This is a genomic window from Actinoplanes siamensis (assembly GCF_016862395.1).
In the GTDB taxonomy this organism is placed as follows: domain Bacteria; phylum Actinomycetota; class Actinomycetes; order Mycobacteriales; family Micromonosporaceae; genus Actinoplanes; species Actinoplanes siamensis.
Map to the genome: position 1 here is coordinate 1 of NZ_BOMW01000060.1, position 57,450 is coordinate 57,450.

Here is a 57,450-nt window from a genome sequence, read left to right on the forward strand (position 1 = left end):
GTAGATGCCCTCGGCGGATCCGAGCGGCGACGGCGTCCGGTGACGCCAGCCTCCCATCGGCCTGGTGTCGCGGCCCGGACCGCCCGGAACGACCCTGACCTCGGAGCACAGCTCCGGCGCGGTCGAGGGCGACGGGATCGGATCAAATCGGGCGCGTGGCGGGCTCTCCCGGGCCGCCGGTGGCGGGCGGCGCCTGCCGAGACACCTTTGCCGACCGCCACCGGCCCGCGAACCGCGGCTACCCTTCCTTGCCGATCGTCCGGGAGCCTTCTGGATCGCGGGCCCGTCCCGGATCGACTCCGTCTTGCTACGCCGGTGTCAACTTCGCTTTCGCTGCGGCGAACGGCTCTATCGAACCGTGTAAGTAACGGCGCGACCGCTGGTGGCGGTGATGACCGCGCCGGAGGCGGCGGTCGCCTGGACCTTCAGCGTGATCGTTCCGTGCAGTCTGGCGCCGGCCGGGAAACTGCTGTTCCAGGCAACCTCGGCCATCGGCCCGAGAGACGTGGCCGGCCAGTAGGCGCCGCTCGGGCCGGCCGCCACGAAACTGACCGGCCCGGACAGCAGCACGTCACGGCTGCAACCGGCGACCGGGCCGCCGGTGACCTCCACACCCAGCCGCAGCCGGATGGTCTGACCCGGCGAAACCTTGGCTCCGCTCAACGGCCGCCCCCAGAACGCCCCGCCCACGCAGGACCCGGCGGCCGGCGCCGCCTCGGCCACGCCGGGCGTGGCCAGCAACCCGACACCCAGCAGCGCCGACCCCATCAAGATCCGACCGGAACGCATGGCTCCCCCTCATGATCGTTTACTCTTCGAAATTCCCGTCGCCGTCGACAGCCTCATGATGGCGGCCCGTTATTGCCGTGCCTTGACGATTGTGACCGGGTAACCGGATGTACATCGAAGCTCAACCCGGGAGCGTTCCCAATCAACAATTCGAGTTGCCCGGATGTCGCGCCGGTTACAATTTACGGACCTCCCGGTATCAATAGGAGCAAGCCGGCTCGACGGCACAGATCTTTTTCGTCAGGGCGCTCGTGGCCAGCCCAGTCGGATTCCGGCGACTCGCCGTCGGGCGGGCCGGTCACCAGGTCGATGGACGTCGCCACTGGGCAGCTCCCAGGTGTGGCCGTCGGACACCGCAAGGTCGGATGTCGTGTCTACGACGCACAGACGGTCATGCGCTGGCGGTCCTCGTTCCCGTGGGATCCGAGGTCCCTCGCGACGGCGGCTGCCGCACCGGCGCTGTGGTGGCCGGCCCTGGAGATCAGGCTGCCACGCACGGCTGCGGGGCCGTGAAGTCGGTCGTGCTCTGGTAGCTACCGCCGGGGAAGTCGGTCCAGACCGCGATGTACTGCAAGTGCGCTCCGGCGCTGTCGCCGGGGATGCGCTGGAGGGCGTGCTCGGTGGCGCCGCCCGCTACCGACGGCAGGCTGTTGATGCGGTGATCGGAGGGGGTCGACCCGGTGACGATCAGCAGCGCGCCGGTGTCCGACTGGTTGGTGATGGCCCAGTCGGCGATCCACTCGCCGGTGGCGGTGTCGCAGGTGCCGGAGACCGTGGTCCCGAACGTTCGAGGGGCAGCGGCCCCGGCGGCCGAGGCGGCCAGCGCGGGGGAGACGGCGAGGGCTGCCATCGCGCCGGTGGTAGCGGCGGCAATGATGCGGAACTTCATGGTCTGTCCCTTCATCGATGTCATGGAAGAGGCTCGTCCGAACCGAAAGGGCGAACGGCTTGTCCAATCTAGACCGATCAACCGGGCCATCGGGCGCAGAAAAGAGGAATGTCACATCGCGCGACCTGGTGCGTTCATATTCTTTCCATTTCGTCAATATAATTGATGCCGTGACGTTGGGGCATAAAGGGTCGACCTCCCACGCGGACTTGCGCTCGCCGGCCCCGGCGCGCTCGGGATGAGGGCGGGTTCGCGGCCGGTGTGGACGCCGCGCTGCCTGGCCGCGGTGATGCCCTCGCGTCGGCGCTTCAGGATGAGGGCGCGCTCGAACTCGGCGAAGGCGCCCGTCATCGAACAGCGGCAGGGCGGCCATCGGAGAGTCCTCGCCGGTGAAGACGAGGTTCTGGCATGCAGACCGGACATGAGCGGATCAGGTGCGTCGATAGCCGGATCCCGGGCGAGAATCTCCCGGTGCGGCCGCTCTAGACGCTCACCCGGCTCCATGCCCAGTTCGTCGATGAAGACATCGCGGGCTCGCCGATACGCCGAGAGAGCATCAGCCTGGCGACCAGAGCGGTACAAGGCGAGCATCAGGTAGGCACGTGCACGCTCGCGCAGCGGACGCGCCGCCACCAACGACTCCAACTCGCCGACCAGGTCACGGCGGTGACCGAGAGCGAGTTCAAGCCGGATGCGTTCCTCCACCGCGGCGTCCCGGCTCTCCTCGAGCTCGCGCCGCCAGCCGGCTACCCGGTCGCCCGGCACGCCCGGCAGCGGTGTGCCCCGCCACAACGCCTCGGCGCTGTGCAGGCGTTCCACTGCTGTGACTTCCCGGTGGCCGGGGGATTGCCGTCCCATAGGATGTCAATAATTTCGTCCGCTGAGAGGACATGACTGTTATTGGCGGCCAAGAGAGCGAACAGAGTGCGAGTTCGTATCCCGGGAACCTCTATCCGGCTGTCTTCATGGATCAGTTCCAGTGGTCCCAAAACGCGCAGCTGCACCGTGCCTCCCCCGTGCTGGGTCGTGTCTACGGCTATAAAATGACGTCTCGGATGCCATCAGTGCGGTCGGGTGGTAGCGGCGGTCCGCAGGCAGTGCTGTGTCCGGCGACCTGCCGCAATTGATGCGGATAGCTCCGTCGAAATGGGTGCCGTGGTGGAGAACCACGCGGCTGGTAACAGGTGAAGGCGGCAAGGCGCAGGATGAAGCCCGTAGCCCGTCGGAGCCAGCTGTTCAGAGTGGGAACGGATCCGTCAGGAGCGTGTCCCGGAGAATTCCAGTTCGGGCGCTGCCTGGACGTGATCTTCGGCGGGGCGTCGTTGTAGGAATACACGGCCGCGATGACCAGGACGCCGCCGCATATCTGGAGCGGGGAGAGGGCCTGCCTCAGCCATAGCCAGGCCAGTACCGCGCTGAAGACCGGTTCCAGGGAGATGTTGACCGCGCCGGCTTGCGGTCCCACCCGGGCGGTCCCCCAAGAGAAGAGCGCCCGAGCGTTTCTCAACACCCTCGATCTGGAGCTGCGCTCAGACGCCCTGCAGACCACCGAAGGCCTGCGCGCCTGGGTTGCAGCCTGGCTACCGAACGTCGCCGGCGCGGCGTTCACCGACGACGACCGTCGGCGAGCGGTGTCCCTGCGCGAAGCCCTGCGATCGGTGGCCGCCGCCAACTCACCGTCCACGGCTGGCGCGGCCGCCGTAGTGCGACTGAACGACGAAGCCGAGAACTTGCCGCTGATCCTTCGCTTCAGCACCAGCGGGGTCCGCCTCGGCGCCGCACCCGGTACCCGACATCCGCTAGGGGCGGCGATCCTCGGCATCGTCGCCGTGGCAACCATCAATGGCTCCTGGGAGCGCCTGAAGATCTGCCCGGCACCCGACTGCTTGTGGGCGTTCTACGACCACTCGAAGAACCGGATGGGCGTCTGGTGCCAGATGGGGGAGTGCGGCAACCGCCATAAGGTCCGCCGCCACCGAGAGCGCCGCCGCTCCCAGGCAACGGTGAAAGCCTCCAGCCCTTTGCGTCAGTAGGCCGGTCGGACCCTGCGCCCAACATCCCTCTGGGGTACGTCCGAACGCCTCACCCCGCCGTCATCGCCGCCTTGGCCCGAACAGCCCAGGTGTTCGTCGTAACCGGACAGCATTCCTCCGACAGGACGACTACGTCGTCGCGGTAGGCCTCTCTCTGGTAGCCGGCGCCATTTGCCGGGCGAGCAGGACCGGTACGTGGCCCTGGCCGAGATCGGCGAAGGCTTCGATGCGACACCTGCTGGCATCGCGGGCGACGGCTCTAAGGTTGGCCTCAGGTTGATCGGTGAGCATGAGCGGCAAAAGCATCGATGGTTGGGGGCCGGCGTGCGGATCATGATCGCGGATGACGAGGCGGCCATCCGTGACTCGCTGGAACGGGTGCTCCAGGTCGAAGGTTACGACACCAGCACCGTCGCCAATGGTCTCGCCGTGCTCGACGGGGTCGCCGGGGCCGGCGGTGACACGCTCGATCTGCTGATCCTCGACGTGATGATGCCCCGCCTCGGCGGGTTGGAGACCTGCCGGCGGTTGCGGGCCGCGGGCCGGGATCTGCCGGTGCTGATGCTGACCGCCCGTGATCAGGTCTCCGACCGGGTTGCGGGGCTGGACGCGGGCGCCGACGACTACCTGCCCAAGCCGTTCGCCACCGAGGAGTTGCTGGCCCGCGTGCGGGCCCTGCTGCGCCGGCGCACGCCGACCGACGAGGAGTCGCAGATCCTGTCGTTCGCCGACGTCCGGCTCGATCCCGACAGGTTCGAGGCGCGGCGGGGCGGGCGGTCGCTGCACCTGACCCGCACCGAGTTCTCCCTCCTGCAGGTCCTGGTGCGCAACGCGACCCGGGTCCTGACCCGCGACGCGCTGTTCGAGGCGATCTGGGGCTTCGACATGAGCGCCACCGCGAACAACCTCCAGGTGTACGTGAGTTACCTGCGCCGCAAGATGGAGGCCGAGGGTGAGCCGCGACTGATATACACGCTGCGCGGCCTGGGATACACGTTGCGGGAGACTCCGCCGTGAGCAGGCCCACCGGCCGGGAACCGCGCCGGCTGACCCGCTGGTGGCGCCGGCGGTCCCTGCGGACCAGGCTGACGGTGATCGCGGCAACGGCCATCGCGGTCAGCGTGTTCGTGGCCTTCCAGGTGGCCAGCGAGCTGCTGGACGGGGAACTGCGGGACAGCGCCGAAAATCAGCTGCGCGCCGACTCCCGCGTCCTGGCGACGGACGCTGAGCGCGCCGGTCTGGCGCATGTCCAGCTACCGTCGTATCCCGGATCCGGTCGGCTGGTGCGGGTCATCCTGCCCGACGGCTCGACCCGGACGCCGGCCGGCCAACCCGCGCTGCCTCCGGTCAGCGAGCACGCCGCGCGGGTGGCGCGGGGCGCGTCGGCCGACCTGATGGAGTCCAACGACAGCGACGAGGGCTACGTCGTCTACACGCTGCGGGCCGGCGACGGCGCGGTCCAGGTCGCCCACCTCGCCGACGACAGCCCGGTCAACCGGTTCGGGTTCGGCATGCTGCTGATCGGACTGTTCTGCGTGGTCGGCGGAGCCCTTGTCGGACGGACCGTGGCGCGGACCGGGCTGGCACCGATGGACCGGTTGACCGCCGCCGCGGTACGTGTCGCGCACACCCGGGATCTCGACGCCGGCATCCCTGACGAGGGCGGTGGGGAGATCCGGCGGCTGATCCAGTCGATCAACGACATGCTCGCCGCGCTACGGGACTCCCGGAGGGCTCAGCGGCTGCTCGCCGAGGACGCCGCCCACGAGCTCAAGACCCCCCTCACCAGCCTGCGCCTCAACGTCGAGCTGCTGATCCGGCTCGATCGGCGCGGCACCCTGGACAGCGCACTGCCGGCGGAGAGCCGGACCCGGCTGCTCAACGATCTCGGCGCCCAGGTGGCCGAGTTGAGCACCCTTGCCGCTGAGCTGACCGACCTGGCGCGCGGTGACGTCAGCGACGAGAACACCGAGCTGCTCGACCTCGCCGACGTGGTGGTGGCGGCCGTGACCCGGGCGCGTTCCCGCATGCCCCACATCGAGGTCGCGCTCGACGTGACCTCAATGTGGGTGAGCGGGCGTCCCGCGGCGCTCCAGCGGGCGGTGCTCAATCTCATCGACAATGCCGGCAAGTGGTCCCCGGCGGGCCAGCCGGTCCAGGTTCGGCTCCGTGCCGAGGGCGCCTCGGCGGTGCTCGAGGTCGACGATGCCGGGCCGGGCATCGACGCCGCCGACGTACCGCGGGTGTTCGACCGGTTCTACCGTGCCGACAGCGCCCGGGCGTTGCCGGGATCCGGTCTGGGGCTGTCGATCGTGCAGCGGGTCGTCGACGCCCACGGCGGCCGGGTCGCCGTCGCCCGCTCCGCGCGCGGTGGCGCGCTGCTTCGGGTCGATCTTCCGGCCGCGGCCCCGCCCGACCCGATCGCGCGGCTCACCGCCGGGGAGGACACCGCGGTGCGCCGACCGCGTCCGTGCCGAGATCCGGGACGGGCCTGAGCCTCGTCCCGGATCTCGTCCGTGCCGCCGCGCTCACCGTTGCAGCGCGAGCCCCTCGTCGTCCGCGAGCGACTGTTGCCGGTTCGGCGGCTCCGCCGCTGGACGGGACAGCCGGCTCGGCCACCAGATCCGCCGGCCGATCACCAGGGTGAGGGCGGGCACCAGGACCGACCGCACCAGCAGGGCGTCGAGCAGCACGCCGAAGGCCACCAGGAACCCGACCTCGATCAGCAGCACCAGCGGAAGTGTGGCGAGTACCGCGAACGTGGCCGCCAGGACCAGGCCCGCCGACGTGATGACGCCACCGGTGGCCGAGAGGGCTTTGAGCATGCCCTCTCGGGTGCCGAGGCGTACGGTCTCCTCGCGGGCCCGGCTCGCCAGGAAGATGTTGTAGTCGACGCCGAGCGCCACCAGGAACATGAAAGCCAGCAGCGGCACCGAATAGTCAACGCCCTTGAAACCGAGGATCGTGTCGAAGACGAACACGCTGCCGCCGAAGGCCGCGGCGAATGAGACGACAACGGTGGCCATCAGGACCAGCGGGGCCACGATCGCGCGCAGCAGCAGCCCGAGGACGATCAGGACGACGGCGAGCACCAGCGGGATCACCACCTTCTCGTCGCGGCTGGTGGTCACCTCGGTGTCGAGGTTCTCCGCACTCGGGCCGCCGACGATCGCCTCGGCCCCGCTCACCGCGTGCACGGCGGTGCGTACCCGCTTGATCGTGTCGTACTCCGCGACGGTGTCCGGCGCGTCCGTCGGAAACACGGAGATGTTGGCCCAGCCACCGCTGGTCTCCTCCGGGATAGCCATGGCCACACCGCTCGTGCCCTTGACGACGTCGAGCACCCGCTCCTGGTACGCCGGCCGCGTGAAGATCGTCATCGGCTGGCCGCCGAGCTCCGGGAAGTGCTGGCGGAGAACGGTGAAGCCGGTGACCGACTCCGGCGCGGACAGGAACTGTTCCTGCTCCCGCAGGGCACCGGTGTTGCCCGCCAATCCGATGGCGAGCACGCCGAGGACGCCGAGCGAGCCGAGCGTCGCCACCCACCGGCGGCGGCTGATGGCGGTGCCGAGCCGTCCCCACAGCCCCGGCTTCTCCGCCACGGCCGTGCTGAACCGCGGGACAGCCGGCCAGAAGATCCGCCTGCCCAGCACCACCAGCACCGCCGGGAACAGCGTCAGCATCGCCACCAGCGCGCACAGGATGCCAGCCGCACCGATCGGGCCCAACCCGCTGGTGCTGTTCAGGTCCGCGGCGAGCAGGCAGAGCAGGCCGGCGACCACGGTGGCCGCGGACGCGACGATGGCCGGCGCCGCGCCGCGCAGCGCGTGGACCATCGCGACCCGTACGTTCTCGTGGTGGTGCAGTGCCTCCCGGTACCGGGCGATGAGCAACAGCGCGTAGTCCGTGCCGACGCCGAATACCAGGATCGTCAGCAGCGCCGAGTTCTGGTCGTTGACCACGACGCCGAAGCCCTTGACGAGCAGGTAGACGGTCGCCATCGCGGTCAGTGCGGCCGCGCCCACGACCACCAGCGGGATGAACCACAACACAGGGCTGCGGTAGGTGAGGATCAGCAGGAGCGTGACGACGACCACGGTGGTGAGGAAGACCTGCAGGTCGATGCCGTCGAAGATGGCGTCCATGTCACCGTCGACCGCAGCGGGGCCGGTCACCTCGAGTTCCAGGCCGGCGGGGCGCTCCCTCGCGGCGTCACGCAACGGGCCGACGACGGCTTCCGGTGCGCCGTAGGTCGTACTCACCTGAAGAGTGAACATCATCGCCTTGCCGTCGGTGGAGGGTCTCGTCGCCGGGCCCTCGTCCTCGCCGCCGGCCGCCGTCACCCCCGGCGGGTACCGCTTGGTGAGGGTGTCGTGGTGGCGCTCGACCGTCGCGCGGTCGGCGTCGGTCATGCCGCCGGCGCGGTGGTACACGAAGACGAACGTGTTGTCCTCACCGCCGGGGAGGCTGTCCTCCAGTACCGCCACCTTGGTGGACTCCGAGCCGGCCGGCAGGGTGTCCACGGCGCTGTCGGTGGTGACCGAGCTCAACTTTCCGCTCAGCGGCACCATGACCGCCGCCAGCGCCAGCCACAAGCCGATCACCAACCACGGCACCCACCGGCCTGCCAACCGACCTGCCGGCGCTTCCCCGGACGGCGCTGCGTCGACTGCCATTCAGTTGCCTCCTACATAGGAGTCGCATCGCTTTCTGACGCATGATTCGTACCGAGCGATTCTGAGACGGCCATTAATGCGGCGCTCGGGCCGGTGGCCCGAACCGGGTGCCCGGCGCACGAACCAGCGCGGTGGCGTCGAGGTCCTGCCCGGTCCGCAAACGGCTCTCCGGAGAGCAGTACCGCGGTACCACCTCCCTCTCGAGATGACGGCCGCGGTATGACGAAACGGGACCGAAGCGGGCCTAGCGTTCGGGCCATGAAGAAACCTCATGGTCCGCAGTGGAAGTTCGGGGCGGCCGCCACGGCGCTGGTGACGGCGTTCACGGTCGCCGCCTGCGGGTCGGATCGCGACAGCGGTGCGGCGCCCGCCTCAGCCGGCTCGCACAGCGGGCACGCGGGCGGGTCGTCGGCTCCACCGCGCCCACCGCGCGCCGGCGAGCGGTTCGTCGACCTGAAGATGGCCGAGGCCTACACGCCCGCGCCGCCGGAGGGCGGCACCGACGAGTACCGGTGCCAGACGATCGATCCGGGTCTGACCAAGGCGGCGTTCCTGACCGGGACCCAATTCACGCCGGAGAACGTCGCCATCGCGCACCACGCCATCGTGTACGCGGTGCCGCCGAGCGGCGCCGCCGCGGTGCGTGAGCAGGACGCGAAGACCCCTGGCCTCGGCTGGCGGTGTTTCGGCGGGACCGGCGTGGACGGCGCCGAGGTGGAAGAGGGGGACGCGGCGTGGGTGGACACCTGGGCACCGGGCGCCACGGAGGCGCTGCTCACCCAGGACGCCGGCTACAAGCTGGAGCCGGGCAGCCTGCTCATCCTCCAGATCCACTACAACCTGCTGGCCACCGACGGCAAGCCGGCCGGGTCGGACCGGTCGGCGGTGCGGCTACGGCTGACCGACGGCACGCCGCAGACCCGGGAACTCGTCACGTGGCCGGTCGACGCGCCGACCGACCTGCCCTGCGCCGCCGACGAGTCAGGTCCGCTCTGTGACCGGGCGGCCTCGATCGCGGACGTGACGAAGCGGTTCGGGCGGGACGTCGGCGACATGGCGGACCGTCAGGTGAAGGAGTGCGGCCAGAGTGCGCCGAAGCCCGGTGACACCCAGACCTGCGACCACAAGGTGCCGGAGCCGATGACGCTGTTCGCTGGTTTCGGCCACATGCACATGCTCGGGCGGGCCATCAAGGTCGAACTCAACCCGGGCACGGCGAACGCCAAGGTCGTGCTGGACGTACCGCGGTTCAACTTCGACGACCAGCGGCTGATGACGCTGCCGTCGCCGGTGGAGATCGGTCCGGGGGACACGCTGCGGGTGACCTGTACGCACGACGCGGGGCTGCGCAAACTGCTGCCGCAGCTGAGGAAGCTGCCGCCGCGCTACGTGGTGTGGGGCGACGGCACCAGCGACGAGATGTGCACGGGCATCATGACGGTCTCCCGCCGCAAGTCCTGAGGAAGCATCGAACGTGTGAGCTCGCCGAGGTCGACAAAGCCGAAGAAGAGCTGAGCTCACCCACGTACGCACTGAATCGGCCGGGTGAGCCTCAGGTCGTAGGCGAAGATCACGGCCTGGATCCGGTCCCGTGCGCCGATCTTGGCGAGGACCCGCCCGACGTGGGTCTTCACCGTCGACTCCGACAGCGTGAACCGCTGCGCGATCTCGCCGTTGGTGAGGCCGTGGCCGATGGCGACGAGGATCTCGCGCTGACGGTGGGTCAGGAAGTCCAGCCGGGGATCCTCCCGTACGGGCTCGCAGAGGTCGTCGTCGAGCCGGTCGGTGAACGCGTCGAGCAGCCGCCGAGTCAGTGCCGGCGCGATCACCGGGTCCCCGGCGGCGACGGCCCGGATGCCGGCCAGCAGTTCCTCCGGGCGGATGTCCTTGAGCAGGAAACCGCTCGCCCCGGCCCGTAGCGCGGCGAACGCGTACCGGTCCATGTCGATCGTCGTCAGCACCAGGATCCGCGAACGCCCGCCGGCGGCGACGATGCGCCGGATGGCCTCGATCCCGTCGACGCCCGGTATGCGGATGTCCATCAGCACCACGTCGGGATGCAGCTCGGTGATCCGCCGAACGGCCTCGGCGCCGTTCTCCGCCTCGCCGATGATCTCGGTGTCGGGGGTGCTCTCCAGCAGCATGCGAAACCCGAGTCGCTGCAGCGGCTGGGCGTCCACCACGAGCACAGAGATCATGAATGGCTGCCTTTCCGGGTGGCGTGGACAGCCGAACCAGCCGTCCGGCACGGGCCGGCGCTGACCGTGCCGCCGTGGAGCGCGGTGTGTCCGGCCATGCCGGCGAGGCCGGGACCCGCGTCGCCCGGCGATGCCTACTTCATACCGAGCGACCCTGAGACGACTGTTAGAACATGGCGCTCCGGCCGGTTGGCCACGGAGGTGCGCGGGCTGGCGTGCTGGAGCGCGTTGTCAGGGCCTCATGCACGATGCGGTAGGCGCCAGCCGCACGCCGAGGTCCAGCCGGTCGTGGCTGCCGTGTAGCGGTAGGCGAGCCGTCCCCGGAGCTGGCGGCCTACTCGATACGAGGATCGGCCGGACAACGCGGAAGCACCGCGACGTGGAGTCCTGGGCCGAGCGAACGCCGGGCGCTCCACGGAGCCTCTCGTAGGAGCCGGCGCCACGGCTCCGCTGACTCAACCGCCGAGGAATGCCGCGAGTTCATCTGGTACGACGTTTCGTTCAGCACCGCTTGGAACGGTGTCGTCACGGTGATCGCATCGCCGTGGGAGTCGGCCTCCTGAAGCCGGACCAGCCCCACCGGCCATCGCGGACATCGTCGGACCGATCAGGGGTGGCGCCGGGACGCGGGGCTGGTAGGGCCCTGCTCGCGGCGCGCCACGGCACCAGGCCCGCTCGCGCCCAGCCGCCTGGTCAGCACCTCCTCGGTAAGCGCGGCCAGGACGTCCTTCACCGACTCGCGCTGCCGGGCGTCACACTCGACGATCGGCACGGTCGCGTCGACGCCGAGCGCGTCGCGCACCTCGGCCAAGCCGAAGCGCTGTCCGCCGTCGAACCGGTTCACCGCGACGATGAACGGGATCTCGTTCTCCTCGAAGTAGTCGATAGCCGGGAACGAGTCCTCCACCCGGCGGGTGTCGACCAGCACGACCGCGCCAAGTGCCCCGTCGACCAGGTCGTCCCAGAGGAACGCGAAACGGTCCTGCCCCGGGGTGCCGAACAGATAGAGCAGCAGGGTGTCGTCGAGCGTGATCCGGCCGAAGTCGAGCGCCACCGTCGTGGTGGTCTTGCCGGACACGGCCGACGTGTCGTCCACGCCGATCGACCGCTCGGTGAGCTCGGCCTCGGTCACGAGCGGTTCGATCTCGGAGATGGCGCCGACGAATGTCGTCTTGCCCACCCCGAAACCCCCGCTGATCACGATCTTGACGGCTATCGGCGGCGCCGCGGTGTCAGAGAGCGCGGACACGATCCCGGATCCTTTCGATCAGGCTTGTGGAGAGCTGGTCCGGCTGTTCCTCGATCCGCAGGTAGCCCTCGGTGAGCAGGTCGCCGACGATGACCCGGACCACGCCGAGCGGCGCCATGAGCGCCGCGGAGAGGTCGGCCAGGGACTTCGATCGCTGGCACAGCTCGACGATCCGGCGGGACTCGAAACGCAGCGGTGCGGACAGCGCCGCCGGCGCCGCCACCAGCTGGGTCTCGATGCGCAGCCCGTCGTGCACCGGCCGGGTCCGCCCACCGGTGAGCATGAACGGGCGCACCACCGGGTCCTCGTCGTACCGCGGTCGGTGGCCCGCATGCGGCCACTTGTCGTCGGTCATCGCGGCAGGTGCTGCCGGGACTCGGCGATCAGCGCCGGCGTGAGCAGGGTGCCGAACCGCTCGGCCAGTGTGGAGATTTCGTAGCCGACCAGGCCCAGGTCGCATTCGCTGCCGGCGACCACGCCGAGGACGCTGCCGCCGGAGATCTGCGACACCAGCAGGAACCCTCGCCGCATCTCGATCATGATGAGTTTCAGGCCGTCGAAGTCGTACCGGCGGGACGCGCTGCGGGCCAGGCTGGCCAGGCTCGACACGATCGCGGCCAGCTGGTCCGCCTCGGCCCGGTCCAGCCCGTCCGACGCCGCTATCAGCAGGCCGTCCGAGGAGACCGCCACGGCGTCGCGTACGCCGTCGGTCTGGTGGACGAAGTTGCCGAGCAGCCAGTTGAACTGATGGCGGTCGGCAGAAGCGTCAATGCTCATGGTTCCTCCCAGTCTCCTGTCGCCGGCCGGTCACGGCCGTCCCCCGTTGTCCGCCCCGGCCCGCAGCACACCCGCCCGGAACGCGGTGAGCCGCTGGCGTACCGCCTCCGGCGTGTCCGTGATGACCGCCGGCGCGGGGTGCACCTCCACATGCTCCGGTCGCGGGCCGCCGGCGCGTTGCCGGCGCGGGCTGCGCCGACGCAGGCCGTTGACGGTATGTTCGGGTTCGTCCGGCGATCCCTCGACCGGGTCACCGCCCGTCACCACCACGTATTCGATCGTGTCGGAGCGTAGCGGGACGCTCTCCGCCCGCGGCGCCGGGAGGATAGGGCGCGAGGCGGCTGGAGGGGGCGGCGCGACGGTGGCGGCGATCGGCGCCCGCTGGCTGATCACCGCGGCCGGCAGCGCCAGCCGGGCGGTCACCCCGGTCACCGGCGACGGGGTGAGCTCCACCTGGACGCCGATCTCGGCGGCGAGGCGGCCCACCACGAAGTGGCCGAGGAACCGGGCCGGCGCGGTGATGAAGTCGCCGTCGCCCCGCAGCCGCTGGTTGGCGCGCTCCATCTCGGCAGGGGTCATGCCGATGCCGGAGTCGATGACCGCGATGAGGTAGCCGCCGCCGACCACCCTGCCGTGGATCTCCACCTCCATGTCCGGCGGGGAGAAGGCGAGGCCGTTCTCGATGAGCTCGGCGAGCATGTGCGCGACACCGCCCACCACCGAGCCGTCGACGAACACGTCGTCGACCCGCCGCAGCGTTACCCGGCGGTACTCCTCCACCTCGCCGACCGCGGCCCGGATCACGTCGGAGATCGGCAACGGTTCCGCCCACTGCCGTGGACTCGCCGCACCGACCAGCACGAGCAGGCTCTCCGCGTTCCGACGCATGCGGGTGGCCAGGTGGTCCAGCTCGAACAGGTTGGCCAGGCCGGTGGGGCTGGTCTCCTCGCCCTCCAGCCGGGTGATGAACCCGAGCTGGCGGCGTACGAGGTTCTGGTTGCGCCGGCCCAGGTTCGCGAGCGACTCGGCGGTCGCGAGCCGCAGCCGGGCCTGCTCGGTGGCCAGCGCGTAGGCGGTGTTCTGCACCCGCTCCAGCGCGTCGGCGACCTGGCGCACCTCGTCGCTGGCGTCCGGGGTCACCCGGACCGGCGGCGGACGGGTGTCCTGACCGCCCGCGGTGGCCCGGTGCACGGCCTCGGGCAGCGACTCGGCGCCGATCCGGCCGGCCTCCTCGGCCAGGGCCGCGAGCGGGCGGGCCAGCCAGCGGGACGCCACGACGGCCAGGTAGACGGCGCCGGCGAGGCAGAACACCACCACGGCGACGAGCAAGCCGAGCCGGCGGGCGGCCCGGTCCTTGATCGAGGCGGCGATCTCCTGAGCGTAGACGCCCTCCGCCTTGCTGGCCCCGACCATGACGTCGAGAAAGGCGCCGGAAGCCGACCACCAGGCCTTCGGGTCGACGGTCAGGGCACGGCCGTCGGCCGCGGCCAGCGCGGCGTTCTCCATCGCGACGATCTGCTTGCCGGAGGGGGTGTTCAGCACCTGCTTCTGCCCCTCGAGGGCGGCCGGGTTGCCGTACTGGTTGAAGGCCACCACCGCGGAGTCGCGCGCCGACTTCGCCGCGACGAACTGGACGAACTCGCCGGGGCCGAACCGGCCGGCCGAGAAGACGCCGGCGAGAAGCATGCGTTCCTGCGCGGCGGACTCCGTGGACACGTTGAAGAAGCTGAGCGTGGCGTAGGTGCGGCGCAGGTCGTTGTCGTCGACGGCGTTGAGGCCGAAGTCGACATTGATGAGCCGGCTGATCAGGTCGGTGTAGAAGGCGGCCGTGGCGCCGCGGGCGCCGGCCCCGGTGTCGGTGGTGGCACGGATCGCGGCGAGGCCGTCGAGCCGGGCGGTCACCGCCGCGACCCGGTCCTCGACCTCGCCACCCCGGCCGGTCAGGTCCTCGACGGCGGCGCGCTGCCTGTCGACCGACTGGCGGGCCGGGGCGAGCTGGGCGCGGAACGTCGTGGCGCCGCCGAGCAGCCCGACCGCGAGACCGCGCTCGGTCTGCAGGGCGTCGACCAGATCGATCACCGCGAGGTCGAGCGTGACGGCGTGGTCGGTCCGCACCGCGGTGCGGTACTTGTGGATCTCCCCGACCGCGATGACACCGAGCAGGACCAGCGTGGCCGCCACCGGAAGGGCCAGGGTGCGGGCGATGCGGGCGCGGATCGTGCCGCCGGTGCGGTGGCGCGCCAGGGTTCGCGCGATGCGGCCCCGGACGGTGCTGTCGCCGGCGCGGCGGCTGGTCACGAGACGCGCGATGGCGCCGATGCGGCGGCGACGTGCCGGCGCGGCACCCTCGTCGTGGGCGGGCACGGATCAACTCCTCTGCAGGCCTTCTCCCGGATACTCCAGGCCTTTCCCCTGTGCTCGCGCACACAATCGGATCTGCGGTACCTCTCGCCAACCACGCGGACCGTCGAGAGGTCGCGAAAGGATCACTCTCCGCTGATCAATCAGGATCTGCGCCACGATGTTCCTGGTCAAGAGTTCGGTGAAACATTTCTGCGGCATACTGCCGTGCTGTTGCACACCTTCGGCCGGGACGACACGACGATGCCGGCCGAGCGGTGTCCCCGGCCTGCCCCGCGACGGGGCGTGGAGGTCGGTCGGGCCACCGGTGCGACCCCGGTCAGCGGTGACGGCGGTGAGCGCGGGGAGGCTGAGCCTGGCCGTGGACGACAGCGCGACACCGACCAACCCGCCCGTTGGTCACCCCGCCGGGCACCGGGCCGACCCCGTACACCGCGCTCGGTGACTCATCCGCCGGCGGCGAAGGCGCGACCAGCTTCCTTCCCGGAACCCCGAGCGCGGAAGAGTCAGGCGAAACCTTGGCGGAGGGCTGGCAGGACCGACTCGCCGAACGGGATGATGTCGGTGTGGTAGTCCGGGAATATCAGCATCAACCCGTCCAGTTCGGCGGTCGTCATGATGTGCTGGATGTGTTCGGTGATCGTCTCCGGACCACCGGTCACGTAGGCCGTCTGGAACGCTTCTTCCCCTGTGGCGCCCTCGGCCCAATCGCGGGCCGCGTCGAGTGGGATGCCCCACGACGCGCGCATGCCGGCCAGGGCGACCTTGTCGAGGCCCTCGGCATAGTGGGCCGCCTTGGCCGCTGCGGCCGCGTCGGTCTCGTCCAGGACGACCGTGAGCATCGAGTAGGTCTTGACCGCGCGCCCGAAGTCGGCGGCCCGGTCGTGGACCGAGCGGGAGTAGTCGCGCATCTGGCGGAGGTCGTCGGCGCTCAGGAAGGCGCCGTCGGCGTACCGGGCTTGGAACTCGCGCCCCCTTTCCGACCGGCCGGCGCTGATCAAGGTCGGCCGGTCCGCGGGATGTGGGCGTGACTCGCACTCTTGGAGGGTGAAGAAGTCTCCCTTCATCGTCACCTTGTCCTCGGTCCAGAGGCGCATGACCGCGATCAGCCACTCTTCCGTCATCCGGTAGCGCTCGTCGTGCGACAGGTCCGGATCCCACAACCCCATTTGGGCGAACTCGTCGGCGTAGGAGCCGTTGACGATGTTCATCCCGGCCCGGCCGCCCGAGACGTCCTGCAGGGTGGTGAACATCTTGGCTGCGAGCGCGGGGTGGAAGACGTTAGCGTGCACGGTGGCCCAGATGTCGACGGTGCTGGTCGCCTCGGCCAAGGCCGACATCATCGTCATCGACTCGAGCGTGCGGCCCCAGTGGTCGGTGCTGCCGCCGAAGCCCTTCCATTTCGCCATCGACATGATGAAGTCGAGCCCGATCGCCTCGGCGTCGAGCGCCACCCGGCGGTTGTAGGCGTAGGTCGCCTCGGGATGTGGCGCCGACCGGGAGATCATCCAGCCGCCGTTGCCGATCGGAAGGAAGACGCCGAACTCTTTGGCGGCGGCGCTCATGTCGCGGTCGAGATCAGTGCGGCGGGCGCGTCGAGGGCGATCGTGATTCGCACGTCGCTCCGTCCTTTCGGATACGAACGAAGACCCACGCGCACGTCGGTGGCGGTGCCGGCACTGCTGCCTCTCATCGACACTCCCGGAGCCGAGTGTTTCCGGCAAGTAAATCACCTTCGTTCTCGGCCATCGTCCGCATCCGCGACGGAATCGGCAACATCCGCGACGGAATCGGCAAACTGTTGCCCGGCGTCCCGGCCACGGTCCATTCTCAACGGTCGGGTAGCCGACTCGAGGAGCGCGTCAGGTGGTCAGTGAACTCGCGGACAGCTACGACCCGCTCGGCGCGCACGCCGAAGATCCTTACCAGTTCTACGCCGAGGCGCGCCGCCGCGAGCCGGTGTTCTACTCGCCGCGGGTCGACGCCTGGGTGGTGACCCGGTTCGGTGATGTCGAGGCGGTGCTCAAGGACTGGACGGGTTTTTCCTCGGCCAACAGCCTGCGGCCCGTCCGGCAGCTGTACCCGGCGACGCTGACCGTGCTGGCCGAGGGGTTCCCGCAGCTGCCGGATCATGTCACGTCCGACGGTGAGGCGCACCGCCGGCTGCGGTCGCCGTACACGAAGCATCTGACCGCACCCGGCCGGGTCAAAGGCCTGGAGCCGGGTGTCCGGGCGCGGGCCGAGGCCCTCGTGGACGGGTTCGCCGAGGCCGGGAGTGCCGACCTCATCGTGCGATTCGCGAAGCCGCTGCCGCTGCAGACGGCGGCCGCGATGTTCGGGTTCGCCCCGGACGACGTGCCGACCGTGCGGGACGGCAGCGAGTCGGCGTTCCGGCTGGGCAGCGTCGACCTGACCGAGGCCGACGAGGTGGCCGCCGCCCACGCCTTCGTCGCGTTCGAGCGGCTCGTCGCACGGTACGCGCACCGGCGGCGCACGGCCCCGAACGGCGACCTGATCAGTGACGTCACGGCCGCGCTGGCCGACGGCGACGGGCCGCTGACGGCGGATCAGGAGGCGGAACTGGTCACTACCATCAGCAACAGCTTCGGCGCGGCGCACATCACCACCGCGGACCTGATCGGCAGCGCCCTGAAACTGCTGGTCGGGCATTGGGAGCAGTGGGAGTTGCTCACCCGCCGGCCGGAGCTGATCGCCGGGGCGGTCGAGGAGGTCCTACGGTTCGAGACGCCGATCCCCACCATGTTCCGCCGGGCCACCCGCGCCGCCACGATCGGTGGCGTGGAGATTCCGCAGGGGTCGGACGTCCTGGTGGTGTTCGCGTCCGCGAACCGGGACGAGGAGCGCTACCCGGACGCCGAGCGCTTCGACGTGACCCGCAGGCCGGTCCGGCACTTCGCGTTCGGGGCCGGGGTGCATACCTGCGTGGGCGCGGCGTCGGCGCGGGCCCAGGCGCGCGTGGCGTTGCAGGTGCTCACCGAGCGGCTGCCGGGGCTGAGCCCGGCGCCGGGCAGGGCGGTGCCGATCCGCCGCTCGATCAGCGTGCGCGGGCCGCTCCGGCTCGACCTGAACTGGACGACCCGCGAAAATCCATAGTGGACTTACCGAATCGACGTCTATGAGTTTAACTGAGGCCGTGAGGAAAGCACTGGCAGTGATCACCGTCGGCGCCGCGGTCGCCGCGCTTGCCGCATGTGTCAGCAACGACGAGACCGCCACCCCGGCATCCACCGCGGCCCCCGGCGGCAGCACCGGCACCCTGCTGCCCGGTGAACCGGACGTCAACGGTGACGGCAAAGTGATCATCGGGGTGCTCAGCCCCGGCGACATCAACGACAACGGCTACTACCAGAGTTTCGTGGTCAAGGCCGAGGCATTCGCCCAGGCCCAGGGCTGGACGGTCATCAAACGCGGAAGCGTGCCGGTCTCCGAGGCACTCACCGCCGCCCGGGCCCTCTGCCAGCAGAAGGCCGACATGGTCGCGATCGGCGCCAGCGAGCTGAAGGACGCCATCCCGGCGTCCGAGGAGGGCGTCTGCGCGAAGACCGCCTGGTATGTGCCATCCTCCGCCAACGTCCCGCAGACCCCCAGGATCATGCTGTCCAGCGACGACCCGAACCAGTCGATGCTGGTCGCCGGATATGCCGCCGGCCTGCTCATGCAGGCACGGAACACCACCAAGGCGGGCTTCGTCACCGGCCCGGAGGCCGACTTCACGAAGATCGCCTCGACAGCGTTCCTGGCCGGCATCCGCGAGCTCGTCCCGGGCGCCACGCTGGTCACCACGTATACCGGCGACTTCGACGACTCCGGCAAGGCCCGCGAGGCGACGCAGGCGCAGCTCAGCCAGGGGGTCGGGGCGATCTACCCGTACCTAGGGGGCGCGACCGACGCCGCGACCGCGCTGGCCAACTCCGCCAAGGCGGTCACACTGACGCCCGGAACCGACCGGTGCGCCTCCACCAGCCCCGCCTTCGACGTCTCGGTGCTGTTCGATCCCGGCGACTATTTCGCCGCGGCGCTGCAACTGTACGCCGCGGGCAAGCTGGAGATGGGCATCACCAAGACATGGCAGCTGGGGGTGGACCCGTATCCGACCGTGAAGCTCTGCAAGGGCACCCCTGAGCAGAACGCCAAACTGTCGGCCTTCATCGCCGACATCGGCGGCGGCAAGATCGACCCGGTGGCCGAGGTGCGTAAGCTTGGCTCCTGAGCCCGCTGTGCGCCTGCGTGGGATCACCAAAAGGTACGGCGCCGTGGTGGCCTGCGACGGCGTAGACCTGACCCTCGAGCGCGGCGAGATCCACGGCCTGCTCGGCGAGAACGGCGCCGGCAAATCGACCCTGATGCGCATCCTGCTCGGGCTCGAGACGCAGGACTCCGGCGCCATCGATCGTGACGGTCGTGCCGTCACGATCGCAGGACCGAGGGAGGCGGCGGCTCTCGGCATCAGCATGGTGCATCAGCACTTCAGCCTCGTCGACCCGTTGACGGTGTGGGAGAACGTCGCGCTCGGCCGATCCGGGCCGGTCCGGCGCGCGGCCGAGCGGGCCGGGGTGCGTGCCGCGGCGCAGCGCTACGGGCTCGCGATCGACCCGGACGCCCGCGTCGGCACGCTGTCGGCAGGCGAGCGGCAACGCGTGGAGCTGCTCAAATGTTTGCGACGCGATCCGACCGTATTGATCATGGATGAACCCACCTCCGTGCTGACGCGGTCCGAGTCAGCCGAGTTGTTCACCGTGCTGCGCCGGGTCGTCGCGGCCGAACATCGCGCCGTCGTCCTGATCAGCCACAAACTCGCCGAGATCACCACAGCGACCGATCGGGTGACCGTCATGCGCGCCGGGAGGGTCGTCCTGCGCCGGGCGACGACCGCCACGACCGAGGCCGAACTGGCCCGGGAGATGGTGGGCCGCGAGGTAACGCTCGGCGCGGCGGTCGGTGTGCTTCCGCACGCCACCGCCCCGGCGTCCCCGGCGGCGTCGGCGCAGACAGCACTGCGGCTTCGCGGGCTGACCGCGCGGCCCGGCCTGGACGACCTGTGCCTGACCGTCCACGCGGGGGAGATCGTCGGGCTCTACGGCGCCGAGGGCAACGGCCAGAAGTCACTGGGCGACGTCCTCAGCGGGCTGACCGTCCCGGACGCCGGCACGGTGGAGGTGGCCGGTGCCTCTGTCGACCTGCGCCGGCCCGGGGCGCTGTCCGCCGCGGGCCTCGGCATCGTGCCCGAGGACCGGCACCACGCCGGCGTCGTGCTCGACCTGAGCGTCGCGGAGAACCTCGTCATGACCCGGCTCGGCGACGTCAGCGGCCGCGTGTTCATCGACCGGCGGCGCCTGCGTCGGCGGGCACGAGCGCTCGCCGACGAGTACGGCATCACCGCCGCCTCGCTGGACTCGCCGCTGCGCGACCTCTCCGGCGGCAACCAACAGCGTGTGGTGTTGGCGCGCGAGCTTTCCGGCCGGCCTCGGGTGCTGGTCGCCGCCCAACCCTCCCGTGGCCTCGACGTCGGCGCCGTCGAGGACCTGTACGCACGCCTGCGCCGCTGCGCAAGCGACGGCATCGCCGTGTTACTGATCTCCACGGAGCTGGAGGAAATCCTGGCGCTCACCACCCGGATAGCGACGATATTCCGTGGCCGGATCGTGGGTGAGCTGCCCACGGCGCAGGCCGACGGGGAGCGGCTCGCTCTGCTGACCGGCGGCGTGGCGTGACCCGTGCCGGCCCCTGGGTATCCGCCGCGATCGTCACCGCGGCATTGGTCCTGCCCGGCCTGCTCATCGCTGTCACCGGCGGATCTCCCTCCGCAGCGTTGCGGGCGCTGATCCAGGGCAGCCTCGGCGATGCGACGGCCGTCAGCCAGACCCTGCTGTACGCCGCGCCGCTCCTGCTCGTCGCCGTCGGCGCCTGTTGCAGCGCGCGGTCCGGCGTGTTCAACATCGGTCAGGAGGGCCAGGTGCTCATCGGGGCCCTCGCGGGCGCCGCCGCCGGACTGCGCCTGGCCGTGCCGGGACCCGCCCTGCTACTCGTCGTCCTGCTCGCCGCGGCGCTGGCGGCGGGGGCATGGGCGTGGCTCAGCGCACTCATGAACCGGCTGCGCGGGGTGGACATCGCGGTGAGCACGCTGCTGATGACGTTCCTCGCGCAGCAGGTGGTCGCGTTCGCGGTCACGACGCCGTGGCTGTTGCAGGAGTCGCGGCTGGGCGAGGCGGCCGCGCTACCGCAGTCGAACAAGCTGCCCTCAGGTGCGCTGCTCGGCTCCCTCGGCGATCATCCAGGGCTGCAGCTGAACCTCGGGCTTGCGGTGGGCGTTGTCGTCGCGATGCTGGTGGCGGTGGCGCTGGACCGGACCCGGTGGGGATTCCGGCTGACGGTGGCGGGGCTCAACCCGGCGGCGGCGCGGCACGCCGGGATACCTGTCGCGGCCGTCGGCGGCATCGCCCTGGCCGTCTCCGGGGCCCTCGCCGGCATGGCCGGCGCCGTGTTGCTGGCCAGCCCACTGAGCACCAACCGGCTGCAGCCCGACATCTCGATCGACATCGGCTGGGACGGCCTGCTCGTCGCGCTCGTCGCCCGCAACCGGCCGCTGCTCACGATCCCGGTCGCAGGGCTGTTCGCGGTGCTGCGCGCCGGTGGCAACTTCCTGGCCGCGACCGGTGTGCCACCGTACCTGGTCGACGTGGTGAAGGCGCTGCTCACGCTGGCGTTCGTCGCGCCCGCCGTCATGCGCCGCCGGTCGGTGGTCGCATGAACACCGTGGCCGGAGACCTGGAGACCATCCTGTCCAGCGGGATCCGGCTGGCCGCGCCGCTCGCGTTCGCGGCCTGTGGGGAGTACGTCGCCGAACGCGCTGGCACGCTGAACGTCTCCGTCGAGGCGATGATGCTCGGCGCGGCCTTCTGCTCGATCGCCGTCGCCGGTCTCACCGGCAGTGCCACAGCCGGCCTGCTCGTCGGCGTGTTGCTCGGCGCGCTCGTGGGCTCGGCGCACGGTGCCCTCTCGCACCGGTGGCACGTCAACAGCTTCGTCGTGGGTCTGCTGCTCAACGCGCTCGTGCTCGGGCTGACCAGCTATCTGGCCACCGTCGGCAATCCGAGCCGGCATCAGGTCGAACTGGTCAGCGTGCCGGGGCTGCGCGACCTGCCGGTGCTGGGCGCTCCACTGTTCGTCGAACGCTGGCCGGTCTACCTGCTCCTTGCGCTGGTGCCGCTGGCGTGGTGGCTGGTGGAACGCAGCCGCTGGGGGCTGGAACTGCGCGCCGCGGGCGAGAACCCGGAGGCGGCGCACATGACCGGAATCCGGGTCAACCTCCGGCGGCGGCAGGCGTTGCTGTGGTGTGGCGCCCTCGCGGGACTCGGCGGTGCCTACCTCGCGGTGGGTGAGGTGGGTTCCTTCAACCAGAACATGACCGCGGGCCGCGGCTACCTCGTCATCGCCGCGGTCATCTTCGGCGGGTGGCGCCTCGGGCGTACGCTCGCCGGCTGTGCCGTGTTCGGCCTCGCCGACGCGCTGCGCCTGGCCCTGCCCGCGCTCGGGCACACCGTCAACTCACAGCTGCTCATCTCGGCGCCGTATCTGCTCGCCCTTCTCGCGATGCTGCTGTTCACCACCCGTCAGCGGCGGCCGGGAGCCCTGGCCCAGCCCTTTCGGCGTACTCCCTGACGGATACCTGTACGAGCGTCCTGGAGCACCCTGCCCGACCGCGGTACACCCCTGAAGATCCTTGGTCGCTGACTTCTGCACAGGTGGGTCAGGTTTTCGGCTCGGCGGAGCGTGGGCATGCCCGCTGAGTATCGCAAGCGGGTTGCCTGACCAGCCACTTCAGGCGTGGCAGATCGGCCGCGGTACGAACGCCCAGGGGCTGGCCGGACGCGCCCGGAGCGGTCTACGCGGTCGTGGCGATCCCGCCGTCGACGGGGATGACGGCGCCCGTCAGGTATGCGCCGGCCCGGCTGGCGAGGAACACGGCGACACCCGCCATGTCATCGTCGCGGCCGATCCGGCGCAGCGGGGCCGACGCTGCGATCGCCTCGCCGAACTCTTCCAGGGTGGCCGCCATCATCGTCGACGGGAACGGTCCCGGCGCCACGGCGTTTACAGCGACGTGCTGGGGCCCCAGTTCCCTGGCGAGGTGTCTGGTGAGTTGATGCACTGCCGCCTTGCTGCTGGAGTACGAGTAGTTGGGCCGATGGGGGACGTGTAGGGCGGCGATACTGCCGATGTTGATGATCCTGGCGGGATCGTCGGCGGTGCCCGCCCTGCGCAGGGCGGGCAGCAGCGCCTGGATCAGCCAGAACGGCGACTTCAGGTTCAGGTCGACGACCGTGTCCCATGCCTCGTCCGGAAACGTCTCCAGCGGCGCGTCCCAGAGGGCGCCCGCGTTGTTGACGAGGATGTCGAGACGCTCCGAATCGGCGGTGACGAGATCGGACAGTCGCCGGCACTCGTCATGGCGCGACAGGTCGGCGGGGATGGCCCGCACGTCACCGAAGGTGGACAGCTGTTCCTGCGCTTGAGCGCACGCTTCTGCGTTGCGTGAGCTGATGACCACGCGCACGCCCGCCTGCAGAAGGCCACGCGCGATCATCATCCCGATGCCTCTGGTGCCACCGGTGACGAGCGCGCGCTTTCCACTCAGATCGAAGAGTTCTGCATGCGTCGCGAATTGCTTGACTCGCACTTCTCGCCTTCTTCCCGGTGCCGGATGTGGTGCTGCCATCACAACCCACGGTGTGCGCGGGTAGGAGTTACCGCTCTTCGGGGTAATGGCGGTACCTCCCAGCGCACCGCCGCACGGCCTACGGTGATGAGGTGACCGACAGCCAGCGGCATGAGCGGGCCGACGAGGTGCGGGAGTTCCTCAGCACCCGTCGCGCCCGCATCACGCCCCAGCAGGCGGGGCTACCCGTCTTCGGTGGCAATCGACGAGTCATCGGGTTGCGGCGGGAGGAGGTGGCACTGCTGGCCGGGATGAGCATCGACTACTACATCCGCCTCGAGCGCGGGAACTTGGGCGGCGCCTCGGACTCGGTGCTGGATTCCTTGTCCCACGCGCTCCAACTCGACGACGCCGAACGCGCCCACCTCTACGACCTGGCTCGCGCGGTCACCGCGTCCGAGCGTCGGCCTCCCCCCGCAACCGGGCGGATCCGGCCGGTGGTGCTGCGGATGCTCGACGCGATGGCTGGCTTGCCGGCCTACATCTGCAATGGGCGGTTGGACATCCTCGCTGCCAATTCCCTGGGCCAGGCTCTGTATGCCCCGGTCTGCGATTCCCCGTTGTTTGCGCAGCGTGGTCCGGTCAACACCGCGCGCTTCCTGTTCCTCGATCCCGGCTCCGTCGACTTCTGGCCCGAGCGGGAGAAGGCCGCCAACGACTTGGTCGCCTTCCTGCGCACCGAGACCGGCCGCTCCCCCCGGGACAAGGGCCTGACCGACCTGATCGGCGAGCTCTCCGCGCAGAGCGACGAGTTCGCGCGGCGTTGGGCCAGGCACGACGTGAGGTTCCACCACTCCGGGGTGAAGCGACTCCGCCACCCGCTCGTCGGGGACCTGACCCTGTCCTACGAAGCCCTCGGCCTGCCCGCTGATCCCGGGCTCCGGATCACCGTGTACTCGCCCGAGCCCGGCTCACCCGGACGCCAGGCACTCGATCTTCTGGCCAGTTGGGTCGGCTCGACTGCACTCGAGCACTGACAATCTCACCACCTGGAGATCCTTGGTCGCTGACTCTGCACGGTTCGGTGACAGGCCGGTTGACACCGACCTGGTAGGTCCGCTCCGCGTCGCAGGTCGGCGGCGCGGAGCGGACCGGCGGCAGCGCTCCTGTTCCGCCCGTCGGCGTTCGCCGCGTGACCGGCCGAACGTCGCACGGCGCGAACGCCTCATCTGCGGGCCAGTCGTGCCCGATATAGCGGATGGACAATGACTTCCGGCAGAAGGACATATCTGATGTTTGGTCGGCTGGGGCGGCTGCGGGTAGGCGCTCGCTTGGTGGTGTGCCTGGGCACGGTGACGGCATTGTTCCTCGGTGCCGGGGTCGTGGGCCTGGTCGCTCTGCGGGCCCAGGACCGGGCGGTGGCGCATATGAACGACATGCTCCTGCTGAGCCGCGCCGTGCAAGAGATCAAGTATTTCAACTCCGACGTCAGTGGGTGGCAGGTGGCGTACGCCTGGGAGGCTGCGCTCGGTGACCCGGAGAAGGCGGTCAAGCCCGACGCCGCCAGCCGTGCCGGTTACCTGGAGGTCGTCGGGCGGCTGCGTACCCACCTCGCCGGCCTCGACACGACGGCCATGAACGCCCAGGAGCTGAAGACCTTCCAGGCCATCCGCACCGACTGGGACGCGTTCCTCGCGATGGACGACAAGATCGCGGCGATGTTCGCCGAGGGCACCCCGACGTCGGTCGCCAAGGCGAACGAGACCATCGGCGGCGCGTCGTGGGACATCTACTTCCGGATCATGAAGGAAACGCAGGAACTCGTGGACAGCGCGAAGCAGCGCGGCGATGCCGCCGCCGCGGACGCGACGGCCGCGTCCAAGACCGCCCAGATCCAGCTGAGCACGGCGATGGGTGTCGCGTTGCTGCTGGCGGTCCCGCTGGTGTGGGCGACCCGGCGCAGCATCGTCGCGCCGCTGACCGCGGCGGTGGCGACGCTCAAGGCCGTTGCGGGCCGGGACCTGACCCGGCGGGTCGACACCACGACCATGGGCGGCGAACTGCGCGACCTGGGTGACGCGGTCAACGAGGCCGCTGACACGATGGGCACGGCGGTCGCCCAGATCAAGGCCGACGCCGCCCAGCTGGCGCAGGCATCGCAAGAGCTGCGCACCGGCACGGGCCAGATCGTCGCGGGCTCGGACGAGGCCGCGACCGGAGTCGGGAACGCCGCGGCCGCGGCGGAGGAGGTCAGCACCAACAGCCAGACGGTCGCCGCCGCCACCGCCGAGATGGAGATGTCGATCCAGGAGATCAGCCAGAGCGCCACCCAGGCCGCGACGGTGTCCGGCGAGGCGCTGAACGCTGCGGAGGTCGCAGGTCAGCGCGTACGCCAGCTCACCAACTCCTCGACGGAGATCGGCGCGGTGGTGAAGGTGATCAACGCGATCGCCCAGCAGACGAACCTGCTCGCGCTCAACGCCACCATCGAGGCCGCCCGCGCCGGAGAGGCCGGCAAAGGCTTCGCCGTGGTCGCCGGCGAGGTCAAGGACCTCGCCCAGGAGACCGCCCGGGCCACGGAGGACATCAGCAACCGGGTCCGCGCCATCCAGGAGGACAGCACCGGCGCCGCCGAGGTGATCGGCACGTTCGAAGGCGTGATCGAAAAGATCAACCAGTACGTGACGACGATCGCGAGCGCTGTCGACGAGCAGAGCGCCACGACGGCCGAGATGAGCCGCAACGTGGTCCAGACCGCCAGCGGCTCGGCCAAGATCGCCGAACACGTCACCGCGGTCGCCGCCACGGTCCGGCACGCGCACCAGGCCGTGGCCGCGAGCACCGGCACCATCGACGAACTTGCCCGCATGGCGGATCACATGAACGACCTCGCCGCCACCTTCAAGGCCTGACCGGCCGCCCAGCATGGAGAGTTCGCGGATCCTGATCCTCGTGGCTGCCGGACCGTGTTGGCCGGCTGGGGAGCAACCTCGCCGGTCGGCTAACGCGAGGACGGTGAGGCACTGGTGCTGGTCCCCGGCTGGCAGTGCGCCCTGAGATCACCAGACCGGCGGCGGCTCGGCGCCGGCCGGCAACGGTTCCAAGAAGCTGCTTCGGGCGAGGTCCGGGATGTCGGTCCGGCCGGTGCCGAAATAGTCCTGGTGGTACGGGTCGATCACCGACGGGTTCCAGGGCGGGTCACCGGCGTACATCAGGTCGTTGTGGTTGTTGCCGACGTGTCCGGCCCGGGTGTGATGGGATGCGCCCGGCGGGACGAAACCCATGGTGTGCAGGATCTCGTGCAGCATCTTGAACTCGTTGATCTCGATTGTCACTCCGTCCGGGCTGAACCGATCCTCCGCGCACACCACGTCGTCGTAGGCGCCCTGCAGGTACAGCGCCGCCACCCGGCCGCGAAGTTCCGGTGGCCAGGCGCCGCCGCCGCACGAAAAAGTGCTGCTGCCGTCGTACCAGACCGCGTACAGGGTGCGCGGCTCGTGAAAGCCTTGCCGGCGCAACAGGCGCTCGATCCGGTCCCGGACGTACGAACCGTGGTCGGCGATCCGGGCGTCGGTCTCGGGCAGCCGGACCGTGCGCACCGGTTCGTCGGCGAAGCGCAACCGGGCACCGGTCTGCGCGGCGAACCACTCCTGCATCGCCGACAGCGACCCGCTGATCGTGCCGTCGTCGCCGAGGCGGCGGTCGGTGCCGTCGCGGGGCAGCGCGTAGACGCACCGGATGACAAACGGCTCCACCGAGTCCAGGTCGTCGCCCGGCGACATGGGTACGCCGTCGGTGCAGTGGTCGAGCGGTCGCCGGTTCATTGGTTCAGCATTCCCGACCGTACCGTATTCCGCAGGGTGTCCGGTGGGCGCGACGCCGTCCGGCGAAGGAGCCCGGCATCTCGCAGATGCCGTGTCCCGGCTGCCGCCGGGCTCCGGCATGGCCGCGCGCCGCGGCGCCCGGACGGCACATGACCCGGACGGCAGCTCCCCCGCGGTGGGTGAGCCGCGCTCATCCGTCCCGGGTCCATCGTCCTGGGGATACGGCCGTGCCATCCGAAGGCGCGACCGCGGTCGCAGGTTCGGAGGGCACCGGTATGGCCAGCACATCCACCGCCCCGCCCGACGAGGACATCCGGCGGGAGGTGCTCACCGAGCTGAAGTTCGACGCGGAGGTCGGGCAGAGCGAAATCGGCGTCGTCGTCGACGACCGGGTGGTGACGCTCAGCGGGTGGGTGGACAGCCTCCCCAGGAGGTGGGCCGTCGAACGCGCCGCCCTGCGCGTACGCGGCGTCAAGGCCGTGGCCAATGAGATCGAGGTACGCGTGCCAGCCGGCGACAGGCAAACCGATGCCGGCATCGCCGCGTCTGCCGTGCAGGTGCTCGCCTGGGACGGCCGCATCCCGACGAACGCGGTGCAGGTGTCGGTCTCCGACGGCTGGGTCACCCTGCGTGGCGAGGTCGACTGGCAGTATCAGCGGCTCGCGGCGTATCGGGTGATCCGAAACCTGACCGGCGTCCGGGGAATCACGAACCTCATCACGGTACGGCCGGACAACCTCCCGGAGCTCGACTACGTGCAGGACCGGATCGTGTCCGCGTTCCTCCGCAGCGCGGAGTTGGACACGCGCAAGATCACCGTCACAACCGACGGCGGGAAGGTCACCCTGACCGGATCCGTGCGCTCCTGGGCCGAGGCCGCGGCGGCCGAGAGGGCCGTGTGGTCGACGCCGGGCGTGACCGAGGTCGACAACCACATCGTCGTGGGGCGCTGAACCTCCGCCGACGGTACGGCCGAATTCGGCAGGTCGACGCCCTGATCGCGGAGAACGCCGCGCCCGATGCGCCACGCGCTGACGGATCCGCCGGGGCGATGGCCGCCGGAGACGAGCCGGCCCGCGCCGCCGCCCTCGCTGAGCTGATCACCGCTCGCGAAATCACCCGACGCAGGGTGAGTCGTGCTCACCCCGGTGCTGACAACGATGACCACGACGGAAACGCAGCACCGCGTTTCGTCCGGTACGGACCCCGCTCCGTAGCCGTCGCCGACCCGAAAGGACCTGGTTAGCGTGACCATCACCGTTCCCGGCCGTTACCGCCGCTCCTCCACCGTGCCCGCCCGCCGCGAAGACCCGATCGCCGAGTTCGAGCAGCTCCAGGAGCAGATGGGCCAGATCATCAACAGCTTCCTCCGGGGAGACCAGAGCCTCGGTGGCGCCGCCCAAGCGCCGTTCTGGGTGCCGGCGGCCGACCTCGAGGAAACGGACGACGCTTACGTCCTGGAACTCGAAGTGCCGGGAGTCCGCAAAGACGACATCAACATCGAGGTGCGGGACAACGAGCTCCGCGTTACCGGTGAGATCAAGCAGAAGGAGCGCAAGGGGATACTGCGCCGCCAGATGCGGCCGGTCGGGCAGTTCCAGTACGTGGTGGCCCTTCCCGGGGACATCGACCCGGAGCAGGTGCAAGCGTCGCTGCACGACGGCGTACTGACCGTGCGCCTGGGCAAGGCAGCCACCAGCCAACCACGACAGATCGAGGTCCGGGAGAGCTGAGGGCGTGCACGACGTTGTCAGGGCCCCGAAACGGTGGGTGGCGGACGGTGACAGACCTCGTCCCACCGCACGGCCACGACCTCGGGACCGCTGATCAACGAGCAAGGAGGAAGGATGTACGGACCCGTGATCCGTCGAATCGTCCTGCCGAGCGGGGAGAAGATCCCCGTACTGGGGCAGGGCACCTGGCATCTGGCGGAGGTCCGTGAGCAGCGCGAAGCCGAGATCGCCGCGCTCCGGCTCGGTCTCGAGCTCGGCATGACCCTGATCGACACCGCCGAGATGTACGCCGAGGGCGAGACCGAGCGGCTTGTCGGCGACGCGATCGGCGGGCGTCGTGACCAGGTTTTCCTGATCAGCAAGGTGCTGCCGTCGCACGCGTCCCACCAGGGCACCATCGACGCCTGCACGGCGAGCCTGCGCCGGCTCAAAACCGATCGCCTCGACATGTACCTGCTGCATTGGCGGGGTTCCGTGCCGCTCCGGCAGACGATCGAGGCCTTTGTGGAGCTGAAGGAGCGTGGTTGGATCCGTCATTGGGGGGTCAGCAACTTCGACGTGATGGATCTGATCGAGCTGTGGCGGATCCCGAGCGGACCCGACGCGCAAACGGATCAGGTGCTCTACAACCTCGCGCACCGCAGTCCCGAGTACAACCTCCTGCCGTGGTGTCGTGAGCAGGATCTGCCAGTGATGTCGTACTCGCCGATGGACCAGGGTGATCTGCTGTCGCATCCGGCGGTGCGTGGTGTGGCGGAGCGCAACGACATCACCCCGGCCCAGGTCGCGCTGGCCTGGGTGCTCCGGCAGCCGCTGGTCTGCGCGATCCCCAAGTCGGGATCGGCCGCCCGTGTACAGCAGAACGCCGCTGCCGCTGCGATCAGGCTCAGTCCCGAGGACCTGACCGAACTGGACCTTGCGTTCCCGCCGCCGATCAAGGCCCGCCCCCTCGAAACTCTCTAAGGACCGCCATGAATTACCAGACCTTCCTCAGCGCGGTGCAGGATTCGCTGGGCGCCGACCAGGGAACGGCCGAGCGCGCGACCCGCGCAGTCACGAGCGTCCTCGGTGAGCGGATCGGGGCCGACGAGGCCCGTGTTCATGCCGCGCATCTCCCGCCGGAGGTCGCGGCGTGGTTGCACACCGCCGGCGGCGCTCGGTCCTTCGACGCGGAGGAATTCGTCCGGCGGGTCGCCGAGCGGGAGGGAACCGACTTCGACACGGCCGAACGCCACACCATCGCCGTGCTGGGCGCTATTTCGCAGGCACTTCCGGAACAGGAGTACGACCATCTGCTCGCGCGTCTCTCGAAGGATTACGCGCCGTTGCTCCCCAAGGCGGAGGTAGCGCCCACCATGTCGGCGCGTGCTTTCGTCAGCCGGGTCGCGCAGCATGCCGGCATCGACGACGCGTCGGCGCTGCGGGTGGCGGAAGCGGTCCTGGAGACGCTTGCCGAACGGATCACCGCCGGTGAGGTGCGCGACCTCACCGCCCGCCTTCCGGTGCGGCTCCACGGATCGCTCAAGCGGGGCGCTGCCCAGGCCGACTCGACCACCCGCAAGATGACGCCCGACGAGTTCCTGCGCCGGGTGGAGCAGCGCGCCGGGGTCGGCCCTGATCAGGCCCGGGAGTACATCCGGGCGGTGCTCGCCGCCGTACGGGAGGCGACGCGGGAGGAGTTCTTCGACGTGACCGCGCAGCTGCCCGCCGGGTATTGGGATCTTTTCGCGGTGGGACCGGCGCATCGGTGACTCCGCCAATCGACGGCGCCGGTCAGCCCGGTTCCCTGTTCCGCCGCGGTGGTGAACCGTCAGGCGGTCGTGCGCCGCTTCATCCCCGCGAGGTAGAGACCCGCATCGGCCGGGCGCTGCTCGCCGCGCACGCCCGGCACAGCATGGTAATCGAGTGCCCGAACGGACGGAAGGTGGAACAGTGACTGTCACCATCGGCCTGGTCGGGGCCGGCCGGCGCGCGGCGCACGTGCACGCGCCGACGTTGGCCGGGTCGCCCGACGTGAGCTTCACCGGCGTCTGGGCGCCGACGCCGGGACCCGTACGCGAACTCGCCGACCGGCACCACGTCCGGTCGTTCGATCGCTTCGCCGACCTTCTCGATCACTGCGACGCGGTTGCCTTCGCCGTCCCGCCACCGGTACAGGCGGAGCTGGCCACCGTCGCCGCGCAGCGCGGCAAGTCCGTGTTCCTGGAACGGCCGATGGCCGGCGACATCGCCGGCGCCGAGCAGCTGGCCGAGGCGGTGCAGCGGGGCAAGGTGGTCTCGCAGATCGGGCTGGTCTGGCGGTACTCCACGGATGTCCGCCGCTTCCTCAGCACCGAGGTCGGGCGGGTCAAGCCGGACGGCGGCGCGGGCCGGCTCATCTCCGGCAGCCATCGCCCCGGCGGATCCGTCAGCGCGTGGCGCGTCGAGCGCGGCGTTCTCCGCGATCAGGGCGTCGACCTGCTCGACCTGCTCGAAGCCATCCTCGGCCCGATCGTGGGGGTGCGGGCGCACGGCGACCGCGGGGGATGGGTGGGGCTCATGCTCGACCACCAGGTGGGCCGGTTCAGCGAGGCGTCGATGTCGGCGACGGCCGCGCCTGAGACCTTCCGCGCCGACATCGAGATCTTCGGTCCCGGCGGAGGGGCCGCCCTGGATTGCACACGGGCGTCGGGGCCCCATACGTACCGGACGATGTACCAGGAGTTCGCCGACGCCATTCGTAACGGCGGCGCACCGGTGCTCGACGTCCGGCACGGCCTGCACCTGCAGCGCCTGATCGAATCGGCCGACACCGAGGTCCTCCTCGGGACCTGACCGACCCGCCCGCCGTCCGGTCATCAGGTGGCGGCCGGCAGCGAGCGGATGGACGGCCGGACCCGGTGCCGCTTCGGTGGGCCCGCCGGCGCCATCGTTGCACGCCGGCGGGCGAGAACGGGTCGCCCGGGGTGCAGCCCCGAGAGACTCAGTCCACGGCTATGAATCTGAGCCTCTCGGGTCGGGTCACCACTGGGTGGCGACGTAGGTGGTCTCCAGATACTCCTGGATGCCCTCGTAACCGCCCTCGCGGCCGAGCCCCGACTGCTTGACCCCGCCGAACGGGGCGGCGGGGTCGGAGACCAGGCCGCGGTTGAGGCCGACCATCCCGACCTCCAGCCGTTCGCAGATCCGCAGCCCGCGGGCGAGGTCACCGGTGTAGACGTAGCCGGAGAGCCCCATGTTCGTGTCATTGGCCAACCGGAGCGCCTCGTCTTCGTCGGCGACCGGGATGATCGGCGCGACCGGCCCGAAGATCTCGTCCCGTCCCGCCGGGGCGTCCGGCGGGACGTCGGTGAGCACCGTGGCGGGGTAGAAGAAGCCCGCTCCGCTGTGGCGGGTACCGCCGAGGAGGACCTTCGCCCCCGCCGCGACGGACTCGTCGACCCGCCGGGCGACGCCTTCGACCTGCTTGGCGTTGACCATCGGGCCGAGCTGGGTTTCCTCGTCTGTGCCGGGTCCCATGCGCAGCGCGCCCATCGCGGCGGCCAGCCGGTCGGCGAACGCTGCGGCGACCCCCTGCTGGACGAAGAACCGGTTGGCCGCGGTGCAGGCCTGTCCACCGTTGCGCATCTTGGCCAGCATCGCCCCCTCCACCGCGGCGTCGAGGTCGGCGTCGTCCAGAAGGATGAACGGGGCGTTCCCGCCGAGTTCCATCGAGGCGTTGACGATCCGGTCGGCCGTCTGCTTGAGCAGGACGCGCCCGACCCCGGTCGAGCCGGTGAACGACAGCTTCCGTACCCGGCTGTCCGCGAGCGCCCACTCCACCAGCTCCCCGGGCCGGTCGGTGGTCAGCACGTTGACCACGCCGTCCGGGACGCCGGCCTCGGCCAGCAGCTGACCCAGCATCAGCGCGGTCAACGGGGTGTCCTCGGCCGGCTTGAGCAGCACCGTGCAGCCGGCGGCCAGAGCCGGGGCGATCTTGCGGGTGGCCATCGCGGCCGGGAAGTTCCACGGAGTGAGCAGCAGCGCCACGCCGACCGGCCTCTTGAACGTGAGGATCCGGTTGGCACCTGACGGGGCGGTCCGCAGTTCGCCTCCGATGCGTACGGCCTCCTCGGAGAACCAGCGGAAGAACTCGGCCGCGTAGGTGACCTCGCCCCGGGCGTCGCCGCGCGACTTGCCCATCTCCAGCGACATCAGGTACGCGAGGTTCTCGCGCCGGGCGATCATCAGCTCGAACGCGCGGCGCAGCACCTCCGCCCGCTCCCGCGGTGCGGTGGCTGCCCAGCCGGGCAGCGCGGCGGAGGCGGCCTCGACCGCCCGTGCCACGTCGTCCTGTCCGGCGCGGGGCACGCGCGCGATCTCGGCACCGGTCGACGGGTCGAGCACGGCGAAATCGCCCTGGACGCCCGCGGTCCAGCGACCGCCGATGAGCATGTCCGTGGGGGCCCTGGTGGGCAACGTGGCGCTCATGCGTGCGCCGCCAGGGCGGCCTCGATGATGTCGAGTCCCTCGTTGAGCAGGTCCTCGCCGATCACCAGCGGCGGCAGGAAGCGCAGCACGTTGCCGAACGTGCCGGCGGTGAGCGTGACCAGGCCCTCGCGGTGGCAGGCGGCCGAGATCCGGGCGGTCAACGCGGGGTTGGGCTGCGTGGAGCCACCGCCCTGCACCAGCTCGACCGCCAGCATCGCGCCGCGTCCGCGGACGTCGCCGATGACGTCGTAGCTGACGGCCAGATCCCGCAGCCGGGGCAGCATGACGGCCTCGATGCGCTTGGCGGCCCCATTGAGATCCTCGGCGCGCATCGTTTCGATCGCGGCGAGCGCGGCCGCGCAGGCCACCGGGTTGCCGCCGTAGGTGCCGCCCAGCCCGCCGCCGTGCACGGCGTCCATCAGCTCGGCGCGGCCGGTGACCGCCGCGAGCGGCAGGCCGCCGGCCATGCCCTTCGCGGTGGTGACCAGGTCGGGAACGATGCCCTCATGCTCCGAGGCGAACCAGTCGCCGGTACGGCAGAAGCCGCTCTGGATCTCGTCGGCGATGAACACGATGCCGTGCTGGCGGCACCAGTCGGCCACCTTGGGCAGGAAGCCCGGCGCGGGGACGATGAAACCGCCCTCGCCCTGGATCGGCTCGACGATGACGGCGGCCACGTTGGTCTCGCCCACCTGGGCGTGCACCTGCTCGACGAACGCCGCGAACGCCTCCTCGGCGCACCGCTCGGGCCCGGTCGGCCACCGGTACGGGTAGGCCATCGGCGCCCGGTAGACCTCGCCGGCGAACGGCCCGAAGCCATGCTTGTACGGCATGGACTTCGCGGTGAGCGCCATGGTGAGGTTGGTGCGGCCGTGGTAGGCGTGGTCGAAGGCGATCACGGCGGTCCGGCCGGTGGCGTGCCGCGCCACCTTGATCGCGTTCTCCACCGCCTCGGCGCCCGAGTTGAACAGCGCCGAGCGCTTGGCGTGGGTGCCGGGCGTCAGCTCGTTGAGCGCCTCGCAGACCGCCAGGTACTCCTCGTACGGCGTGACCATGAAGCAGGTGTGCGTGAAGTCGCCGACCTGGTCGCGCACTGCCTCCACCACGCGGGGCGCGGAGTTCCCGACGGAGGTCACCGCGATGCCGGAACCGAAGTCGATCAGCTGGTTGCCGTCGACGTCGACGAGGATGCCGCCACCTGCCCCTTCGATGTAGACCGGCAGGGTCGTGCCGACGCCGGACGCCACCGCGGCGCGCTTGCGGGCCTGCAGCTCCTGCGAACGCGGGCCGGGGATCTCCGTGCGCAGCAGGCGGTGCTGGGGAACGGTGCTCACTTCAGTCTCCATGGGATCGTCGTGCCGTGCTGGGAGAGAAAGTCAGAAGTCGATGCTGTGCATGACGTGCTTGATCCTGGTGTAGTCCTCCAGGCCGTACATCGAGAGATCCTTGCCGTAGCCGGAGTGCTTGAACCCGCCGTGCGGCATCTCGGCCACGATCGACATGTGGCAGTTGACCCAGACACACCCGAAGTCCAGCCGCCGCGCGACCCGCATCGCCCGCCCGTGGTCACGGGTCCAGACGCTGGAGGCCAGCCCGAACTCCACGTCGTTGGCCCAGCGCACGGCCTCGTCCTCGTCACCGAACCGCTGCACGGTGATCACCGGGCCGAAGACCTCGGTCTGGCTGAGCTCGTCGTCCTGCCGGAGCCCGCCCACCACCGTGGGCTGCCAGAAGTAGCCCCTGTCGCCGAGTCGGGAACCGCCGGCGAGCACGCTGGCGTGGTCGGGCAGCCGCGACAGCAGCCCATTGACGTGGGCGAGCTGATTGGCGTTGTTCAACGGGCCGTACAGGACATCGGTGTCGGTCGGCGGTCCGGTCCGCGTGTTCCGTGCCTGCTCGGCGAGGGCCGCCGCGAACTCGTCGGCTATCTTCGCGCTGACCAGCACCCGGGTCGCTGCCGTGCAGTCCTGCCCGGCGTTGAAGTACCCCGCGCCCGCGATCCCCTCGGCGGCGGCCTGGACGTCCACGTCGTCGAACACGATCACCGGCGCTTTGCCGCCGAGTTCGAGGTGCACCCGCTTCAGGTCCCTGGCCGCGGTGGACGCCACCTCGTACCCGGCCCGCGTGGAACCGGTGATCGACACCATCGCCGGCGTTTTGTGCGACACGACCGCACGGCCGGTGTCGCGGTCGCCGCACACGACGTTCAGTACGCCCGGCGGGAAGAACTCCGCTGCTATCTCGGCCATCAGCGCGCTGGTGACCGGGGTGGTGTCGCTCGGCTTGAGCACCACGGTGTTGCCCGCGGCGACGGCCGGCGCGAACTTCCACACCGCCATCATCAGCGGGTAGTTCCACGGTGCGACCTGTCCGACCACCCCGACCGGCTCGCGGCGGACGTAGGAGGTGTGCCGCGCCAGGTACTCGCCGGCGCTCTTGCCTTCGAGCAGGCGCGCGGCCCCGGCGAAGAAGCGGATCTGGTCGACCGAGGGGCCGAGTTCCTCGGCGGCGGTCAGCTCGAGCGGCTTGCCGGTGTTCTCGCTCTCCGCGGCCACCAGCTCCGCGCCGCGCGCCTCCAGGGCGTCGGCGAAGCGCAACAGCGCCCGCTGTCGCTCGGCCGGGGTGGTGTCGCGCCAGGTCTCGAACGCCCGGGCGGCGGACGCGTAGGCGCGTTCGACGTCCTCGGGCGCGGAGATCGGGGCGCTGCCGAAGACGTCGCCCGTGGACGGGTCGATCAGGTCCGCGGTACGGCCGTCGGCGGCACCGACCAGCTCACCGTCGATGACGTTCAACACTCGTCGGGTCATGGTGCTCCTCAATGGTTCTATGCGGTGAGGTCGAGGATGGTGCGCAGCCCGACCGCGTTGCGGAGGTCGCCGAGCGCGGCGTCGACGTCGTCGAGTGTCCGAGTGACGCCGATCAGGGCGTCCAGCGGGAGGCTGCCGGATCTGTACAACCGCGCGATGCGGGGGAAGTCGACGGCGGGCACGCTGCTTCCGTAGTTGCAGCCCAGCACCGCTTTGCCGGCATCGGCCAGGTCGAACGGGTCGATGCCGGCGCGTACCCCCTCGGCCGGCATTCCCACCAGGACCGCCTGGCCCCCGCGGCCGACCAGCGTGGGCAGCAGGGCGACGGTCTCGGCTCGGCCGATCGCCTCGAAGGCGTGGTCGGCTCCGCCGCCGGTGATCGATGCGACGTGGGCCGCCAGGTCCGGGTCATCGCCGCGCAGCAGATGGGTGGCGCCGAGGCTGCGCGCGTGCTCGAGCCGCTCCTGGGAGAGGTCGACCGCGACTATCGGGTCGGCCCCCACGAGCGCCAGCCCGAGCAGGATCGCCTGGCCGACGCCGCCGCAGCCGATGACCACGGTGCTGTCGCCGGGGCGCACCCGCGCGGTGTTGAGGACCGCGCCCACCCCGGTCGTCACCGCGCATCCGATGAGCGCGGCCACCCCGGCAGGTACGTCAGCGGGGATCGCCACGGCCGCCGATTCCGGAACGACGGTCGCGTCAGCGAAGGTACCGAGCCCGAGGAACGCGTGCACCGGCGCGCCCTGGGCGTCCGACAGCGAGGTCCGGCCGTCGGGTAGCAGGTGGCTCGTCGACTCCGTCCCGGTGCACAGCCAGGCCCGGCCCTGCCGGCACTGCCGGCAGCGCCCACATTGGGCGTACCAGGAGAGCGCGACGTGGTCGCCGGGGCGCAGTGTGCTGACGTCGGGACCGACGGCCTCGACGATCCCGGCGCCTTCGTGGCCCAGCACCATCGGCAGCGGGGCGGTCCACTCACCGGCGGCGACGTGCAGGTCCGAATGGCACACGCCGCTGGCGGTCAGCCGGACCCGGACGAGGTCCCCGCTGAGCTCGATGAGCTCCAGCGGGGCCTCGACCGTCCGGGCGCCGGCTTCCGTGAGCACCCGTGCTGTGGTCACGGGGTCTCCGCTGCCTGCATGGCGCCCAGTTCCCGGTCGCTGGCCGCCTCGGCGGTCTGCTCGTTCGCCAGGTCCAGGGAGCGGCTGAGCAGGAGGTAGACCACCCCGGTGACGAGCAGTCCGACGAGCCACGCGATGTCGACGCCGCCCATCCGCTCGGCCAGCGGCCCGGTGTAGCTCCAGCTACCGAGCTGCGGCAGCACCATGAAGGGGATCTCGACCAGAAGGCCGATCGCGTAGGCGGTCAGGCCGCGCCAGCCCCACGAGCCGTAGATGCCGCGCGGGTTGAACAGGTCGGTGATGGCGTAGTGCCCGCGACGGACGACGAAGAAGTCCATGAGGTTGGCGGCGGTCCACGGCACCAGCAGGTAGAGCATCAACGTCAGCGCGGTGAACACGGTGCTGACCGAGTCGGTCGTGATCGACTTGGCGATCGCGAACCAGACGACCGAGAGGACCACGATGGTGATCACGCGGGCGGCACGCGTCGGCTTGATCGGCCGGACCGAGTCGACGGCGGTGAGCACCGTGAGCATGCCGCCGTACGCGTTCATGCCCATCGTGGCGGCCAGCGCGAGCGCGGAGAGCAGTGCCACCGCCTGACCCAGGTGCGGGATCACGTTGTTGCCCGCGGTCTGAAGCCCGGCCAGGCCGTCCTCGGCGCCGAGCCGGATCGCCAGCCACGCGCCGAGCGAGATCAGCCAGATCGCCGCCCCGGAGGCCCCGAAGAAGACGGAGGCGATGACCGCACGGGGTTTCGTCGAGGCCGGCAGGTAGCGGGAGTAGTCCGATACGTAGGGCGCGTACGTGATGTTGTAGGCCGCCGACGCGGACAGCTGCGCCATGAAGGCCACCCAGGTGAACCCGTAGTGGGTGTCGCTGGGCGCACCGCCACCGTGGCCGGTCACGATCCCGATGGTCACGATCACCATCAGCGGCAGCGACACGTAGAGCAGGGCGCGGAACGCCTTGTGCACCCAGTCGTGACCGAAGATCGCCAGCACGGCGGCCGCGACGGTGACGATGACGGCGACGAGATCGGCGTTCCAGCCGAACGCGCTGTGCAGGCCGTCGCCGAGCAGGACCTGGTCGGTGACGTTGAACGCCAGGTAGGTGAAGAGCGTGGCGAGCAACGGGATGAGTACGCCGCGGTAGCCGAACTGGGCCCGCGACTGGATCATCTGCGGCAGCCCGAGCGTCGGCCCCTGGGAGGCGTGGAACGCCATGAAGATCGTGCCGATGACGATGCCGAGCGCGCCGGCAAGGATGGTCCAGCCCAGGGAGAGCCCCATGCTGGGACCGATGAAGCCGATCGGGATCGAGAAGTACTGGAAGTTGCCGAGGAACCACAGCGGCGCCTGGTGCCACAGGCGCCCGTGGCGCTCCTCGTCGGGTACCCAGTCGATCGAGCGGACCTCGATGAGTGGCGGCGCGGCGGCGGGCGTCGGCGACAGCTCTGATGCCATCCGGACAACTCCTCAGGAGATGGGTGCCACAGCACGGGGTGCGAAGGTGCCCAATGTTGAACTGAGTTTGCCTATGAGTCAACCATCTTTGCCTGATAGTCAACTCAGTCGTTGTCGGGGACATCCGTTCAGTGCAGTGGTTCGGGGCGAGGATGTCCGGTTGGGCACCGGCGTCCCGGTTCGGTGCCGGTGGCCCGTCAGGCCGAGGTGTCCCACGACGCGGGAGCGATGACCCACATGACCTCCGCGCTCCGGGTGGCGTCGGGATTGAGCCAGCTGTGCGGCTCGCGCCCGGAGAAGGTGATGGTGTCCCCGGCGCCGAGCCGCTGGGTGTTGCTGCTGAACACGACGTCGATGGTGCCCTTGAGGACGTGGAGGACCTCGACTTCGCAGTTGAGCGTGTACAACTCGGCGCCACCGGTGCCCTCCGGTTCGATCACGGACCGGATGACCTGCAGCCGCGCCTGGCCGCGTGGGGTCAACAGCCGCTCGTCGGCGCCGGCGCCGGTCAGCTGGATACGCGGGGCGTCGGACCGACGCACCACATCGGTCTGCGGGGTCTCGAACAGCGTGCCGATCGGAAGAGACAGAACCTCGCAAATGGTTACCAGGGTGGTTACGCTCGGCGAGGTCTCGTCACGTTCGATCCGGCTGATGAAGCCCTTGGTCACCTCTGCGCTGACGGCGACCTGGTCGATGGTCAGCCCCTGTCGCTGGCGGGCGGCGCGCAGCCGCGCCCCGATGCGCAGCCTGCCGTTACTGGGAGAGACCGGGACGGATTTCACCGCGGCACCTTTCCTTGTCGTGCTTTCCCTGCCCCGGCACGGCCGGGGCGCGGCGGGTCCCACCGGGACGCCGGAAGACCATTGGAACAGAAACGCCAGCCGATGACATGTTTACTGCCTTGCAACTTCAGTTGTGCACGTGGCAACATCATCTGGACCGGCGGCGCAACGGTGACGCCGGCGATTGGCGCCGCAGGTGGCCGACCCTCGGAGGGTAGTCATGCAGGTTACGAGGTCCGAGGATGCTGGGCGCGACGTGCCGCTCCGGCGGCCGTCCGTGGGTGTGATCGCGTGAGCGCCGCGGTGCGGTCCGCCGACCACGACGAAGTGCTGGCCGCGGCCCGGACGCTGGTCGCCGCGTTCGGCGCGCATGACGTCGCACGGTATTTCGCCAGCTTCGACGAGAACGCCAGCTTCGTGTTCCACAACAACGACGAGGTGATCACCTCCCGCTCGCGTTACGAGCAGATCTGGCGCGGGTGGGAACGGGACGGATTCAAGATCCTGGGGTGCCGCTCGCTCGATCAGCGGGTGCAGGTGGTGGGCCCCGACGTCGCCATCTTCACCCACCGCGTACGCACGCGCGTGGCGGGAGAAGCGGCGGAACTACGGGAGCGGGAGACGATCGTGTTCCGCCGTGACAGCGGCGGAACGTGGCTCGGGATCCACGAACACCTGTCCGTCGACCCTCGCACCGCAGACGCGTGACGGGATGACACCGGTACAGGTCGCCTGTTGTCAGGTCCGACTAGCGGTCGGAGACGTCGACGGCAACCGGGACTTGCTCCGACGCGCCGTCGAGGCCGCCGCCGCGGCGGGCGCCCGCATCATCGTGCTCCCGGAGCTCGCCAACAGCGGCTACGTCTTCACCGACGCCGCCGAGGCGCGGTCACTGGCCGAGCGGATCGACGGGCCGACGGTCAGCGGGTGGAACGAACTCGCTCGGCGGCTCGACGTGCTTCTCGTCGGAGGGTTCTGCGAGCTGGACGCGGACGGCCGGGTGCGCAACTCGGCCGTGGTCGTGGACGCCACCGGGGTCCGGGCGGTCTACCGCAAGGCGCACCTGTGGGACCGCGAGAAATTCGTGTTCACCCCGGGCGACGCCGCGCCGGCTGTGGTCGACACCGCATACGGGCGCATCGCGGTGATGATCTGCTATGACCTGGAGTTCGCGGAGTGGATCCGGCTGGCGTCGCTGCGGGGGGCACAGTTGCTGTGCGCCCCGGTCAACTGGCCGCAGTTGCCACGACCCGAGGGCGAGCGGCCGAGCGAGATCGTCCGGGTGCAGGCGGCCGCGGCGACGAACCGCGTTTTCATCGCGGTCGCCGATCGGGCCGGCGACGAGCGGGGTGTCGGATGGGTGGGCGGGACAGTGATCGTCGACCCGGACGGCTGGCCGCTGCGCGATCTCGTCCTCGGCCGCGAGGCGACCGTCACGGCGACGCTCGACCTGGACGTGGCCAGGGACAAGCACATCAGCGAACACAATGACGTACACGCCGACCGGCGTCCGGAGCTGTACACCGCCCTGACGCGCACGCACATCGAGGACTTCCATGACTGAGAACCCGCCCCGCGTCCTCTCCGGCGGCCACGTCGGCCCGGTCGACGCCAGCGTCCTGCCGCGCTTCGCCGGCCCCGCGACGTTCGCCCGCCTGCCTCGTATCGACGAAGTGTCCGATCTGGATGTCGCCGTCGTCGGCGTACCGTTCGACGCCGGAGTCAGCTACCGGCCCGGCGCGCGCTTCGGCACGTCCCATGTGCGTGAGTCCTCGCGCCTGCTGCGCCCCTACAACCCCGCGCTCGACGTCGAACCGTTCGGCCGCCAACAGGTCGCCGACGCCGGCGACATCGCGGCCAACCCGTTCTCGATCGAGGAGGCCATCACCGAGATCGAGAGGGGCGCACGGCACCTGCTCGAACGCTCGAACCGGCTGCTCACCATCGGCGGGGACCACACCATCGCGCTGCCCCTGCTGCGGGCCGTGGCGGCCAAGCACGGACCGGTGGCGGTGGTGCACTTCGACGCCCACCTCGACACCTGGGACACCTACTTCGGCGCGGCGTACACGCACGGCACCCCGTTCCGTCGGGCGTCCGAGGAGGGGATTCTCGACAGGTCCGGCTGCATGCATGTCGGTATCCGTGGCCCGCTCTACTCGTCGGCGGACCTGACCGACGACGTCGAGCTCGGGTTCCAGATCGTGCACGCGCGGGAGATGGAGGACATCGGTACGCGCGGTGTCGTGGAGCGCATCCGGGAGCGGGTCGGTGACCGTCCGGTCTACGTCTCGGTCGACATCGATGTCCTCGATCCGGCCTTCGCGCCCGGCACCGGCACGCCCGAGTCGGGCGGCCTGCTCAGCCGTGAACTGCTCGCCATCCTCCGCTCGTTCGCCACGCTGAACCTGGTCGGCGCCGACATCGTCGAGGTCGCGCCCGCGTACGACCACGCGGAAATCACCGGCATCGCCGCGTCCCACGCCGTGTACGAGCTCCTCTCCGCCATGGCCTTCCGCGAGGCCGACACCCGTGTCGGAACGGTTGACGCGTCGACCCGCGCTCCGCAGTTCCGTCAGAGCGCGCCGGCGGGTAGGTCCGACGCAGCGGCGACCGGTGGCCCGGCCGGGGCTTCGACGACAAGTTCCTCGTAACCACGCGGGCATCCACTCCGGGCTGCTGCCACTAGATGATCGAGTCCTAAATCCGGGCTGGTGGGAGGGGACTGCTGACATCGACACCCTTCCGACCGCACTGTACGTGCGTGAACGGCACCGGATCCGCTGGGCGCGCGGCCGGCGGCCGGGTCGGCAGGCAGCAGGGCGGCCCGGCCGGGGCTGAGGTACGTCACTCGGCCGGTCCACGGGTCGCGCGGGCCGGGGTGCCGGGCTTGCGCGCCTGCCACAGGTCGGCGTGTGACCGGGCGGGTGCGCCGCATCCAGCGGGACCGGCAGCTCAAGAGTGAGCTGTGTCACCTGTAGCGATGGAACGCGCGCCGCACATGTGTGGCCCGGACGCGATCACGCCGCCGGGATCACCAGGAGCAACCGATGAAGACAGCCACTCTCGCCCGAACGGCCGTGCGAGGTGACTCCGGCCTCGCGCCGAAACGCAAGCCTCGTTTGTACGCGCTGGACGCATTGCGGCTGGTGTGCGCGCTGGCGGTGGCCGGTTATCACTTCGGGGACTCCTGGCGGTTGGACGGGGTGCATCCACCCGCGTACTTCCTGCCGGACGCAGCGCCGGTGTTGATTTACGGTTTCCTGGGCGTCGAGGTGTTTTTCCTGATCAGCGGGTTCGTCATCCTGATGAGCGGTTGGGGACGCACCGTCCGCGAGTTCGGGGCCTCCCGCGCCGCCCGGCTCTACCCGGCGTTCTGGGCGTGCGTACTGCTCACCGCCGTGGTGAGCACGCTACTGCCGATCGGCGGCGGACTGCCGTTCGCGCCCCTGCCGGGCGGCCCCGACGTGCTGGTCAACCTGACGATGCTGGCCGAGCCGTTGAACAGGCCGCTGGTCGACACCGTGTACTGGACGCTCTGGTGTGAGTTCCGGTTCTACCTGATCGTCGCCTGCATACTCGCCGCCGGGCTCACCGGTAAGCGGGTGCGGCTGCTCGGCGCCGGGTGGCTGACCGTCGCCGTGCTCATGCCGGCCTTCCCGGGGGCGCCGCTCAACCAGGTCGTGATGCCCGACTTCGCGCCGTATTTTGTCGCGGGAATGACCATGTTCCTGCTGCGCCGTGACCGCTCCGACCGGTGGTCCTGGGCGCTGCTGACCGCCTGCTGGCTGGTCAGCCTGCACCACGTGCACCTACGGGCGGTGGACCTGCGTCCCGGCTTCGAGGTCGCGGTCTGGCCGGCGCCGGTGCTGCTTACCATGGCGTACGGTGTCCTGCTCGCCGTCGCCCTCGGCGCCACCGACCGGATCACCTGGGGATGGCTGAGCACGGCGGGCGCGCTCACGTACCCGTTCTACCTGCTGCATCAACGGATCGGTTACAGCCTTATCCGTACCTTTCACACCTCAACCGGCCTGCCCGTGCCGGTACTGATCGGGGGAGCCGTCCTCGTCCTGCTCACCGCGGCATGGCTCATCCACCGCCTCGTCGAGCGTCCGCTCGCACCCTTCGTCCGCACTCTCGTGGGGGGCCGACAACGACCGATCACAGCAGATCGAGCGACGCGAGCGTGAGGGGAACCGTGAACCGGACAACGGCGGACGCCGAAGCCGCCTTCCGTGAGCTCTTCGAGGCCGTGTACGACGACCTGCTGGTGTTCGTCGAGCGCCGGACGGATCTCGTCGTGGCTGACGACGTGGTCGCCGAGACGTTCCTGGTCGCCTGGCGGCGCCTGGACGACGTGCCGGACCCCCTCGACGAGGCCCGTGCCTGGCTGTTCACCGTCGCCCACAACCTGCTGCGCAACCGTCAGCGCAGCGAACAACGGCAGCGGAAGCTCGCCCTGCGTATCCTGCGCGAACCAGGAGGGGACACCGGCGGCGAAGCCGACGCCGCGGCAGCCCATGTCGACCTGGTCCGGGCCTGGCGGCATCTGTCCCCCGCCGATCAGGAAGCGCTCACGCTCACCGCGATCGAGGACCTCACCGGGCCTCAGGCCGCTCATCTGCTGGGCATCTCCCGGACGGCGTTCAGCCTGCGCCTGCTACGCGCCCGCCGCCGCCTGCGCCAGCACCTGCGTCAGCTGCCGGATGCCGAACCAGCCCCTCCCCCCGCGCCCGCCCGCACCGCGTCACCAGGAGGCCCCGCATGACCAACGACGAACTCGACCACGCCATCCGTTCCGCCGCCGGCCCGGCGCCCGTCCGCGTCACCCAGGCTCGGGCCCGGGAACTGCTCGAGGCCATCGTCACCACCGACCGGAGGGCAGGGGTCGAGCCGACGGCCATCCGCGCCCGGCGCCGCCTGAGAATCGCCGGCGTGGCGGGGGCGATCACGGCGGGGTGCGCCGTGGTTGCCGGTCTGGTCGCCGGCGGGCCCGCGTACGCCTCCTGGACCCCTGATCCGGGTCCGGTCTCGGCCGCCGAGGCCCGCGACATCGTGGCCAAGTGTGTGCCGGCGCAGGAGACCGGCGCCGCGCGGATCGTCGTCGGTGAGACCCGCGGTGACTACGCGTACATCAATGCCGTGACGCCGAGCGGAAGCCGGACCTGCTTCCGCGACCGCAGCGGGGACGTGCGCGAGGCCAGCATCCTTACCGCGCTGACCAGCGCCGAACAGCTGGGAGCCACCGGCGTCGAGCTGTACACCTGGGGTCAGCTACGCACCGACGAGGGTTACATCCGGCTGATGGCGGGACACCTCGGCTCCCAGATCACCGGTGTCGACATCACCCTACGGGCAAAAAATGGCGACTCGTCCCGAACGGCGCACGCCACCGTCCGCGACGGCTACTTCGCCGCCTGGTACCCGGAAGGCCGCGACGAGGCCAGCAGCAACACCACCACACTGACCCTGCGCCTCAGCGACGGCAGCACCGTCAGCAACCTGTCTGCCGGCCAGCTGTACGAGCACCCGAAGCTCGACTGACATCGCCGTCGCCCGCACCAGCGGCCTGCGCACACCGCGACCGGGGCGCGGCCGGCAACGGGTCATTTCCTCCCACCCGCCTCGCCCCTGGAGGGATTCGCACACGAGATTTCGGCGATCGCCGGGAATTCATTTCGTCACCGAGGGCACCGTATACAAACACATCCGCAGCGTTTTCGCCAAACTCGGGCCGGCCCCCGACGGCCGTGCGATCGTCGGGTCACCGCGGTCTTGCGGTATCCGAGGGATTCCCGTTGAGTATCGGTGATAAAACGGTGACGGCGATTCGGATGCTGGGGGTTCGCGTTGCGCCACGACGGCGGACCACTTCGGATCGGACTGCTCGGCGCGGCCCGGATCAGCCGGGTGGCGCTGGCCGAGCCGGCCCGCACCGGGCAGGTCCGCCTGGTGGGGATCGCTGCCCGCGACCGCCGGCGCGCCGAGGAGTTCGCCGCGGAGCACGGTGTCGAGCAGGTCCTCGAGTCCTACCCGGCGGTGATCGGCTCGCCGGTCGTCGAGGCCGTCTACAACCCGCTGCCGAATGGGCTGCACGGGCGGTGGACCCGGCGGGCCGTCCAGGCCGGCAAGCACGTCCTGGTCGAGAAGCCGTTCGCCGCCGACGCCGAGGAGGCGGCCGAGGTCGCCGCGCTGGCCCGCCGGGCCGGCGTCGTGGTGCTGGAGGGGTTCCACTACTACTACCACCCGGTCGCCCGGCGGCTGCGCGCCGCCCTGGCCTCGGGTGAGCTGGGCCGGCTGCGGCACGCGGAGGCGGTCTTCCACCTGCCCGCGCCCCCGGACGACGACGTCCGCTGGTCGCTGCCGCTGGCTGGCGGCGCCACCATGGACCTGGGCTGCTACTGCCTTCACGCCCTGCGCGGCCTCGCGCCCTGGGCCGGCGGCGAACCTGCGGTGGTCGCTGCCCGGGCCGAGATCCGGGCCGGCCGTCCCGGCGTCGACGAGCGGTTGTCCGCCGACCTGCGATACCCGTCCGGGGCGACCGGGACGATTCGCTGCGACATGGCCGCAACGGTCCGCCGCGCGGTCTTTCGCCTGGTCGGCACCGCGGGGACGATCACCGCCACGGAGTTCGTCAAACCACAGGTGGACGACCGGGTGGTGGTCGAGATCGGCGGCGCCCGGCGGGTGGAGCACCTCGGTCGCCGATCGACCTACGCGTACCAGCTGGCCGCGTTCACCGCGGCGATCCGGCACGGCGCCCCGGTGCCGACCGGCGCCGACGACGCGGTCGCCACGATGCGCCTGATCGACGACTGCTATCGGGGTGCGGGGCTACCGCTGCGGCCCCGTTCAACCGAGGACATTCCGCGGTCGCACATCGGTGACGTGCAACCGTCGGAATAGGCGCGCTTGTCCGCCCGGACGCACTCCTTTACTCTCGGGCCAGATAGCGCAATTCCGGGATTTGAAATGGCGCGAAAACAATTCTTGAGACAGCTTTCAAAGGTCGAGGAGACGGCGGTATGACGGACAACGGCTCGGCCACGCTCGCCCCGATCGTGTGCTGCCTCGATCAGCGGTACATCGTGGCCTTCTGCGTGCTCCTGGAGTCCCTGGCCCGCGGCAACCCGGACTCGGTGCCCGACTTGCGGGTGGTCGTCCTGCACGAGGGACTGCCCGCCGACGGCGTCGACCGGATCACCGCCCACGCCCGGCGGCTCGGGCTGCGGCTCGACTGCATCCGGATCGACGCGCCGGACGAGCGGTACCCCAGCACCACCGACGGTCCGCACGGGGACCAGCTCACCCGGTCCATCTACCTGCGGCTGATGATCGCCGACGTGCTCCGGGACGTGCCCCGGGCGCTCTACCTGGATTCGGACATCCTGATCCGGCGCGACATCCGCCCGCTGCTGGAGCTGCCGATGGACGGCTTCGCGATCGCCGCGGCCCAGGACCCGATCCAGCCGACCCTCGGCGAGGGCTACACGTTGCCCGGCTGGCGCGAGGAGGGCATCCCGCCCAGCCGGGAGTACTTCAACTCCGGGGTGCTGCTGCTGGACCTGGACGTCTGCCGCAGCCAGGGGGTGCTCGACCGGGCCAAGAAGTTCCTGGTCGACTACCCGGAACGCGCGATCTGCCTGGACCAGGACGCGCTCAACTGGGCGGTCGACGACGCCTGGCTGCGCCTGGACCGCTACTGGAACACCTACACCGCGCAGGCGTACGCCTCCTCCACCGCCGGCCCGGAACGCCTCACCCGCGTCCCCATGGAAGTGGTCCGGCGCAACGAGCAGGAATGCGCCCTGCTGCACTTCGCCGGTCCGCGGAAACCCTGGCTGGACAGCGAGGCCGACAACCCCACGCCGAGCTACCGGGACTACCGGGAGTTGCTGGCGGCGGTCCGGGCGTCCGAGGCGATGGCGGCATGACTGACCGGCCGATCCGGGACCTGGTCGTCGAGGTCCTCCGGCAGTGCAGCGGCGCCACCGAGGCCGAGATCACCGGCGCCCGCAACCTCTACGACGACGGCGTCCTGACCTCACTGTCGCTCGCCTACGTGGTGGTGGAGCTGGAGAGCCGGCTCGGTCTCGCGCTCATGGACGACCTGCACGTGCCAGAATGGACCAGCGTCGATTCGATCACCGGCTTGCTGGCCCGGGCGGGCACGCCCGCCTCGCCAGCCCGGCTCGAACCATGACCGGCCCGCTGCGCGACTGGGCCTGGAACGGCGACCGGGCGGCGACCCCGGACGATCTCGGGGTGCCCGGCGACCTGGACGCCACGACGCTTCTCCTCGAGCGCAACGTGACCCGGGGCCTGGGCTCGGCGGTCGCGGTCCGGGAAGTCGGCGGTGACGTGCTGACCTACCGTGAGCTGCGCGACCTGGTCACCGAGACCGCCGCCGGCCTGCCCTGGCCGCCCGGTTCCCGGGTGGTCGTCCATCTCGGTCACACAGTCGAGTTCATCGTCTGCGCGCTTGCCCTGCTCCGGGCCGGCCTGGTGCTGGTCCCGGTGCCGTCTACGGCCGACCTCCGCGAGATGCTGGAGATCGTCGAAGACGCCGGGCCGGTCGCCGTCCTCTCGCACCGGGCCCGGGAGTTACCGTCCGGCTGCGACGTGGTCCAGGTCGGCTGGACCGGACCACTCACCGAGCGGCTGGCGGCGCTGCTGGTTCGGCCGGACCGGCGTGGCCCGGATCGGCCGCGACGGCGCACCGACGAGGCGTACTGGCTGTACACCTCCGGCACCAGCGGCCGACCGAAAGCGGCCCGTCACCGCCACCAGGACATCGCGTGCGCCGCGGTCCTGTGGGCGGGCAATGTCCTGGACCTGGGCCGGGCCGAGAAATGCCTGTCGCTGAGCCCGGTGACGCACAGCTTCGGCCTGGCCGCCGGCTGCCTCTTCCCGCTGTGGGCAGGCGCCGAGGTGGTCGTCGTACGGGCCACCCACCACCGGGCGATCTGGCAGGCGATCCGGGACGAGGGCGTCGGCCGGCTGTTCGGGGTGCCCCGGCACTTCCTGAGCCTGCTGGACCGGGCTACCCGGGACGGCCACCGGATCCGGGCGGCCTACTCGTCCGGCGAGTACCTGCCGCCGGAGCTGCAACAGCGCTTCACCGAAACGCTGGGGGTGCCGCTGCTCGACGCGATGGGCTCGTCCGAGACGTTCACCAACCCGATCAGCAGCACCGCCTCCGCGTGGCGACCGGGCAGCAGCGGCCGGGTCATCCCCGGGGTGACCGCCCGGTTGGTTGCCGGGGGCGCGGTGGTGGAGGGGGCCGGCACCGGCATCCTGGAGATCGCCTCCGCGGCGAACGCTTTCGGATACTGGAACCGGTCCGCGGCCAGCAGCCGGACCTTCCGCGACGGGTACTGCCACACCGGCGACATCTTCCGCCGGGACGCTGACGGATTCCTCTACTACCAGGGCCGCGACTCGTCCCGCTTCAAGGTGTTCGGCGAGTTCGTCGACCCGCTGCGGCTCGAGGTCGCCGCCCGCCGGGTCCCTGGGGTCATGGACGCCGTCGCGTTCGAGGTGCCCGGCCGGGGTGGTCTGGCGGCCTGTGGGATGGCGTTGATCCTGACCCCGGGCACGGACGAGCCGGGGACGGCCGGCGCGGTCCGGGCCGAGGTGCTCAGCGGCGTCGGCAACTTCGCCGTGCCGCACAGCGTCTTCGTCGTCCCGGAGTTCCCCACCACGCACAGCGGGAAGCTGCGCCGCGCGGCCATGGCCGCGTTCGCGCCCGCGCACGGACGAACGTACTGACGAGCCGAAGGAAATCGCCGAATGCTCCACGAGCCGATCCGGGTCGCCGTCACCGGGACACGTGACATGACGGCCCCCGCCACCTGGTCGCAGCTGGGCATCTGGCGCACCATGCGGAAGACCCGGCCGGACGAGGGCAGGATGAACATCCGGTTCGTCCTGCCGGTGCCGGGCGGCCTCCGGATCGAGGACGTCGGGCGGGTGGTGTCGGCGACCGTCTCGGCCCACGAGGCCCTCCGCACGCTGCACCCGCTGTCCCCGGACGGGCAGCTCACCCAGGTTGTCACCGGGCGCGGCGAGCTGCCGCTGAGCGTCGTCGACACCGGCGGCGAGGATCCGGCCGAGCTGGCCGACAAGCTGGCCGACGTCCCGTTCGACCACGCCCGCGAGGTGGCGTCCCGGTTCGTCGTTCTCGCCGACGGCGACCAGCTGCTCGGTGTGCTGGTCGTGCTCTCGCCGCTGGCCGTCGACTGGGTGGCCGAGCAGATGGTTCGCCACGAGCTGACCGGGCGGCTGGCTGGCCGGTGGGCGGCGCGGCCGCCCGGCGGGCTCAGCCCGGTCGACCTGGCGCTGGCCGAGAACTCGCCGACCGGCCAGGCCGCCAACCGGCTCGCGGTCGCCCGATGGGCCGAGTTCGTCGACAGCCACGACCCCACCAACTTCCCGGTACGAGGCCCGGCGCAGCCCACCCCCCGGTGGACCGGCGCGGTCCTCCGCTCGGCCCGGATGGCCTCGGCCGCCGGGCAACTGGCCCGCGATCTCGGCGTCAGCGTCTCCGCCGTGCACCACGCCACGTCCGCGGTCCTGATCGCGGCGTTGTCCGGTCGTCCGGTCGCGGTCATGCACAACATGACCTCCAACCGGGCGACCCGCACCGAGGCGGAGTGCCTCGGCCGGCTCGCCCAGGCCTCGGTCTCCGCCGTCGAGGTCGCCGCGCACTCGTTCCGCCAGGTGGTGCTGCACACCGCGAGCGCCGGTGTACGCAGCTACGCGATGGGTCACTACTCCACCTCCGACGTCGACGCGGTGGTCGACGCCGACCTGTTCGACGGCTATCACAACAGCCGGTTCCACCGGTTCCCGCAGCCGTTGGAGCCGGCCGGAGGCGAGGCGGTGGGGCCGGACCCGACGATCACCGGCTGCCAGCCGCTGAGCTTCAACACCCACCAGTTCAAGGCCGAGGTCAGCCACGAGGCGGGCGAGGCGCACTGGACGCTGGTCACCGACCGGTGGTACCTGCCGGTGTCGGCGCCGGAACGGCTGCTGAGCGCGATGGAGGCGCTGGTCGTCGAGGCCGCCCGGAATCCCGTCGCGACCTCCGCCGTCTCGTTCGTCGACCGGTTGCTGTGAACCCGTCCGCCCCCCGACCCGAATGGAATCGCCCCTGATGTCTGCTGCCTCGTTGTCAGCGCGCGAACCGCACCGCGCCCGGGAGATGGCCGAGTCGTTCGGCGTGGACGCGGAACGGTACGACCGCAGCCGCCCGCGTTACCCGGACGCACTGTTCGAGCGGATCCTGAACGCCGGCCCCGGTCGCGATGTCCTCGACGTCGGCTGCGGCACCGGGATCGCGGCGCGACAGCTGCAGGCGGCCGGAGCGACCGTGCTCGGGGTCGAGCCGGATGCGCGGATGGCCGGGTTCGCCCGCCGGCACGGCACCGACGTCGAAGTGGCCACGTTCGAGACCTGGGAGCCGGCTGGCCGGGATTTCGACATCGTCGTCGCGGGGCAGAGCTGGCACTGGGTGGACCCGGTGGCCGGCGCCGACAAGGCCGCCAGGGTGCTGCGGCCCGGCGGCCTGCTGGCCGTGATCCGCAACGACGGCCAGATCCCGCCGGCTGTGGCCGACGCCGTCGCCGGCGTCTACCGGCGGCTGCTGCCCGGCACGTTCGCTGCCGACGCGGTGACCCGGTCCGCAGCCGACACGTACACCGTGCAGACCGCCGGCACCGTCGACGGCATCCGGCAGACCGGTCGGTTCGGCGAGCCGGACCGGTGGAGCGTCACCTGGGAGCAGCACGTCGACAACGACGACTGGCTGGACTTGCTCCCGACCAGCGACGGGCACACCCTGCTGCCCGCCGCCGAGCTGGCCGAGGTGCTGTCCACGCTCCGGACCGCCCTGCACGCGCTCGGCCCCGGTTTCACCATCCAGTACGTCACGACAGTGTTCGCGGCGACCCGGAGCCGGTGAGTCCCGCGCCCGACACGCAGGCGGACGACCACACTGCTAAGGAGAGTGAGCCAGTGGGCCAGGCGACGGAGTACGCCAGGTATCTGGGCATCCGCGACCGCCGGCTGTCGCTGCCGCCCGCGCGGCTGATGGAACGGATCGCGAACCGCTCGGTGCTGGTCACCGGGGCCACCGGATGCGTGGGCACGGCGCTGCTACGGCAGCTCTCGCCGTTGCGGCCGGCCCGGCTGGTCGGCATCGGCGTGGACGAGCCGGCCGAGCCGCTCCCCGGCGTTGAGTACCACCACGTCGACATCCGGGACACCACCGCCCTGCGCGCGCTGTTCCGGCGCAGCCGGCCCGACGTGGTCGTCCACCTGGCCGCCCAGCGTGATCCGGGGCTGGCCGAGAGCCTGGTCGCCCAGACCGTGACCACCAACGTCATCGGTACCGCCAACGTCATCGAGCAGAGCTTGGCCTTCGACGTGGAGGACCTGGTGTACGCGTCGACCGGCAAGGCAATGCGGTTCTACACCCGGGACGTGTACGCGGCCAGCAAGAAGATCGCCGAGTGGCTGGTCGTCTCGGCCGGAACCGGGCACCGCCCCGCGGTGACCGTCGCCCGCTTCACGCACGTGGTCGACAACGCCATCGTCCTGCAGAAGTTCCGGGACTGGTGCCGGTCGGGCCAGGCGCTGCGGCTGCACGATCCGTCCGCGCTGTTCTACGCCCAAAGCGCCGGCGAGGCCGCCGAACTGCTGCTCGGCTGCCTGCTGGCGGCACGCAGCGGGCAACCGGCGCTCTGTGCGATCCAGGACCTCGAATGGCCGTTCCGGCTGCGTGACATCGCCGAGGGCGTGCTCGGCGAGTTCGGCAACCCGCCGGCGATCCACATTGTCGGAGAACAGCCCGGATACGAGCAGGGCGCCTGTCCCGGCCTGTACGACCCGGCTCTGTCCGGCGACATCAGCCCACTGCTCAACGCGGTCGAGGGCCGCTCCCTGCTGGACGCCGGCGTGCCCGGGGTCGACGTGGTGGCGGTGGCCACCGAGAAGGGCTCGGCGATGGACGAGCAGATCGCCCAGTTGCACGAGGCCCGCCTGGACGCGAGCACTCCCGAGCCGGCCGTGCGGGAACTGCTCGACCGGACCGCCCGGCGGCTGCTCGACGTCACCATGGCGATCGCCTCGGACGAGGTCGTGGCCCGGGTCGACAAGCTGATGCGGCAGGCCGACCCGGGCACGTTCAGCCCGGCGCACCGGGTGGCCCAGCAGAGCATCCGGGAAAGGCTGGGGACGCGATGACCGTGCCGTCCCGACCGTCGTACCGTGGTCTCGCTCTCGCGGTCTTCCAACTGCGCCCGCTCACACCGCCGGACCAGGTGCTGGACGGGTCCAACGCGGTGCTGGTGCACATCCTGCGGCACTTCGCCGAGTTGGGGGTACGCGCCACCGTGCACCATCCGGCCACGGTGGGCCGGTCCGAGCCGTTCGAGCTGTTCCCGGGCATCCGGGTGGAGCCGGTACGGCCGTTGCTGACCGCCACCGACTCGGGCTCACTGATGGCCGACCCGATCTCGCACGCGTCCGCGATCGAACGCATCCGGGAAACGCTGGGGCGCAGTGACCGCTTTTACGTGCACGGCGGCAACCTGCCCTACTTCGGGCTCGGCGGCGCCGGCCCGTCGATCCACAGCATCCACGACTTCTGCGCCACCGAAAGCGTCACGAGCGTCCTCAACTTCACGGGGGACCGCCTGGTCGCGGTCTCCGAATACATCGCCGGAAGCCTGCGCGCCGCGCTCGACCGGGTCCGCCGGATCCCGGACGGCTCGCTGCGCGTGATCCCCAACGGTTTCCGTCCGGCGGACTTCTCACCTCGCGACCCGGCCCGGCTGCGCGCCGATCTGGGCCTGCCGACCGACAGCGTGTGCCTGCTCTATCCCCACCGGCCGATAGCCGACAAGGGCATCCTGGCCGCGGTCCGGGTCGTGCACCGGCTCCGGTCGCTGCTGGCGCCGGACGTGTACGCCCGGGTGCGCCTGCTCATCCCGGCCTGGGAGGCGCCCCGGTTCGGGGTGGATGCGCCGATCGTCCCGCCGCTGCCGCCCGAGGTCGTGGCCTACGCCAGCGAGCTGGGCGTGGCCGGCAAACTGCACGTGCACCGGTGGATCCGGGTCGCCGAGATGGCGCAGTACTACTCGCTGGGCGCCGCCACTCTGTGCGTCGGGCGCTATCCCGAGGCATTCGGCAACGTGCATGTCGAGTCGATGATGTCGGGCACGCCGGCGATCATCGCGCGGGCCGGCGCGCACCGGACGTCGGTCCCGGAGGGCCTGGTCCGCAAGGTCGACCCGGGCCGGGACGACGACGTCGCCGATCACGTCGCCGACGTCGTCGCACGGGCCGAACGGGTCCCGCCCGAGGTGGCCCGGTACCTGGCCGACCGGTACTCGCACAACGCCATGCTGCGCGGATACGAACAGGCCATCCTGGACTGCGAGCCGCAGCCGCGGGTCGGCTTCTCGGACGCGGACCCGGTCCATGCCGGATCCGTGTTGCGCGTGCCGCCTTGGGCCGCCACCCTGGCCAGCGGCTTCTACCACGACTTCACCGGTTACTGCACCGACGAGAAGTTCCTCGAGTGCCTGCCGGACATCGGGTCCGGCACCGAGGTCGGCGCGCTGCTGCGGCGCGACGGCATCGGCCCCGGCGACATCGCGAGCTGGCTCGACGCCGGTCTGGTGAGCGCGCATTGACTCCCGCACCCGTGGTCAGCAGTGGCCCCGGCCCTGAATCGATAAGGTGACGGAATGGCGCAACTCGTCCATCTCAACGGCCCGCCGGGCATCGGCAAGTCCACTCTGTCAGCGCTCTACGCCGACCGGCATCCCGGCACGCTGAACCTCGACGTCGACACCCTGCACCACCTGGTCGGCGGATGGCAGGATGAGGAGACCGACACCTGGCCGGTGGTCTGGTCGCTGGTCCGGGCGATGGCGGCGACCCACCTGGCCGGCGGGCACGACGTCGTCCTGCCGCAGTACTTCGCCAAGGTCGAGGAGATCACCGGCTTCGAGCGGTTGGCCGCCGAGCACGGCGCCGATTTCCGCGAGGTCGTCCTGCTCGACGAACGCGACCACGCGATCGAGCGGTTCAACCACCGCGCGATGGACAGCGACGACCCGTGGATCAAGCACCACCACCGGCTGATCGAGCTGGGTGGCGGGGCCAGCGTGCTCGGCGCCATGTACGACAACCTGCTCGAGGTCGTCCGCCTGCGCCCATCCGCGGTGGTCGTGACCAGCGTTGCCGGCGCGGTGCCGGAAACCCTCCGGCTGCTGACCGAAGCGCTGTACGAACCGGTCCCGCGGTGATCCGGTTCAGCGTGGTCGTGCCGGTACGGTCGGCCGGGGAGTTCGTCGATGAATGCCTGCGGTCGATACGGCGACAGGCCGGCGTACCGTTGGAGATCATCGCCGTCGACGACGCTTCCCCGGACCACAGCGGGCCGATCCTTGACCGGCACGCCGTCGAAGACCCCCGGGTCACCGTCCTGCACCTGTCCCGCAGCCAGGGCGTCGGTCCGGCCCGCAACCTGGCGATCGCCCAAGCGCGCGGGGAGTACCTGGTGTTCCTGGACGCCGACGACGCCTTCCGGGATGATGACGTCCTGGCCGGCCTGGACGCCGACCTGGCCGCCACCGGCGACCCGGACCTGCTGCTGTTCCACTACGAGGAGCGCCGGCCGTGCGGTCTGACTCGGCACATGCGGCTGGGCCGGGTCATCGCGCCGGGCGGCCCACGCCGGGTGAGCCGGGCCGAGCGCCCCGAGGTGCTGTGCTCGTCCTGGGTGTGCTGGAACAAGGCATACCGCCGGGATTTCGTCGCCGCCGCCGATCTGACCTTCCCGCCCGGCTACTACGAGGATTTCGCGTGGTCGATCCCGGCGCTGCTGGCAGCTGGCCGGATGGCCGTGTCGGAGCGGATCGGGGTGCGCTACCGCCGCTGCCGGACTACCAGCGTCAGCCGCCTCCCGGGCCCGCGACACCTGGAGGTGTTCGACCAGTTCGAGCGGATCCTGGCGTACCTGGCGGCGCACCCCGAACACGACTCGGCCGGCGCCCGGCGCGCCCTGGCCGCCAGCACCCGGACGTTCCTACGCAGCCGCACCGACCGGCTGCGGGTGCTCCCGCCGGACCTGCTGGGCGAGTTCCGCCGCCGCACCGCCGAGGTCACCGCCCGGATAGGCGGACTTGAGGGGACGTGTCCGCGGTGATCACCGCCGAGGGGCTGACCATGCGCTTCCGGCGGCCGGTCAAACGCCCAGGCCTGGCCGGCTCGCTCAAGCACCTGGTCCATCCGGAGTACACCTGGGCCACCGCGGTCGCCGACGTCAACCTGTCGATCGAGCCGGGCGAGTCGGTCGCCTACGTCGGCCCGAACGGCGCCGGCAAGTCGACCACCATCAAGCTGCTGTGCGGCATCCTGATCCCGTCGGCCGGCCGGGTCGAGGTGTGCGGGCTCCAGCCACACCGCAACCGGCAGCGCAACGCCGCCAACATCTCGGTAGTCTTCGGCCAGCGTACCCAGCTGTGGTGGGACATCCCGGTGATCGAGTCGCTGCGGCTGCTCGGCGACATCTACTCGGTCCCGGCCACCGAGTACCAGCGCAACCTGACCGAGATGGTGGACGTGCTCGACCTGGCGCCGTTGCTGCCGGTCCCGGTCCGGCAGCTGTCACTGGGCCAGCGCATGCGTTGCGACCTGGCCGCCGCGCTGATCCATTCGCCACGCGTGCTGTTCCTGGACGAGCCGACCATCGGCCTGGACGTCGCCGTCAAGGCCAAGCTGCGCGAACTGGTAGGGCGAATGGTCCGCGAACGCGGCCTCACGTTGATGCTCACCTCGCACGACGTGGGGGACATCGAGCAGCTGTGCCCGCGCCTGGTGATGCTCGACGCCGGCCGGGTGGTCTACGACGGCCGCTATGCCGAGCTCAGCCGGCGGTTCGCGTGGGAAACCAAGATCACCGCGAGCTCGGCAGTCCCGCTCGACGGGCACCCGGAGCTGGCGGTCGCGCAGATCCCCGGCGTCACCCGGACCGACCGACCGGACGGCACGACGCTGCGGGTGTGGTTCGACAACCGGGTGGCCACCTGCGGCACGGTCGTCGCCGGCATCGTCGACCAGTTCCGGATCTCCGACCTCGCGGTCGACGAGGGCGCGGCCGAGGACGTGATCCGCCGCCTGTACTCCGGCGACCTGGAGTACTCCACCGAGGAACCGGCGTGACGACCACGACCCCTTCGGCCGGGCAGCGCACCCGTCCCTGGCCCCGATACCTGTCGATCGCACAGGTCAGCCTCCAGGACGCCGTCGCGTACCGGGTCTCCACGATCATCGGGATCGGGGTGGCCTTCCTCTGGGTGCTGATCCTGTACTTCCTGTGGCGGGCGGCCTACGCCCGCGCCCCGCTGACCGCCGGATACACCTGGCCGGAGATGCGCACCTACGTAGTGCTGGCGTTCGGGATCAACGCGCTGGTCGGCTGGCGGGTCGGCTCCCTGATGATGGCCACCGTCCGGACCGGTGACGTGGTCTTCGACTACGTCCGCCCGCTCAACTACTGCTTCGCCCAGCTATTCCGGGCCTGCGGATACTGCCTGGTCG

The 57,450-nt window shown here is 70.6% G+C and carries 53 protein-coding genes (1 of these 53 only partly in view); 34 read left to right on the forward strand and 19 right to left on the reverse strand.

What is annotated here, in order from left to right; all coding sequences use genetic code 11:
• Positions 1 to 348 precede the first annotated feature (348 nt).
• The 4 genes from Asi03nite_RS28465 to Asi03nite_RS38990 all read right to left on the reverse strand — a co-directional run bounded on the left by Asi03nite_RS28465 (position 349) and on the right by Asi03nite_RS38990 (position 3,116).
• Positions 349 to 789: a hypothetical protein gene (locus Asi03nite_RS28465; RefSeq protein WP_203683558.1), complete on the reverse strand. Its 441-nt coding sequence runs from the start codon at positions 787 to 789 to the stop codon at positions 349 to 351.
• Between the two features lie 481 nt (positions 790 to 1,270).
• On the reverse strand, positions 1,271 to 1,693 hold the full coding sequence (locus Asi03nite_RS28470; RefSeq protein ID WP_203683559.1) for a hypothetical protein: 423 nt from the start codon (positions 1,691 to 1,693) through the stop codon (positions 1,271 to 1,273).
• A 138-nt stretch (positions 1,694 to 1,831) separates the two neighbouring features.
• Entirely contained in the window at positions 1,832 to 2,497 is a 666-nt protein-coding gene (locus Asi03nite_RS28475; protein WP_203683560.1) for an AfsR/SARP family transcriptional regulator, read from the reverse strand.
• A gap of 217 nt (positions 2,498 to 2,714) precedes the next feature.
• Positions 2,715 to 3,116, reverse strand: a complete 402-nt coding sequence (locus Asi03nite_RS38990) for an EamA family transporter (protein WP_373872181.1) — start codon at positions 3,114 to 3,116, stop codon at positions 2,715 to 2,717.
• Between Asi03nite_RS38990 and Asi03nite_RS28485 the strand changes: the two genes are divergently transcribed.
• From Asi03nite_RS28485 to Asi03nite_RS28495, 3 genes are all read left to right on the forward strand, one after another.
• A complete protein-coding gene (locus Asi03nite_RS28485; RefSeq protein ID WP_239102985.1) occupies positions 3,022 to 3,711 on the forward strand; it encodes a CGNR zinc finger domain-containing protein in 690 nt (229 codons plus the stop codon). The genes Asi03nite_RS38990 and Asi03nite_RS28485 overlap by 95 nt on opposite strands.
• Positions 3,712 to 4,044: 333 nt before the next feature.
• Entirely contained in the window at positions 4,045 to 4,728 is a 684-nt protein-coding gene (locus Asi03nite_RS28490) for a response regulator transcription factor (protein WP_203683563.1), read from the forward strand.
• Positions 4,725 to 6,206 carry a HAMP domain-containing sensor histidine kinase gene (locus Asi03nite_RS28495; protein ID WP_203683564.1) on the forward strand — a complete coding sequence of 494 codons (1,482 nt, stop codon included), beginning with the start codon at positions 4,725 to 4,727 and terminating at the stop codon, positions 6,204 to 6,206. Before Asi03nite_RS28490 ends, Asi03nite_RS28495 begins: the two co-directional genes overlap by 4 nt.
• Before the next feature lie 33 nt (positions 6,207 to 6,239).
• Here the strand turns inward: Asi03nite_RS28495 and Asi03nite_RS28500 are convergent, their stop codons facing one another.
• Positions 6,240 to 8,315 carry an MMPL family transporter gene (locus tag Asi03nite_RS28500; protein WP_239102998.1) on the reverse strand — a complete coding sequence of 692 codons (2,076 nt, stop codon included), beginning with the start codon at positions 8,313 to 8,315 and terminating at the stop codon, positions 6,240 to 6,242.
• 330 nt (positions 8,316 to 8,645) lie between these two features.
• Here Asi03nite_RS28500 and Asi03nite_RS28505 point away from each other — a divergent pair, with 330 nt between their 5' ends.
• The gene (locus tag Asi03nite_RS28505) at positions 8,646 to 9,848 is read left to right on the forward strand and encodes a monooxygenase (protein ID WP_203683566.1); all 1,203 of its coding nucleotides are present in this window, start codon (positions 8,646 to 8,648) and stop codon (positions 9,846 to 9,848) included.
• 56 nt (positions 9,849 to 9,904) lie between these two features.
• On the opposite strand, the gene Asi03nite_RS28510 is transcribed toward Asi03nite_RS28505, so the two are convergent.
• The 6 genes from Asi03nite_RS28510 to Asi03nite_RS28535 form a co-directional block, all read right to left on the reverse strand.
• Complete coding sequence (locus tag Asi03nite_RS28510) at positions 9,905 to 10,585, reverse strand: response regulator (protein ID WP_203683567.1); 681 nt, start codon at positions 10,583 to 10,585, stop codon at positions 9,905 to 9,907.
• Between the two features lie 607 nt (positions 10,586 to 11,192).
• Positions 11,193 to 11,834: a GTP-binding protein gene (locus tag Asi03nite_RS28515; protein WP_203683568.1), complete on the reverse strand. Its 642-nt coding sequence runs from the start codon at positions 11,832 to 11,834 to the stop codon at positions 11,193 to 11,195.
• Positions 11,818 to 12,189 carry a DUF742 domain-containing protein gene (locus tag Asi03nite_RS28520; RefSeq protein WP_203683569.1) on the reverse strand — a complete coding sequence of 124 codons (372 nt, stop codon included), beginning with the start codon at positions 12,187 to 12,189 and terminating at the stop codon, positions 11,818 to 11,820. The genes Asi03nite_RS28515 and Asi03nite_RS28520 overlap by 17 nt, the downstream gene beginning before the upstream one ends.
• The gene (locus Asi03nite_RS28525; protein WP_203683570.1) at positions 12,186 to 12,611 is read right to left on the reverse strand and encodes a roadblock/LC7 domain-containing protein; all 426 of its coding nucleotides are present in this window, start codon (positions 12,609 to 12,611) and stop codon (positions 12,186 to 12,188) included. The genes Asi03nite_RS28520 and Asi03nite_RS28525 overlap by 4 nt, the downstream gene beginning before the upstream one ends.
• 30 nt (positions 12,612 to 12,641) lie before the next feature.
• A complete protein-coding gene (locus Asi03nite_RS28530; RefSeq protein WP_239102986.1) occupies positions 12,642 to 14,975 on the reverse strand; it encodes a sensor histidine kinase in 2,334 nt (777 codons plus the stop codon).
• A gap of 503 nt (positions 14,976 to 15,478) precedes the next feature.
• Positions 15,479 to 16,696: an LLM class flavin-dependent oxidoreductase gene (locus tag Asi03nite_RS28535; protein ID WP_239102987.1), complete on the reverse strand. Its 1,218-nt coding sequence runs from the start codon at positions 16,694 to 16,696 to the stop codon at positions 15,479 to 15,481.
• Between the two features lie 142 nt (positions 16,697 to 16,838).
• Between Asi03nite_RS28535 and Asi03nite_RS28540 the strand changes: the two genes are divergently transcribed.
• From Asi03nite_RS28540 to Asi03nite_RS28560, 5 genes are read left to right on the forward strand one after another with little or no spacing between them, the layout of a single operon-like run.
• A complete protein-coding gene (locus Asi03nite_RS28540; protein WP_203683571.1) occupies positions 16,839 to 18,086 on the forward strand; it encodes a cytochrome P450 in 1,248 nt (415 codons plus the stop codon).
• A gap of 40 nt (positions 18,087 to 18,126) precedes the next feature.
• Positions 18,127 to 19,203 carry a BMP family ABC transporter substrate-binding protein gene (locus Asi03nite_RS28545; RefSeq protein ID WP_239102988.1) on the forward strand — a complete coding sequence of 359 codons (1,077 nt, stop codon included), beginning with the start codon at positions 18,127 to 18,129 and terminating at the stop codon, positions 19,201 to 19,203.
• On the forward strand, positions 19,193 to 20,704 hold the full coding sequence (locus Asi03nite_RS28550) for an ABC transporter ATP-binding protein (protein ID WP_203683573.1): 1,512 nt from the start codon (positions 19,193 to 19,195) through the stop codon (positions 20,702 to 20,704). The genes Asi03nite_RS28545 and Asi03nite_RS28550 overlap by 11 nt, the downstream gene beginning before the upstream one ends.
• Positions 20,701 to 21,741, forward strand: coding sequence for an ABC transporter permease (locus tag Asi03nite_RS28555; protein ID WP_203683574.1), 1,041 nt, complete (start codon positions 20,701 to 20,703; stop codon positions 21,739 to 21,741). Before Asi03nite_RS28550 ends, Asi03nite_RS28555 begins: the two co-directional genes overlap by 4 nt.
• Positions 21,738 to 22,652 (forward strand): ABC transporter permease, encoded by a 915-nt coding sequence (locus Asi03nite_RS28560; protein WP_203683575.1) that lies wholly within the window; start codon positions 21,738 to 21,740, stop codon positions 22,650 to 22,652. Before Asi03nite_RS28555 ends, Asi03nite_RS28560 begins: the two co-directional genes overlap by 4 nt.
• A gap of 223 nt (positions 22,653 to 22,875) precedes the next feature.
• Here Asi03nite_RS28560 and Asi03nite_RS28565 read toward each other — a convergent pair whose 3' ends face one another.
• On the reverse strand, positions 22,876 to 23,670 hold the full coding sequence (locus Asi03nite_RS28565; RefSeq protein ID WP_275409502.1) for an SDR family oxidoreductase: 795 nt from the start codon (positions 23,668 to 23,670) through the stop codon (positions 22,876 to 22,878).
• 131 nt (positions 23,671 to 23,801) lie between these two features.
• On the opposite strand from Asi03nite_RS28565, the gene Asi03nite_RS28570 reads away from it, so the two are divergent.
• The gene (locus Asi03nite_RS28570; protein ID WP_239102989.1) at positions 23,802 to 24,686 is read left to right on the forward strand and encodes a helix-turn-helix transcriptional regulator; all 885 of its coding nucleotides are present in this window, start codon (positions 23,802 to 23,804) and stop codon (positions 24,684 to 24,686) included.
• Between the two features lie 255 nt (positions 24,687 to 24,941).
• A complete protein-coding gene (locus Asi03nite_RS28575; protein ID WP_203683577.1) occupies positions 24,942 to 26,561 on the forward strand; it encodes a methyl-accepting chemotaxis protein in 1,620 nt (539 codons plus the stop codon).
• Positions 26,562 to 26,708: 147 nt separating this feature from the next.
• On the opposite strand, the gene Asi03nite_RS28580 is transcribed toward Asi03nite_RS28575, so the two are convergent.
• The gene (locus Asi03nite_RS28580; protein ID WP_203683578.1) at positions 26,709 to 27,473 is read right to left on the reverse strand and encodes a hypothetical protein; all 765 of its coding nucleotides are present in this window, start codon (positions 27,471 to 27,473) and stop codon (positions 26,709 to 26,711) included.
• Between the two features lie 275 nt (positions 27,474 to 27,748).
• On the opposite strand from Asi03nite_RS28580, the gene Asi03nite_RS28585 reads away from it, so the two are divergent.
• The 5 genes from Asi03nite_RS28585 (at position 27,749) to Asi03nite_RS28605 (ending at position 32,020) form a co-directional block, all read left to right on the forward strand.
• Entirely contained in the window at positions 27,749 to 28,426 is a 678-nt protein-coding gene (locus Asi03nite_RS28585; protein WP_203683579.1) for a BON domain-containing protein, read from the forward strand.
• 294 nt (positions 28,427 to 28,720) lie between these two features.
• Positions 28,721 to 29,206, forward strand: a complete 486-nt coding sequence (locus Asi03nite_RS28590) for an Hsp20/alpha crystallin family protein (protein WP_239102990.1) — start codon at positions 28,721 to 28,723, stop codon at positions 29,204 to 29,206.
• A 126-nt stretch (positions 29,207 to 29,332) separates the two neighbouring features.
• Positions 29,333 to 30,169 (forward strand): aldo/keto reductase, encoded by an 837-nt coding sequence (locus tag Asi03nite_RS28595; RefSeq protein ID WP_203683580.1) that lies wholly within the window; start codon positions 29,333 to 29,335, stop codon positions 30,167 to 30,169.
• 8 nt (positions 30,170 to 30,177) lie between these two features.
• On the forward strand, positions 30,178 to 30,957 hold the full coding sequence (locus Asi03nite_RS28600) for a DUF2267 domain-containing protein (protein ID WP_203683581.1): 780 nt from the start codon (positions 30,178 to 30,180) through the stop codon (positions 30,955 to 30,957).
• Between the two features lie 181 nt (positions 30,958 to 31,138).
• Positions 31,139 to 32,020 carry a Gfo/Idh/MocA family protein gene (locus Asi03nite_RS28605; RefSeq protein ID WP_203683582.1) on the forward strand — a complete coding sequence of 294 codons (882 nt, stop codon included), beginning with the start codon at positions 31,139 to 31,141 and terminating at the stop codon, positions 32,018 to 32,020.
• A 186-nt stretch (positions 32,021 to 32,206) separates the two neighbouring features.
• Here the strand turns inward: Asi03nite_RS28605 and Asi03nite_RS28610 are convergent, their stop codons facing one another.
• From Asi03nite_RS28610 to Asi03nite_RS28635, 6 genes are all read right to left on the reverse strand, one after another.
• Positions 32,207 to 33,655, reverse strand: a complete 1,449-nt coding sequence (locus tag Asi03nite_RS28610; protein WP_203683583.1) for an NAD-dependent succinate-semialdehyde dehydrogenase — start codon at positions 33,653 to 33,655, stop codon at positions 32,207 to 32,209.
• Positions 33,652 to 34,989 carry a 4-aminobutyrate--2-oxoglutarate transaminase gene (gabT, locus tag Asi03nite_RS28615; protein ID WP_239102991.1) on the reverse strand — a complete coding sequence of 446 codons (1,338 nt, stop codon included), beginning with the start codon at positions 34,987 to 34,989 and terminating at the stop codon, positions 33,652 to 33,654. The genes Asi03nite_RS28610 and gabT overlap by 4 nt, the downstream gene beginning before the upstream one ends.
• Before the next feature lie 42 nt (positions 34,990 to 35,031).
• The gene (locus Asi03nite_RS28620) at positions 35,032 to 36,462 is read right to left on the reverse strand and encodes a gamma-aminobutyraldehyde dehydrogenase (RefSeq protein WP_203683585.1); all 1,431 of its coding nucleotides are present in this window, start codon (positions 36,460 to 36,462) and stop codon (positions 35,032 to 35,034) included.
• A 17-nt stretch (positions 36,463 to 36,479) separates the two neighbouring features.
• Positions 36,480 to 37,580 carry an alcohol dehydrogenase catalytic domain-containing protein gene (locus Asi03nite_RS28625; protein WP_203683586.1) on the reverse strand — a complete coding sequence of 367 codons (1,101 nt, stop codon included), beginning with the start codon at positions 37,578 to 37,580 and terminating at the stop codon, positions 36,480 to 36,482.
• Complete coding sequence (locus Asi03nite_RS28630; protein WP_203683587.1) at positions 37,577 to 39,046, reverse strand: purine-cytosine permease family protein; 1,470 nt, start codon at positions 39,044 to 39,046, stop codon at positions 37,577 to 37,579. Before Asi03nite_RS28630 ends, Asi03nite_RS28625 begins: the two co-directional genes overlap by 4 nt.
• Before the next feature lie 197 nt (positions 39,047 to 39,243).
• Complete coding sequence (locus Asi03nite_RS28635; RefSeq protein ID WP_203683588.1) at positions 39,244 to 39,831, reverse strand: helix-turn-helix domain-containing protein; 588 nt, start codon at positions 39,829 to 39,831, stop codon at positions 39,244 to 39,246.
• Between the two features lie 291 nt (positions 39,832 to 40,122).
• On the opposite strand from Asi03nite_RS28635, the gene Asi03nite_RS28640 reads away from it, so the two are divergent.
• From Asi03nite_RS28640 to Asi03nite_RS28725, 18 genes are all read left to right on the forward strand, one after another.
• Positions 40,123 to 40,539, forward strand: a complete 417-nt coding sequence (locus tag Asi03nite_RS28640) for a YybH family protein (protein ID WP_203683589.1) — start codon at positions 40,123 to 40,125, stop codon at positions 40,537 to 40,539.
• 4 nt (positions 40,540 to 40,543) lie between these two features.
• Positions 40,544 to 41,395, forward strand: coding sequence for a nitrilase-related carbon-nitrogen hydrolase (locus Asi03nite_RS28645; RefSeq protein WP_203683590.1), 852 nt, complete (start codon positions 40,544 to 40,546; stop codon positions 41,393 to 41,395).
• Entirely contained in the window at positions 41,388 to 42,485 is a 1,098-nt protein-coding gene (gene speB, locus Asi03nite_RS28650; protein WP_203683591.1) for an agmatinase, read from the forward strand. Before Asi03nite_RS28645 ends, speB begins: the two co-directional genes overlap by 8 nt.
• 396 nt (positions 42,486 to 42,881) lie before the next feature.
• Positions 42,882 to 44,024, forward strand: a complete 1,143-nt coding sequence (locus tag Asi03nite_RS28655) for an acyltransferase family protein (RefSeq protein ID WP_203683592.1) — start codon at positions 42,882 to 42,884, stop codon at positions 44,022 to 44,024.
• A gap of 8 nt (positions 44,025 to 44,032) precedes the next feature.
• On the forward strand, positions 44,033 to 44,602 hold the full coding sequence (locus tag Asi03nite_RS28660) for an RNA polymerase sigma factor (RefSeq protein ID WP_239102993.1): 570 nt from the start codon (positions 44,033 to 44,035) through the stop codon (positions 44,600 to 44,602).
• On the forward strand, positions 44,599 to 45,378 hold the full coding sequence (locus Asi03nite_RS28665) for a hypothetical protein (RefSeq protein ID WP_203683594.1): 780 nt from the start codon (positions 44,599 to 44,601) through the stop codon (positions 45,376 to 45,378). The genes Asi03nite_RS28660 and Asi03nite_RS28665 overlap by 4 nt, the downstream gene beginning before the upstream one ends.
• Positions 45,379 to 45,684: 306 nt before the next feature.
• Positions 45,685 to 46,740: a Gfo/Idh/MocA family protein gene (locus Asi03nite_RS28670; protein WP_203683595.1), complete on the forward strand. Its 1,056-nt coding sequence runs from the start codon at positions 45,685 to 45,687 to the stop codon at positions 46,738 to 46,740.
• Positions 46,741 to 46,859: 119 nt separating this feature from the next.
• On the forward strand, positions 46,860 to 47,768 hold the full coding sequence (locus tag Asi03nite_RS28675) for a glycosyltransferase family 8 protein (protein ID WP_203683596.1): 909 nt from the start codon (positions 46,860 to 46,862) through the stop codon (positions 47,766 to 47,768).
• Positions 47,765 to 48,037: an acyl carrier protein gene (locus Asi03nite_RS28680; protein WP_203683597.1), complete on the forward strand. Its 273-nt coding sequence runs from the start codon at positions 47,765 to 47,767 to the stop codon at positions 48,035 to 48,037. Before Asi03nite_RS28675 ends, Asi03nite_RS28680 begins: the two co-directional genes overlap by 4 nt.
• Positions 48,034 to 49,605, forward strand: coding sequence for a class I adenylate-forming enzyme family protein (locus Asi03nite_RS28685; protein ID WP_203683598.1), 1,572 nt, complete (start codon positions 48,034 to 48,036; stop codon positions 49,603 to 49,605). The genes Asi03nite_RS28680 and Asi03nite_RS28685 overlap by 4 nt, the downstream gene beginning before the upstream one ends.
• A 21-nt stretch (positions 49,606 to 49,626) precedes the next feature.
• The gene (locus Asi03nite_RS28690) at positions 49,627 to 50,955 is read left to right on the forward strand and encodes a condensation domain-containing protein (protein WP_203683599.1); all 1,329 of its coding nucleotides are present in this window, start codon (positions 49,627 to 49,629) and stop codon (positions 50,953 to 50,955) included.
• Between the two features lie 52 nt (positions 50,956 to 51,007).
• Positions 51,008 to 51,799 carry a class I SAM-dependent methyltransferase gene (locus Asi03nite_RS28695; RefSeq protein WP_239102994.1) on the forward strand — a complete coding sequence of 264 codons (792 nt, stop codon included), beginning with the start codon at positions 51,008 to 51,010 and terminating at the stop codon, positions 51,797 to 51,799.
• Positions 51,800 to 51,852: 53 nt separating this feature from the next.
• On the forward strand, positions 51,853 to 53,082 hold the full coding sequence (locus tag Asi03nite_RS28700; RefSeq protein WP_203683600.1) for a polysaccharide biosynthesis protein: 1,230 nt from the start codon (positions 51,853 to 51,855) through the stop codon (positions 53,080 to 53,082).
• Complete coding sequence (locus Asi03nite_RS28705) at positions 53,079 to 54,536, forward strand: glycosyltransferase family 4 protein (protein ID WP_203683601.1); 1,458 nt, start codon at positions 53,079 to 53,081, stop codon at positions 54,534 to 54,536. The genes Asi03nite_RS28700 and Asi03nite_RS28705 overlap by 4 nt, the downstream gene beginning before the upstream one ends.
• Before the next feature lie 54 nt (positions 54,537 to 54,590).
• The gene (locus tag Asi03nite_RS28710) at positions 54,591 to 55,154 is read left to right on the forward strand and encodes an AAA family ATPase (protein WP_203683602.1); all 564 of its coding nucleotides are present in this window, start codon (positions 54,591 to 54,593) and stop codon (positions 55,152 to 55,154) included.
• On the forward strand, positions 55,151 to 56,056 hold the full coding sequence (locus Asi03nite_RS28715) for a glycosyltransferase family 2 protein (RefSeq protein ID WP_203683603.1): 906 nt from the start codon (positions 55,151 to 55,153) through the stop codon (positions 56,054 to 56,056). The genes Asi03nite_RS28710 and Asi03nite_RS28715 overlap by 4 nt, the downstream gene beginning before the upstream one ends.
• The gene (locus tag Asi03nite_RS28720; RefSeq protein WP_239102995.1) at positions 56,044 to 57,072 is read left to right on the forward strand and encodes an ABC transporter ATP-binding protein; all 1,029 of its coding nucleotides are present in this window, start codon (positions 56,044 to 56,046) and stop codon (positions 57,070 to 57,072) included. The genes Asi03nite_RS28715 and Asi03nite_RS28720 overlap by 13 nt, the downstream gene beginning before the upstream one ends.
• Positions 57,069 to 57,450: the 5' end (the start) of an ABC transporter permease gene (locus tag Asi03nite_RS28725; protein WP_203683604.1), read on the forward strand. 452 nt of this gene lie beyond the right edge of the window; 382 of the gene's 834 nt are visible here — the first part of the coding sequence; its start codon is at positions 57,069 to 57,071; the stop codon falls past the right edge of the window. The genes Asi03nite_RS28720 and Asi03nite_RS28725 overlap by 4 nt, the downstream gene beginning before the upstream one ends.

Excerpts from the sequence above, each read along its gene's own strand:
- Asi03nite_RS28465 (WP_203683558.1), bottom strand. The coding sequence starts at position 789 with ATGCGTTCCGGTCGGATCTTGATGGGGTCGGCGCTGCTGGGTGTCGGG.
- Asi03nite_RS28470 (WP_203683559.1), bottom strand. The coding sequence starts at position 1,693 with ATGAAGGGACAGACCATGAAGTTCCGCATCATTGCCGCCGCTACCACC.
- Asi03nite_RS28485 (WP_239102985.1), top strand. The coding sequence starts at position 3,022 with ATGACCAGGACGCCGCCGCATATCTGGAGCGGGGAGAGGGCCTGCCTC.
- Asi03nite_RS28490 (WP_203683563.1), top strand. The coding sequence starts at position 4,045 with ATGATCGCGGATGACGAGGCGGCCATCCGTGACTCGCTGGAACGGGTG.
- Asi03nite_RS28505 (WP_203683566.1), top strand. The coding sequence starts at position 8,646 with ATGAAGAAACCTCATGGTCCGCAGTGGAAGTTCGGGGCGGCCGCCACG.
- Asi03nite_RS28510 (WP_203683567.1), bottom strand. The coding sequence starts at position 10,585 with ATGATCTCTGTGCTCGTGGTGGACGCCCAGCCGCTGCAGCGACTCGGG.
- Asi03nite_RS28520 (WP_203683569.1), bottom strand. The coding sequence starts at position 12,189 with ATGACCGACGACAAGTGGCCGCATGCGGGCCACCGACCGCGGTACGAC.
- Asi03nite_RS28525 (WP_203683570.1), bottom strand. The coding sequence starts at position 12,611 with ATGAGCATTGACGCTTCTGCCGACCGCCATCAGTTCAACTGGCTGCTC.
- Asi03nite_RS28560 (WP_203683575.1), top strand. The coding sequence starts at position 21,738 with ATGAACACCGTGGCCGGAGACCTGGAGACCATCCTGTCCAGCGGGATC.
- Asi03nite_RS28575 (WP_203683577.1), top strand. The coding sequence starts at position 24,942 with ATGTTTGGTCGGCTGGGGCGGCTGCGGGTAGGCGCTCGCTTGGTGGTG.
- Asi03nite_RS28580 (WP_203683578.1), bottom strand. The coding sequence starts at position 27,473 with ATGAACCGGCGACCGCTCGACCACTGCACCGACGGCGTACCCATGTCG.
- Asi03nite_RS28585 (WP_203683579.1), top strand. The coding sequence starts at position 27,749 with ATGGCCAGCACATCCACCGCCCCGCCCGACGAGGACATCCGGCGGGAG.
- Asi03nite_RS28600 (WP_203683581.1), top strand. The coding sequence starts at position 30,178 with ATGAATTACCAGACCTTCCTCAGCGCGGTGCAGGATTCGCTGGGCGCC.
- Asi03nite_RS28610 (WP_203683583.1), bottom strand. The coding sequence starts at position 33,655 with ATGAGCGCCACGTTGCCCACCAGGGCCCCCACGGACATGCTCATCGGC.
- Asi03nite_RS28620 (WP_203683585.1), bottom strand. The coding sequence starts at position 36,462 with ATGACCCGACGAGTGTTGAACGTCATCGACGGTGAGCTGGTCGGTGCC.
- Asi03nite_RS28630 (WP_203683587.1), bottom strand. The coding sequence starts at position 39,046 with ATGGCATCAGAGCTGTCGCCGACGCCCGCCGCCGCGCCGCCACTCATC.
- Asi03nite_RS28645 (WP_203683590.1), top strand. The coding sequence starts at position 40,544 with ATGACACCGGTACAGGTCGCCTGTTGTCAGGTCCGACTAGCGGTCGGA.
- speB (WP_203683591.1), top strand. The coding sequence starts at position 41,388 with ATGACTGAGAACCCGCCCCGCGTCCTCTCCGGCGGCCACGTCGGCCCG.
- Asi03nite_RS28655 (WP_203683592.1), top strand. The coding sequence starts at position 42,882 with ATGAAGACAGCCACTCTCGCCCGAACGGCCGTGCGAGGTGACTCCGGC.
- Asi03nite_RS28665 (WP_203683594.1), top strand. The coding sequence starts at position 44,599 with ATGACCAACGACGAACTCGACCACGCCATCCGTTCCGCCGCCGGCCCG.
- Asi03nite_RS28675 (WP_203683596.1), top strand. The coding sequence starts at position 46,860 with ATGACGGACAACGGCTCGGCCACGCTCGCCCCGATCGTGTGCTGCCTC.
- Asi03nite_RS28680 (WP_203683597.1), top strand. The coding sequence starts at position 47,765 with ATGACTGACCGGCCGATCCGGGACCTGGTCGTCGAGGTCCTCCGGCAG.
- Asi03nite_RS28685 (WP_203683598.1), top strand. The coding sequence starts at position 48,034 with ATGACCGGCCCGCTGCGCGACTGGGCCTGGAACGGCGACCGGGCGGCG.
- Asi03nite_RS28690 (WP_203683599.1), top strand. The coding sequence starts at position 49,627 with ATGCTCCACGAGCCGATCCGGGTCGCCGTCACCGGGACACGTGACATG.
- Asi03nite_RS28705 (WP_203683601.1), top strand. The coding sequence starts at position 53,079 with ATGACCGTGCCGTCCCGACCGTCGTACCGTGGTCTCGCTCTCGCGGTC.
- Asi03nite_RS28710 (WP_203683602.1), top strand. The coding sequence starts at position 54,591 with ATGGCGCAACTCGTCCATCTCAACGGCCCGCCGGGCATCGGCAAGTCC.